General features: G+C 42.5%; 44 protein-coding genes. 14 read left to right on the top strand and 30 right to left on the bottom strand.

The genetic code is table 11. The features are described 5' to 3' along the window. Positions 1-62 precede the first annotated feature (62 nt). The 16 genes from BMW53_RS05155 to BMW53_RS05080 all read right to left on the bottom strand — a co-directional run bounded on the left by BMW53_RS05155 (position 63) and on the right by BMW53_RS05080 (position 19,864). A complete protein-coding gene (locus BMW53_RS05155; protein WP_038554707.1) occupies positions 63-266 on the bottom strand; it encodes a hypothetical protein in 204 nt (67 codons plus the stop codon). Positions 267-280: 14 nt separating this feature from the next. Continuing rightward, the gene (locus BMW53_RS05150) at positions 281-1,255 is read right to left on the bottom strand and encodes an NHL repeat-containing protein (protein ID WP_038554712.1); all 975 of its coding nucleotides are present in this window, start codon (positions 1,253-1,255) and stop codon (positions 281-283) included. A 26-nt stretch (positions 1,256-1,281) separates the two neighbouring features. Beyond that, the gene (locus tag BMW53_RS05145; protein WP_038554718.1) at positions 1,282-2,709 is read right to left on the bottom strand and encodes a BamB-related PQQ repeat family beta-propellar protein; all 1,428 of its coding nucleotides are present in this window, start codon (positions 2,707-2,709) and stop codon (positions 1,282-1,284) included. 59 nt (positions 2,710-2,768) lie between these two features. Further along, positions 2,769-4,001: a BamB-related PQQ repeat family beta-propellar protein gene (locus BMW53_RS05140; protein WP_038554722.1), complete on the bottom strand. Its 1,233-nt coding sequence runs from the start codon at positions 3,999-4,001 to the stop codon at positions 2,769-2,771. A gap of 19 nt (positions 4,002-4,020) precedes the next feature. After that, a complete protein-coding gene (locus BMW53_RS05135) occupies positions 4,021-4,746 on the bottom strand; it encodes a LytR/AlgR family response regulator transcription factor (RefSeq protein ID WP_038554726.1) in 726 nt (241 codons plus the stop codon). Further along, positions 4,739-5,794, bottom strand: coding sequence for a sensor histidine kinase (locus BMW53_RS05130; RefSeq protein ID WP_038554733.1), 1,056 nt, complete (start codon positions 5,792-5,794; stop codon positions 4,739-4,741). Before BMW53_RS05130 ends, BMW53_RS05135 begins: the two co-directional genes overlap by 8 nt. 109 nt (positions 5,795-5,903) lie before the next feature. Further along, complete coding sequence (locus BMW53_RS05125) at positions 5,904-7,115, bottom strand: BamB-related PQQ repeat family beta-propellar protein (protein WP_038554737.1); 1,212 nt, start codon at positions 7,113-7,115, stop codon at positions 5,904-5,906. Between the two features lie 584 nt (positions 7,116-7,699). Continuing rightward, entirely contained in the window at positions 7,700-9,511 is a 1,812-nt protein-coding gene (gene typA, locus BMW53_RS05120; RefSeq protein ID WP_038554742.1) for a translational GTPase TypA, read from the bottom strand. Positions 9,512-9,929: 418 nt separating this feature from the next. Further along, complete coding sequence (locus BMW53_RS05115) at positions 9,930-10,475, bottom strand: archaemetzincin family Zn-dependent metalloprotease (RefSeq protein ID WP_168136379.1); 546 nt, start codon at positions 10,473-10,475, stop codon at positions 9,930-9,932. A gap of 65 nt (positions 10,476-10,540) precedes the next feature. Beyond that, the gene (locus tag BMW53_RS05110) at positions 10,541-11,884 is read right to left on the bottom strand and encodes a sigma-54-dependent transcriptional regulator (protein WP_051567523.1); all 1,344 of its coding nucleotides are present in this window, start codon (positions 11,882-11,884) and stop codon (positions 10,541-10,543) included. 1 nt (position 11,885) lies between these two features. Further along, positions 11,886-13,556, bottom strand: coding sequence for a HAMP domain-containing sensor histidine kinase (locus BMW53_RS05105; RefSeq protein WP_038554752.1), 1,671 nt, complete (start codon positions 13,554-13,556; stop codon positions 11,886-11,888). 181 nt (positions 13,557-13,737) lie between these two features. Continuing rightward, on the bottom strand, positions 13,738-14,451 hold the full coding sequence (locus BMW53_RS05100; RefSeq protein WP_038554757.1) for a glycine cleavage system protein H: 714 nt from the start codon (positions 14,449-14,451) through the stop codon (positions 13,738-13,740). A gap of 19 nt (positions 14,452-14,470) precedes the next feature. Then, positions 14,471-15,694 carry an NrfD/PsrC family molybdoenzyme membrane anchor subunit gene (gene nrfD / locus BMW53_RS05095; RefSeq protein ID WP_051567524.1) on the bottom strand — a complete coding sequence of 408 codons (1,224 nt, stop codon included), beginning with the start codon at positions 15,692-15,694 and terminating at the stop codon, positions 14,471-14,473. After that, the gene (locus tag BMW53_RS05090; RefSeq protein ID WP_051567525.1) at positions 15,687-16,550 is read right to left on the bottom strand and encodes a 4Fe-4S dicluster domain-containing protein; all 864 of its coding nucleotides are present in this window, start codon (positions 16,548-16,550) and stop codon (positions 15,687-15,689) included. Before BMW53_RS05090 ends, nrfD begins: the two co-directional genes overlap by 8 nt. Before the next feature lie 30 nt (positions 16,551-16,580). After that, positions 16,581-18,266, bottom strand: coding sequence for a hypothetical protein (locus BMW53_RS05085; RefSeq protein WP_038554762.1), 1,686 nt, complete (start codon positions 18,264-18,266; stop codon positions 16,581-16,583). 323 nt (positions 18,267-18,589) lie between these two features. Beyond that, a complete protein-coding gene (locus BMW53_RS05080) occupies positions 18,590-19,864 on the bottom strand; it encodes a BamB-related PQQ repeat family beta-propellar protein (protein ID WP_074780281.1) in 1,275 nt (424 codons plus the stop codon). A 96-nt stretch (positions 19,865-19,960) separates the two neighbouring features. On the opposite strand from BMW53_RS05080, the gene BMW53_RS05075 reads away from it, so the two are divergent. From BMW53_RS05075 to BMW53_RS21475, 3 genes are all read left to right on the top strand, one after another. After that, a complete protein-coding gene (locus tag BMW53_RS05075) occupies positions 19,961-20,749 on the top strand; it encodes an endonuclease/exonuclease/phosphatase family protein (RefSeq protein ID WP_217642891.1) in 789 nt (262 codons plus the stop codon). Between the two features lie 255 nt (positions 20,750-21,004). Then, positions 21,005-21,208: a hypothetical protein gene (locus BMW53_RS05070; protein ID WP_038554767.1), complete on the top strand. Its 204-nt coding sequence runs from the start codon at positions 21,005-21,007 to the stop codon at positions 21,206-21,208. Beyond that, on the top strand, positions 21,196-21,480 hold the full coding sequence (locus BMW53_RS21475) for a type II toxin-antitoxin system YafQ family toxin (protein ID WP_218917949.1): 285 nt from the start codon (positions 21,196-21,198) through the stop codon (positions 21,478-21,480). The genes BMW53_RS05070 and BMW53_RS21475 overlap by 13 nt, the downstream gene beginning before the upstream one ends. A gap of 28 nt (positions 21,481-21,508) precedes the next feature. Here BMW53_RS21475 and BMW53_RS05060 read toward each other — a convergent pair whose 3' ends face one another. The 7 genes from BMW53_RS05060 to BMW53_RS05030 form a co-directional block, all read right to left on the bottom strand. Continuing rightward, a complete protein-coding gene (locus BMW53_RS05060) occupies positions 21,509-22,855 on the bottom strand; it encodes a saccharopine dehydrogenase C-terminal domain-containing protein (RefSeq protein ID WP_038554776.1) in 1,347 nt (448 codons plus the stop codon). Positions 22,856-22,998: 143 nt separating this feature from the next. Further along, on the bottom strand, positions 22,999-24,540 hold the full coding sequence (gene amaB / locus BMW53_RS05055; protein WP_038554779.1) for an L-piperidine-6-carboxylate dehydrogenase: 1,542 nt from the start codon (positions 24,538-24,540) through the stop codon (positions 22,999-23,001). Positions 24,541-24,724: 184 nt separating this feature from the next. After that, complete coding sequence (pcaF, locus tag BMW53_RS05050) at positions 24,725-25,927, bottom strand: 3-oxoadipyl-CoA thiolase (RefSeq protein ID WP_038554783.1); 1,203 nt, start codon at positions 25,925-25,927, stop codon at positions 24,725-24,727. Between the two features lie 103 nt (positions 25,928-26,030). Further along, on the bottom strand, positions 26,031-27,365 hold the full coding sequence (locus BMW53_RS05045) for an aspartate aminotransferase family protein (protein WP_038554785.1): 1,335 nt from the start codon (positions 27,363-27,365) through the stop codon (positions 26,031-26,033). An 18-nt stretch (positions 27,366-27,383) separates the two neighbouring features. Continuing rightward, entirely contained in the window at positions 27,384-28,040 is a 657-nt protein-coding gene (locus tag BMW53_RS05040) for a 3-oxoacid CoA-transferase subunit B (protein WP_038554788.1), read from the bottom strand. Next, positions 28,024-28,746 (bottom strand): 3-oxoacid CoA-transferase subunit A, encoded by a 723-nt coding sequence (locus BMW53_RS05035; protein ID WP_038554791.1) that lies wholly within the window; start codon positions 28,744-28,746, stop codon positions 28,024-28,026. The genes BMW53_RS05040 and BMW53_RS05035 overlap by 17 nt, the downstream gene beginning before the upstream one ends. After that, a complete protein-coding gene (locus tag BMW53_RS05030; RefSeq protein WP_217642890.1) occupies positions 28,739-30,307 on the bottom strand; it encodes a hypothetical protein in 1,569 nt (522 codons plus the stop codon). Before BMW53_RS05030 ends, BMW53_RS05035 begins: the two co-directional genes overlap by 8 nt. Positions 30,308-30,840: 533 nt before the next feature. Here BMW53_RS05030 and BMW53_RS05025 point away from each other — a divergent pair. The 3 genes from BMW53_RS05025 (at position 30,841) to BMW53_RS05015 (ending at position 34,967) form a co-directional block, all read left to right on the top strand. Next, positions 30,841-32,160 carry a saccharopine dehydrogenase C-terminal domain-containing protein gene (locus BMW53_RS05025; RefSeq protein WP_038554796.1) on the top strand — a complete coding sequence of 440 codons (1,320 nt, stop codon included), beginning with the start codon at positions 30,841-30,843 and terminating at the stop codon, positions 32,158-32,160. 157 nt (positions 32,161-32,317) lie between these two features. Beyond that, positions 32,318-33,349: an AI-2E family transporter gene (locus BMW53_RS05020; RefSeq protein WP_038554801.1), complete on the top strand. Its 1,032-nt coding sequence runs from the start codon at positions 32,318-32,320 to the stop codon at positions 33,347-33,349. Positions 33,350-33,512: 163 nt separating this feature from the next. After that, positions 33,513-34,967, top strand: coding sequence for an aminoacyl-histidine dipeptidase (locus BMW53_RS05015; protein ID WP_038554807.1), 1,455 nt, complete (start codon positions 33,513-33,515; stop codon positions 34,965-34,967). A 242-nt stretch (positions 34,968-35,209) separates the two neighbouring features. Here BMW53_RS05015 and BMW53_RS05010 read toward each other — a convergent pair whose 3' ends face one another. The 3 genes from BMW53_RS05010 to BMW53_RS05000 form a co-directional block, all read right to left on the bottom strand. Beyond that, complete coding sequence (locus BMW53_RS05010) at positions 35,210-35,707, bottom strand: hypothetical protein (protein WP_038554812.1); 498 nt, start codon at positions 35,705-35,707, stop codon at positions 35,210-35,212. Positions 35,708-35,742: 35 nt separating this feature from the next. Continuing rightward, positions 35,743-36,309, bottom strand: coding sequence for a nitroreductase family protein (locus BMW53_RS05005; RefSeq protein ID WP_038554826.1), 567 nt, complete (start codon positions 36,307-36,309; stop codon positions 35,743-35,745). A 253-nt stretch (positions 36,310-36,562) separates the two neighbouring features. Next, positions 36,563-37,978 (bottom strand): type III PLP-dependent enzyme domain-containing protein, encoded by a 1,416-nt coding sequence (locus BMW53_RS05000; protein WP_038554829.1) that lies wholly within the window; start codon positions 37,976-37,978, stop codon positions 36,563-36,565. A 450-nt stretch (positions 37,979-38,428) separates the two neighbouring features. Between BMW53_RS05000 and BMW53_RS04995 the strand changes: the two genes are divergently transcribed. From BMW53_RS04995 to BMW53_RS04970, 6 genes are all read left to right on the top strand, one after another. After that, positions 38,429-39,622, top strand: coding sequence for a saccharopine dehydrogenase family protein (locus tag BMW53_RS04995; RefSeq protein ID WP_038554831.1), 1,194 nt, complete (start codon positions 38,429-38,431; stop codon positions 39,620-39,622). 70 nt (positions 39,623-39,692) lie between these two features. Then, on the top strand, positions 39,693-40,829 hold the full coding sequence (gene nspC, locus BMW53_RS04990) for a carboxynorspermidine decarboxylase (protein WP_038554834.1): 1,137 nt from the start codon (positions 39,693-39,695) through the stop codon (positions 40,827-40,829). 297 nt (positions 40,830-41,126) lie between these two features. After that, positions 41,127-42,917, top strand: a complete 1,791-nt coding sequence (locus BMW53_RS04985) for an alpha-L-fucosidase (protein WP_038563580.1) — start codon at positions 41,127-41,129, stop codon at positions 42,915-42,917. Between the two features lie 955 nt (positions 42,918-43,872). Further along, entirely contained in the window at positions 43,873-44,694 is an 822-nt protein-coding gene (gene kdsA / locus BMW53_RS04980; RefSeq protein WP_038554837.1) for a 3-deoxy-8-phosphooctulonate synthase, read from the top strand. Further along, the gene (locus BMW53_RS04975; RefSeq protein WP_038554839.1) at positions 44,695-45,168 is read left to right on the top strand and encodes a hypothetical protein; all 474 of its coding nucleotides are present in this window, start codon (positions 44,695-44,697) and stop codon (positions 45,166-45,168) included. A gap of 4 nt (positions 45,169-45,172) precedes the next feature. After that, entirely contained in the window at positions 45,173-45,583 is a 411-nt protein-coding gene (locus BMW53_RS04970; RefSeq protein ID WP_038554842.1) for a Dabb family protein, read from the top strand. Between the two features lie 396 nt (positions 45,584-45,979). On the opposite strand, the gene BMW53_RS04965 is transcribed toward BMW53_RS04970, so the two are convergent. From BMW53_RS04965 to BMW53_RS04955, 3 genes are all read right to left on the bottom strand, one after another. After that, a complete protein-coding gene (locus BMW53_RS04965; RefSeq protein WP_038554845.1) occupies positions 45,980-47,212 on the bottom strand; it encodes a spore maturation protein in 1,233 nt (410 codons plus the stop codon). A 158-nt stretch (positions 47,213-47,370) separates the two neighbouring features. After that, positions 47,371-49,218, bottom strand: coding sequence for a RagB/SusD family nutrient uptake outer membrane protein (locus BMW53_RS04960; protein WP_038554848.1), 1,848 nt, complete (start codon positions 49,216-49,218; stop codon positions 47,371-47,373). A 37-nt stretch (positions 49,219-49,255) separates the two neighbouring features. Further along, positions 49,256-52,429: a SusC/RagA family TonB-linked outer membrane protein gene (locus tag BMW53_RS04955; protein ID WP_038554851.1), complete on the bottom strand. Its 3,174-nt coding sequence runs from the start codon at positions 52,427-52,429 to the stop codon at positions 49,256-49,258. Positions 52,430-52,925: 496 nt separating this feature from the next. Between BMW53_RS04955 and BMW53_RS04950 the strand changes: the two genes are divergently transcribed. Together BMW53_RS04950 and BMW53_RS04945 are read left to right on the top strand one after the other, a co-directional pair. After that, positions 52,926-53,804 carry a hypothetical protein gene (locus BMW53_RS04950; protein WP_038563583.1) on the top strand — a complete coding sequence of 293 codons (879 nt, stop codon included), beginning with the start codon at positions 52,926-52,928 and terminating at the stop codon, positions 53,802-53,804. Positions 53,805-53,871: 67 nt separating this feature from the next. Next, the gene (locus BMW53_RS04945; RefSeq protein WP_038554854.1) at positions 53,872-56,103 is read left to right on the top strand and encodes a GH92 family glycosyl hydrolase; all 2,232 of its coding nucleotides are present in this window, start codon (positions 53,872-53,874) and stop codon (positions 56,101-56,103) included. 110 nt (positions 56,104-56,213) lie between these two features. Here the strand turns inward: BMW53_RS04945 and BMW53_RS04940 are convergent, their stop codons facing one another. After that, positions 56,214-57,479 carry a DUF4861 domain-containing protein gene (locus BMW53_RS04940; protein WP_038554857.1) on the bottom strand — a complete coding sequence of 422 codons (1,266 nt, stop codon included), beginning with the start codon at positions 57,477-57,479 and terminating at the stop codon, positions 56,214-56,216. Between the last annotated feature and the right edge of the window lie 192 nt (positions 57,480-57,671).

The following is a 57,671-nucleotide window of genomic DNA, read 5'->3' as shown; positions in this document are numbered from 1 at the left end:
CCTTTATACTCGTTTCACTCGTTCCCCCCGGGTTAAAACCCGGAGCTATAAAATCCGGATTCTTATGGAGTTATCTCCACTTCTCCCCTCTCCTGTTTAACTTCCGGATTTACACATGCCGAAATCTTCCTACAGTTTTTACAAGTGGGTGAAACCGAACAAGCGGCCGACACTTTTTTGTTCACAACCAAATAACCTGCAGAAGCGGTAATTCCTCCGAGAAGTAAAAGCCGGCCTGTTGTTCTTATAAATTCTTTTCGTTTCATCTCAATAATATTATCTATTCTGAAATTTTTGGTTCGAAAACCCGCAAAACATTTCTGTCGAAATCAAGCGCATAAATATTTCCTTCCTCATCAACAGCAACATCAGGTGCCTGTCCTTCAATTTTTTCATCGAATTTGGTTGGCGGCGCAACAACTCCTGAAAATTCGCCGGAAGCTTTATAAACTTTCACGCGAACCAAACCTTTTTCGCTGGTGACAAAACTGCCATCGGGCAAGAAGCAAAAATGAGCAGGATTGCAGCAACCACTAAAATTCTTGGTTTGATTACCTGAAGCTTTCCAGAACTCACGTAAACGCCCTTCTTTGGTGTAATTTTCCATGGTGTGCATGCCCGGATTGGCCACCCACAAATCGCCATAAGCATTTATATCCAGATCGAAATACGGGCTGGGAATTATAAAACCATGTGCCAGATCGTCGTCGGTTTTCCCTTCAAACTCATTCACAATTTCGCCCCGATGGTTAAAACGCAGAATGCGGCGGTTACCGGCATCGGCAACCATAATATCCTCGCCATCCACCGCAACAGCAGTTAAATACGTGTCTTCACCATCAACTTCCCACTTATCAATGGTAGTTCCCGTTTCATCAACGATCCACACAAATTTCTCGAAAATCACATAAATGGTATCGCCAACCACATCGAGCCCGTGCGGTTCGTCAAGAAAACCAACCTCGCCCAGAAGCGTCCCTGAAAAATCAACGATCTTCAGTTCCTGGTCGCCAACAGCATATATTTTATTATTGGCAACTTCAAGCGCCTCTGCCAAAACAAAGCCCAGGTTAAAATTCCGGGTCTCTTTGTATTTCACCAGCTCTTCCGGAACGTTCCGAAACTCATCAACACTGAATTCAAATTTATTGGCCGCCATGTTATCCGGACGCTTCGAGTACCAGTCAACCACCATTATGCCAACGATTACCACCGCCAGTACAATCAGAAATAGTACGATTCCTTTATTCTTCATGACTATATATTTGCATTAATGCTTTTCTATCCGTTCACATTCAAATCGATACAGATCATTGTTTTTGCATCGCGCAGCAACAAATAACCGTCGGCCAGTGCAAAAGGAGCCCAGGCATCGTGCCCGTCTTCAATTACATTCACCTGTTCCAACTGAATGTATTTTTCGGTACTTGGACGCGCAATCGTAAGTGTTCCGTCGTCGCTCAGAATAAACAGTTTATTGTCGGCAATAAAATACGGTCCGAGGCCAAAACGGGTTTCCTTACCGCTCGTCCACACTACTTTTCGTGTATCATCAGGACTCACGCAGATCAGCTGATTTCGGTTGGCACCACCATCTTTCGGAACAATACCAAACAAATATCCATTCCAGAAAATCGGTGTTTGCTGCTCGCATGCCAGTCCTTCTTTTGGTGCATATTCGTAAAGAGGTTCCACGGTGAAAGTGCCGTTGCTTTCGGTTAATTTCAACATCATACTTCCGGCTCCGTAACCCGCGGTCATAAATAGCTTTCCGTCGGGCATACAAACCGGCGATGGCGCAACCACCGAGTGGTTCCACTGCGATGTTTCCCATAATATTTGTCCGGCATCAGGTCCGTCGGCAGCAACGCCAAGCAGGCCTCCGATGGCACTATAGACATACATTTTTCGTCCGCGAAAAGTAAAAGGGACAACCGATGAGTGCGACATTTTCCAACCATTAGGATTTGGTGTTTCCCATAATTTCTCACCGGTTTCGCAATCAACGGCCACCATCATTTTACTACCTCCGGTGGCAATAATTGCAACGCCATTGTCGATTATCGGACATTGCCCGGTGTACCAAAAAGGAATTTCATTCTGATACTCTTTTACCACATCGAGTCCCCAGCGGAAATCTCCGGTTTCACGATCAAGACACATCACGTGGCACTTTGGCCCGATGGTAACAATGTAGTCTTCAGTAACTGCCGGAATGGTTCGCGACATGCCGTGATTTCGTTTGATGGCCACATCGTAACCGCGTATCCATTGCTCTTCGCCGGTAACCACCGAAAAACAGCGCAAAATATCGGCGCGCTCCTCTTCGTCGTAGTCAAGCACATACGCTAAACCTTTGTAAATTGCAGCTCCTGAGTGTCCTTCACCTAATTTTTTCGACCACAGAATTTTCGGCCCTTCCGCCCCAAAACTTTCCACCAGTTTTACCGGCGACTTTGAAATGTTATCGTAATCGGCCCCACGAAAGTTGGTCCATGTTTCTTCCAGCACCTGGTAATCCGAAGACAATTCTTCAAAGTGTTCACCTATCGTTACGTCTTGCGGAGGCACGCCTTTTCCCCTGTTATCGGCACCTTCAAGATTAACTGTAAAATCTTTTGTAGGATCGGCATTTAACCACCAAAAAATGGAAATAAATCCAATGGTACCGATCGAGATCAGAATGATATTTATGGTTCTTTTAGTCATCAATTCAGGTTAAAAACAGAAAGATAATAGTTTTGCTGCAAACTTGAGTTAACGCGGGGTTAAGCTTTAATATTGTACACCATCAGCACGTCGCCATGACGAATGTACAGCTTCCCATTGGCAATAAACGGATGCGCCCAATGTGGTCCGGCACCTTCCCGGATTTTAAATTGGCTAATTACTTCAAAACCATCAGGATCGGGTTTTACCAGCCCAACATTTCCACGTTCGTTGTAGCAGTATAAAAGGCCGTCGGCCATAACGATTGAGCCTTTTGTGTCCCAATCGGCTACATACTTTATCTCGCCAGAATCCCAGTTCATGCAAATCCAGCGTCCGCGTTTGTTGTCGAACCAATTTGAGCCGTACAAATATCCATCGTGCAGAATTACGCCGTGATGATGATTATCAAAGGTATGATCAACAAATTTTTCGCTTACAGAAGTTCCTGTTGAATCCATTTCCAGCATCACGGCCGAATAATCGTAGCCCATGGTAATAAAAATACGGTTGTCGTTAAAAACAGGCGTATTGGTCCAAATCAATCCGTCCTGATCCCATTGAGCAGAATTCCAATACCTGTAACTCCAGGCTATCTCGCCGGTTTCGGGAACAATTGCCATAAGATCGGTGCCGATTACCGCCAGAATATAGCGGAAGCCATTCCATTCGTAAATAGTTGCCGACGCATAAGCTCTCGGGCCGCCAAGCGACTTGGTTTGCCAAACTTTCTCGCCAGTTATTTTATTTAGCGCCACAACGCTGGTTTCTTTTCCTCCGGGCGATACAATTACTTTATCGTCGCAAATCAGAACTGTTTCAGAATTTCCCCAAATGTGGTATTCTCCATGAAAATATTCGTCAACGTTAACTTTCCAAATGGTTTCCCCGTTTTCTTTGTTGATGCATGACACCTGTCCGGTTCCACTTTGAACATAAATCCGACTATCTTCAACAACAGGCGTACTACGTGTGTCGGGAAACGATTTATTCCATGACCGACCGTAAGCTACCTGCCATTTAAACGAACCATCAGGATTTATCGCAGTCAGATAATCCATGGTATCAATCATTCCGGTGGTGTAAATCATATCGCCTTCGGGAATTGCCGACGAATATCCTTTTCCGATTTTCTCCACCTGCATCAGCAATTCCGGGCCATCTGCAGGCCATTCTTTTAGCAAACCTGTTTCGGGGAAATGCCCGTCGCGGTTTGGCCCGCGCCACTGTGTAACCTGGGCGCTTATTGAAAAAGCAAATGCGGTAATTAAAAGTGTTAGTGCAATCTTCATGTTTTTTTATTTATGGTTTTTATTTGTTCAAGAATGAATTATAATCGAGTTTTTCAAAGGTCTTTTCACGGTACCTGGTTCCAATCGGGAATTCTTTATCGCCAATGGCCACCATTACCGGACTAAAACTGGTTATCCGGCTGACTGCAACCAAAAATGAGCGATGCACCCGGATAAAGCCCTTATCGGGCAAAGCTTTTTCGAGTGCCGACATGGTGCAGCGGCTGTTAATTTCGCGGTCGTGTGTGTGTAGTTTCAGGTAATCGCCAAAACTTTCAACATAAACAATCTCGGTAACCGGTATTTTATGAATCACATTTTTCTCGCGCAGGTAAATGTATTCTGAATCGCCGTTGTTTTTATGCAGCGAAACCTCTTCCATCAATAAATTTTGCTGATTATATTTTTCTACTGTCTGCAAAAAGCGCTCAAAAGAAATGGGTTTCAACAGGTAATCCAGCACATTCAGGTCGTAACTTTCAATGGCATATTCGCGATAAGCAGTAGTAAAAACAATGGCCGGCAGATTTTTCAGGGTTTTCACCAAATCAGTTCCTTTCATTTCGGGCATATTAATATCGAGAAAAACCAGGTCGATCTTGTGCGACTTTAAAAAGTCGAAAGCCTCAATGGCATCGGCACAAGTCCCAACAATCTCCAACGAATCCAGCTTTTGAATATGCGATTTCAGCACTTCAATGGCAAGCGGTTCGTCATCCACTATTATGCACCTTGTTTTACTCATTGCCCCAGCATACTTTTAGGTTAATCTCAAACTTCGTATCCTGCTTATCAATCGTTAGTTTATGCGATTTCGGATAAAGCAGTTCCAAACGCCGGCGTACATTTTTCAATCCAATTCCTTCGTTCAGCTTCTCTTCCTTTTCCTTCTCAGGATGGATTGAATTCTTCACCTGCAATGCCAGGCATTTTTCATCAATTTTTATATTTATTTCTACTTTCGGGTTTTTACGATCTTTGCTTGCGCCGTGTTTAAATGCATTCTCAATAAATGGCAGCAAAATCAGCGGTGCAATCCGGTGATGGTCAACATCTCCTTCAATGTTGTATTTCAAATCGAGGCGATTATTGTAGCGCATGCTTTCCAGTTCCACATAGCTGTCAATAATCTTAATTTCTTCTTTTAGCGGCACAAAATCGTCGTTACTTTTATAGATCATATAATCGAGCAAACCCGATAATTTCAATACAATATCGGGTGTTTTTTCCGATTTGATCAATGTTAAAGCATACAGGTTATTCAGCGTATTAAAAAGAAAATGCGGATGAACCTGCGACTTCAGAAAATTCAGTTCGGCAGCCAGTTTTTCTTCAGCCAGTTTTTTATTTTTTTGCTCGTCGATATACCACTTTTTAAATACAATTATAAAAGCTGCCAACACCGGAATTCCGTAGTTCGAAATAATCTTACTCAGAATTTTAGGAACATAAAACAGCGGCAACTGCGAGTAATCGAAAAACTCAGGAAATAAATTCGGAAAATAGTACGATATGTAAATGAGAAATCCAAACAGTAGCGCATGGATTAAGGTAAGCACGCCAAATGTTATGAATTTCTTTTTCTCCAGTGCAAAGGGCAAAATCAAATAAATCATCGTATAAGTACCGATGATTCGTGCGGGCAACAATGTCAGCCCGATGATGAATTCCGCGTAATAATGATCGAGATATCCGCCGTAGGTTAGCCAGTAGCCAATAAAAACAACCACCCAAAACAAAAGGTGCCACAGAAAACGGTAGCGGAAAAATATTGGTAGTTGGTTTTGGTTCATGATTTTTTCTCAAATATACTTTTTGAGCTTTTGGTCGTCAAAAACATGCGACAAATACAGGCTAAAAAAGGATGTTTACTTTGCAAACATCCTTTTTCAGTTCCTCCTTCTATTTTATTTTATAAGCAATTAACACATCGCCGTGACGAACAAACAAGCGGCCATTGTTGATTACCGGGTGCGCCCAGTGTTGCGCAGTTCCCAATTCAACTTTTGTTTGGCTTACAATGTTAAAGTTTTCGGGTGTAGCTTCAACCAATGCCAGTTCGCCACGTTCGCTGTAGCAATACAACATGCCGTCGGCATAAATGGTAACACCTTTTGCAATGTCTTTCGATGCATATTTTTCTTCGCCGGTTTCCCAATTCACACAACGCCATTCGCGTCCTTTGTCGCCCGATCCGTATAGATAACCCTCAACCACAACCATTCCTCCCATGCGGCTGTCGAGTTCCGGTTTTTCCCACTGTTTTGTTACACTGCTGCCATCGTTGCTAAGGTCGAGTTTTAAACCGCCTTTACCATAGCCGCTAAAGCAAAACAGATCGCCGTTGTAAAAAAGCGGCGTATTCGGATGAACGCTCCACTGGTTTTTGTGCGGATAATCCCACAGCAATTGTCCGTTTTTGGCATCAACACCAATAATATGATCGGCGGTGTGTGTAACGATAAGTTTTCGTGCCGGAAGGTTAACCAGCAGCGGCGTGCAATAGGCTGACAAATCGCCTTTTCCGGTTGATGTCCAGATCAGATCGCCATTAAAACGGTTTAAGGCCACCACATTATTTTTCTTTCCGCCCGGAGTTAAATACAACACGTCGCCATCAATTAGAACAGTTTCGGTAACACCCCAGCGAATATTTTCACCATCAAAATCAGTAAATGCGTTTTTTGTCCATTTTTTTGCCCCTGAATTGGCATCCATACAAACCAAATCGCCATACCCGGAATATATATACATCAGGTCGCCGGCAACAACTACAGATGAACGACTACCTGGGTAGCTGTCCTTGAAATCTTTTCCGTAATTCACTTTTTGCTCCACCTTGCCATCCTGGTTAAAAACAATTATATATCCGTCTTCTCCCTGCAAAGTTGAAAGGTAAATTTTACCGTTGGCAAATACCGGCGATGAATGTCCTTCGCCTAATCCTTCAGCGGTCCATAAAATCTCGGGACCATTGGCCGGCCACTCTTTTAACAAACCGGTTTCGGAGTATATCCCGTTATTTTCGCCCCGCCAAACCGTAGGTTCCTGGGCAAATAGAATAGTTACTGAAAAAAGCAGTGCCGAAGCAAGAAACAAGCATTTTCTAATCATGACTTTATCGTTAAGTTTTGCTCCTAAAAATAGAACCAAAACCCCACATTAGCAATGCTCAGCAGCAATTTATCAGCTATCTAAATAGTAAGATATGTTTAGAAGTTATTTAGAGATCGTTAACAAATCAGGGACCAGAGAAGTGGATTTAAAACATATGTGTGAATTGCTAAAACGGCAGGAATTGAATTGTCTGAATTAGCTGTTTTTGGGAATAAGTAACAATTGGATACAAATTTGGTTTCTGATAAATCCTATCCCCAAGCCCCTTATAATCCCACAAGGGGGGATAATTTCTCCCCTTGGGGGAGGCTAGGTGGGGTCAATAGGTTCTATTCATTCAATAGACTTCCACAAAAAACATTCATGATTTATGGAATCACCAACAGGGATGAAAGGACATCCATATTGTTTCACGCAAAGAAAAGAAGAAGCGCAAAATTCGCAAAGGGATAGAATCTGTTTTGCGTGCTTTGCGAAAACTTAGTGATCTACTCTGCGTGAACTTTTTTGTTTTACCAAAGTGATTTAAAGAAAAAGGCAGATTGATCATCAACCTGCCTTTCCTGTATTTCTTTAGCTTCTTATTCGCTTATTACCTTTGCACGACGTTTACGCTCATGCTCATCGAGATAAATTTTACGGATACGCATAAAGTTTGGCGTTACCTCAATATATTCATCGTTACGAATGTATTCCATTGCTTCTTCAAGCGAGAATTTAATGGCCGGTGCAATCGATGTTTTTTCGTCGGCACCAGAAGAACGCATGTTCGACATTTTTTTGGTGCGAATAATATTAATGGTCAAATCATCCTGACGCGTATATTCACCAATCACCTGTCCGGCATAAACCTCCTCGCCCGGTTCAACAAAGAAACGACCACGATCCTGCATTTTATCGATTGAATAGGCAATAGCAGTTCCTGTTTCAAGCGAAATAAGTGCTCCGCTTCGTTTTACACCCAGCTCGCCTTTCCATGGCTCATAACCTTTTAATCGGTGTGCCATAATGGCCTCACCCTCGGTGGCTGTAAGCATTTGGTTACGCAAACCAATTAAACCGCGCGATGGAATAAAGAATTCCAGATGTGCACGATCATCTTTTACTTCAATATTCGAAATTTCACCTTTTCGGGCTGTAACCAATTCAATTACTTTTCCTGAAAATTCATCAGGTACCTGAACAGTTAAAGCTTCAATCGGCTCACATTTTTTACCGTCGATTTCTTTCACGATTACCTGTGGCTGGCCCACCTGAATTTCGTAGCCCTCGCGACGCATGGTTTCAATCAGAATCGACAAGTGAAGAATTCCACGGCCATAAACCAGGAACGAATCGGCCGAATTGGTTTCTTCAACACGTAAGGCCAGGTTCTTTTCGGTTTCTTTAAACAGGCGGTCGCGCACTTGTCGGGAAGTTACAAACTTCCCATCCCTACCGAAAAACGGTGAGTTATTCGAAACAAATGTCATGCTCATGGTTGGTTCATCTACCTGAATAGGAGTCAATCCTTCCGGTTCTTCAGCGTCGGCAACAGTATCGCCAATATCAAAACCTTCCAGTCCAAGCACGGCACAAATCTCGCCACACGGAACCGGATCTTTTGTCTTTTCTTTTCCAAGCCCTTCAAACAAGTAGCACTCTTTGGCTACCGATTTTATAATGCTTCCATCGCGTTTTACCAACGATACACGCGATCCCGGAACCAATTCGCCACGCGTTACTTTCCCTACCGCAATACGGCCGGTGTACGACGAATAATCAAGCGAAGTAATGCGCATTTGCACGGTACCTTCCTTGTGTTTTGTTGGCGGAATATGTTCCAGAATCTGATCGAGCAAATAAACCACATCTTCAGTTGGAGTTTGCCAGTCGGGGCCCATCCAACCCGCTTTTGCCGATCCGTAAACGGTTGGAAAATCCAGCTGCTCTTCGGTAGCATCAAGGCTAAACATCAGGTCGAAAACTTTTTCCTGAGCAATTTCGGGAGTACAGTTTTCTTTGTCGACTTTGTTAACCACCACCATTGGTTTTAATCCCAGTTCAATGGCTTTTTGCAGCACAAAACGGGTTTGCGGCATGGGGCCTTCAAAAGCATCAACAATCAGTAAAACACCGTCGGCCATGTTTAATACGCGCTCCACCTCGCCACCAAAGTCGCTGTGCCCCGGAGTATCGATGATGTTAATTTTGGTGTCTTTATAGCGTACCGAAACGTTTTTCGAAAGAATCGTAATTCCACGCTCGCGTTCCAGGTCATTGTTATCCAGAAAAAGCTCCTGAACCTCCTGGTTTTCGCGGAACAATTTTACCTGGTGAAGTATTCGGTCAACCAGCGTAGTTTTACCGTGGTCAACGTGTGCAATAATTGCAATGTTTCTGATTTCTGTCATTTTACTTTTTTCTAATCCAACTAACCAACACCGAAAGACTTTATTTGTTTTCAATCAATTATTTATGACATGAAAAACCAGTCTCCCGAATCGGCGCGCAAATGTAAGAAAGTTTTGCAGTGGAATATGCGTATCGCGATGAATAAAGTACTTCTTACATTTAAATTTAATATCAGCCATCACAACACACTAAAAATGAGCCACCAATATTGAATAACACCAATTTTATTGCATTTTTTTACCTTAGCCGTGTTATGAAACCGGCATTTAAACGTAATCCACAAAAGCAAGAGCTCGTAAAGGATGACATGAGTTAGCAGAGTTACAGGAAAATACCAAACTGGCTTTGTATCATTTTTCGAAAGAAATGAATGCCTGCCTTGCCAATCTTGAAAACGCAAAACGAATCAAATACAAGTTAAATAGAAGCGAGAGAAGACTCCAGTTGCTCCCTGCATTTATTACAAAACTGTGACTTTTTCTGGTCGATGTCCTCCACATAAGTTCCGGGGCGCATAACACAAACCGGCACGTGACAATGAATGAGTCCGAAAGCGTGCCCCAACTCATGAATCACAACTTTTCGGAAACGGTCGTATAAAATACGTTCGTTTCCTTTTATGCCATACTGTTGATTTCGCAAACGATAAAGGGAGGCAATCCCGGTGCTTCCGTTGTGTTGCGCCTGCCCAAAAATGTAAGTTAAAATGGGTATAAACAGATCGACCTGAAAAAGCCCGATGGTCTTTACGGAGTTAGCTGAGTATTCACGATAAACCAGATCCAGTAAACGATTGGCATCGTACTGTTTCCGGGCTGCATCAAAATAAGGGAGAATGTCGTGCGTAAAAGGAACAAGCGAAACCGGCCACCCAAAGGCGATTTCTATGTCCCAAATTAATTGGTCGAGCACCCTTTTTTCGAACTTGCCCTGAACAACCAGCGTTATCCCTTTTTCTTTCAAAAGTTTAGTATTTAAATTGCGCAACCAGCCGGCGGTTACGCGCGTTTATTAAAGTTGAGCTGCCATTAATTCTTAGGTGAACTAAGCTGATACTTTCTAATTTTATTGTACAGCGTTACCCGGTCGATCTGAAGAACTTTGGCCGAACGACTGATATTCCAATCGTATTTTTCCAGTGTTTTCTGAATGTATTTTTTCTCCAGTTCATCCAAACTGTCGTTGGAATCGATAACACTATCGGGTTCCAGCGGAAGATCTTTCAGGCGAACCTCCTTCCCGTTTCCAACTACAATGGCTCGTTCAATCATATTTTCCAGCTCCCGAACATTACCGGGATAATTATATTCTTCGAGTCGTTGCAAAGCTGCCTGATCGATGGTGATCAAATCGCGGCTCATTGAAGTGCAGTATTTTTTAATAAAATAAGACACCAGCACAGGAATATCTTCTTTTCGATCCCGAAGTGGTGGAATAGCAATATTCACCACATTCAGCCGGTAGTAAAGATCTTCGCGGAAGGAACCGTCGGCAACCATTTTTTTCAGGTCTTTGTTGGTTGCGCAAATAATCCGGAAATCCGATTTTATCTCTTTGTTTCCGCCTACCCGGGTAAACGTTTTCGATTCGAGCACCCGCAAAAGTTCCACCTGCATTTTCATTGAAATGGTTGCAATTTCATCCAAAAAAATGGTACCACCGTCGGCCATTTCAAAACGTCCTTTGCGGTTAAACATTGCCCCGGTAAATGCACCTTTTTCGTGCCCAAACAATTCACTCTCGAGCAAATCTTCCGACAAAGCTCCGCAATGTACCGTCACCATCGGGAAAAATTTACGCGGCGAATTGGAATGAATAGCGTGTGCAATCAGCTCCTTCCCTGTTCCGCTTTCTCCCGTAATAATTACCGACGAACTTGAAGCGGCCACATTCTCCACCTCCTTTAACACCCTGATCATATTCTCGCTGTTGCCCACAATATCTTCGATATTCTCCAGCGTTACAATTTTGTTTTTTAGTGTTTCATTTTCACTTCGCAGCGAGATTTGCCGGGCCGCATTACGTATCAGGTGCGAAAGATCGTCCGGATCAAAAGGTTTGGTAATGTAATCGAAAGCGCCATCTTTCAATGCCTGCACGGCTGTTTCAACCGATGCAAAAGCTGTCATTACAATTACAATGGCAGTACTGTTAAATTCTTTAATGCGCCGGTGCATTTCCAATCCGTCCATACCGGGCATCTTAATATCGGCCAGTATAATGTCAAAATTTCCCGATTCGATTTTTGTAAGCGCTTCTTTGGCATTGGCGGCGCTATCAACCTCATATCCATCCTCAATAAACCAGTTATAGAGCGAATCCCTAACCGATTCTTCATCGTCAACTATTAATATGGAAATGCTTGTCTTCATATTATTGATCTTCTTTGGTTATCAAATTAAATACCACCGACATGGTGGTTCCTTTTCCGGGTTCCGAAACCACCTCGATTTTACCTTTGTGGCTTTGCACAATTCCATGAACGATGGCCAGTCCGAGCCCGATTCCGCTGGCGCGTTGTTTTGCCGAATAAAACGGCTGAAATATGCGCGAAATGTCTTCTTTGGCTATTCCAACACCGTTGTCGATGATGTCCATTTTTACGTGATCGGCATCCGGGTTCGATGTTTTTATCAGCACCTCGGCGTTCGTGGTTACCGCTTCCTGAGCATTTACCAATAAGGCCACACACACCTGTTTAATCTGGTTGTCGTTACAAAGAATCAAATCGGATGTTGCCGCAAAATCGGTGTAAAAATGAATGCCGGCAATGTGCATTTGGTGCGCCATTAGGGTGTACGATTCTTTAAGAATATGATTCAAGGAATGTTGCTCAAAATTCTCCTGGTCTTTCCTTGAAAAATCAAGCAGTCCCCGAACAATATTTCCACAACGTTTTGATTCGTTTTCAATCACTTTCAGGTGTTTCAGCATCGAGTCTTTTGAATCATTGGGCAAATCAAGCTTGGCCAGTTTTTTGGCTACCAACTTACTGTAAGTCAGGATTCCGGAAAGCGGATTATTAATTTCGTGAGCTACCGACGAAGACAATTTCCCCAGCGAAGTTATACGCTCGATATGAATCAGTTCATTTTGAATTTCGGCCAACTCTTCCGATTTGCGTTGCACCTTGTATTCCAACTGATGCGACCAGTTTTCGAGCTCGCGGTTGGCCGCATCCAGGTTATCGAGCATGTTGTTAAAAGCCAGCGATACTGAACGCATATCTTCCAACAGGTAGGGTTTAATTTCCAGGCGGCGGCTCCGGTTTCCTTTCGACACTTCTTCACTGGCTACAATTATTTCGTTCAGCGGTTTCTGAATCTTATTCTTTGTAAAAAAAATAAGCAGCGACATTAAAATAATGGTAACAAGAATGGCCAGTAAAAAGAATTCGCTCGACGATTTGGTTACAGCCGAATCCAACTCCGACAAAGGTACTTTAATAATCAGCGATCCCAATATTTCTTCATCCTGACTATGGGCGTGACAAGCACTTACATAACACGAGCGTTCGTTTAAAATTGGCGTTCGCACCAACAGTTGCCGGTGGCTTTTGTCTTTTTGATCGATGTTACAAGGGCTCTTAAAATCGATGATGCGATACGCTTTCTGCCTTGGAGGAAACAAGTCGGAAAGATTTTGGTGACAGCTCACGCAGTTAGGTCCGTTTTTAACGAGCGAGTCGGCAACAAGCGAAGTAGAATACACCAAACTATCGAGGTTATTGTACATGTTCACCTCGTCAATTCCCGGCAGAGAATTGATAATATCGAGCGTACTTTGCAGGGAACTTTTATCGTTTTCCAACATAGAATAATAAAGCGAGCCTTCAACAATCGACCCGATATTATCTCCCTGCTGACGAATAACGGTGCCGAGATATCCTTCGTAAACCGACCTGAAAATCAAGCTATAAGAAACAAACAAAAACAACGAAAGTATAGCAATTATGTAAATTACCCGGGCATATATCGACGAACGAAAACTCAGGTAACGTCGTATAAATTTTGGAAAGGAATCCCGCTGTTTCCGGCCAGACATAGTTGTCCTGTAATTATCGCTTTTATTCATCACGCGTCAGTCAATCGGTTTTTTATAATAAACCTCCAAGGTACGAAAAAGAACAAATGATGAAGAGACTGTCTTGAATTTTTCCTTTAATCCTATTATTCGTCTTTCTCATCAATAAAATCAAAACAGTCTCTGTTAAAACCTTTTCCCATCAACCCTGTTCCAAAAATTCATTTTGAAATTCATCCCAAATACCGGCATCCAGTTTTGCAAGCGGGTAAAGTTCCAGCTCACCACCTTCCTGAAATGCCATAATGGTTGAAACTCCAGCCTGCCGTGCCAGGTTGATATTCAGAAAATCCTTAAGTCGCGTTATCTCGTCGGCAAACCATTTAGCGGCTTCATCACCCAGCAAAAATCCCGAAGTTTCTTTTTGCCAACTGTCTGGCATTATGGAATACAACCAACCTGCCTCAAGCTCGTTCGTGCCATACGGGTCGCTATCTCCTGACAAAACGTTGGCAGCCACAATTTCTCCCGATATGGGCGATTGAACACGTAACCGCTTTCCTCCCTGCTGAATGAGCACCAGTGCTTCTCCTTTTTTTACCGTGTCACCGGCCGATTTCAATGGTTGTATGGAAATTTTTCCCAGCACATTTTGCAGAAAATCATCCAGTCCGATTTTTACCTGGCCCGATTTCTCCAACTCCAGCCAAGTGTGGTTTCGACTAAAAAACAAACCTTTCGGGATACGTAAAAATTTGGGAGCAAGAACCCGAATGCCTTGCTGAATATGCTGTACAACTTCGCTTTTTCGGTTTACCATCACCCAGAAAGGGATCAACAACAAAAGAAATACAATTACTACGATGTATTCAATTCCTTTTGTTTCAAACAAATCAGTATATGTAAATCCTTCCATTTTATTCGCTTTTAAATTGTTAATGTTTATTTTTTGCCCACGATGGCGATTCGCGTAACACAGGCATTCGGCTGATGAACCATCTGAAAATCCATATTTCTATAAATATAATGGCGAAGGATACAACAATTTCCATCCAGGAAGGTGTGTAGTGCATCGCAGAATCCCAACGAAATGCAATAATTGATACGTTCAACCGATTTAACACAATCCCCACTATGGTAATCACTGCGGCTACCCTTGCCCGGAAAATGCTTCCTTTTCTGAAACTTTGAATAAAAAGGAGCATGGGCAATAGTACAAAACCAAATATTTCGAGCATAAACCAGTATCCCATTTGCGAATTTATGTACGCCCATCGGTGCCCGTGAACAAAAACAAGTACCTGCAAAAACAGGTAAATAAACATGCTGAATGCACAAATACGCGAGAGGCTAAGCACGATTTCTTTCCTTGTCTTTTTATCATTTTCGGTAATCTGATCGCTAAAGACCCTTTCACTGATTGACCCCTCGAATATTACCATGGACAAACCTGCAAAGACACTGGAGACAAGAAATAACAGCGGAATAAACCCGGAATACCACAACGGATGGATTTTTTCTTTAGCCATTAAAAACAGCGCCCCAAGCCCCGACTGGTGCAAGGTTGATAAAGTAATACCAAAAATAACGGCTCCCAGCGTTAAGCCAGTAAGAATTTTATGAATACGGCGTGCTCCCAGCCACTCGGCAATGGCAGGCGAAAACTCAATTAACTGAGCAACAATATAGAGCAAAAAATGCCAGGCTACCAGGAATAATACAGAGTTGGCACCAAAATTATTCCCGATTATCGGATTAAAAATGTTCCATGGTTTTCCCAAATCGAGCACTAAAGCTCCGGCATAAAAAACATAAGCCAGAAAACCATTCAACACCGTTACACGCACGATGGAATGAAACTTTTGAACCCCCATAACATACACAACAAAAGTGAGCACATAGGCACCTCCGGCAAAGGCAACTCCTGTAATTACATTAAATCCTTTCCATAGCCCCCATGGAATTTCCTGACTTACGTTGGATACCGCTCCAATGCCATGAATAAAGCGGAAAACGATAATGGCCAGCCCAGCCACAATTACCGGAATTGAAATAATATTAAAAGGTGTTAACCATTTACCTCTTGGTTTCAATTCATTTACTAAAAAGCGCCAAACTGACTTCTTTTCTTTTTTTAGCGGAAATGCAGGGCTAGTCATGATTTTCGTTTTTATTTAAGTTTAAATTAGAGGCTTTATTGAGTCCCAAAAGTAACGACGGTACGAGAACAAAAACAGCAGGCACACTGTATAAAAACCCCTTGGTAAGTGCCGGATACGATGTGTTTTGCACATTGGTATTGAATCCGATTTCTTCGAAAGGCACGGGAGACAAATACAAAAAGGAAGTTCCTCCGGCTTCGGTTTCGCCATAAATATGATCGTAATAAACATCCGGATTTTCGCTGATCCTTCGTTGGGCTTCAGCAATTAATTCGCGACGGGTTCCAAAAAGAAGCGCTTCACCCGGACAGTTTTCCACACAGGCTGGTAATTTACCTTCTTCCTGCCGCTCGAAACACATGTTGCATTTTGTAATTTTTGGATTCGGACTGTTGTACTCGAACTTAGGCACATCAAACGGACAGGAAATCATACAATAACGGCAGCCCATACATTTGTCTTCGCGCCAAATTACCGGGCCTTCCTTGGTTTTATGCATAGCCTGTGTTAAACAGGCAGCGCCGCAAGCCGGCTGATTACAGTGCATACACTGGCGTTTTACATAGACTTCGCCAAGCGAAGTTTCGTAGGCATTTACAACGGTACGCCGGGTTTCATTGGTTTTCCGAACCACACCCATTTCCGGGAAATCTTCCGGCTCGGGCAAATTATGAGCTTCTGCACACGAAAATTCACAAGTTTGGCAACCAATACATTTTGTAGAATCATATAAAATAGCTTTGAATTCTATCACTTCTTCGTTGACGGGTTTTGCCGGTGCTTCTTTCCCCAGAACAAACGTAGCCCCCGTAATACCCAAAGCTTTGAAGAAACTTCTTCTGTTTATACTCATGGTTTGTTAATTTAGATGGTTAGCAGGTATTTAGTGTGTATCAGCAGTATTGATAAAATAATTCTGGAAGTCTTCCCATACCCTGGGATCCAAATCTTTTAATGGATGCAGCATCAATTCGCCTCCTTCCTGAAAGGCCGGTTTTCCCTCTTCCAGGTTCATAATATTCAGTGAACAGGCCAGAAAATCTTTCAGGCGGCTGAATTCCCCGATAATCCATTCGCGATAGCTACGGCCCATTTTTAAAAACTGGGTTTCCCTCAGCCAGTTCGAAGGCTCAATTTTATACACCCAACCTTCACCATAAGGTTCGTTATTAATCATAAACGGATCGGCAACTAAACTTTCATTAATCTCTTTTATCGTTCCCGAAACCGGCGAATTCAGAGTAATTTGTTTACCTTTTCTAATTAAGGTTACCACCGGCTCCATTCGTTTAACCTTTTCTCCCGGGCTTTTCATAATAAGGCGGGTATAGTTGCCGGTAACATTCGAAATGAAATCATCAACTCCCATTTTTACCCGGCCACCTTCTTCCATAAAAACCCAGGTATGCGTTTTATCGAAATACAGGCCATTGGGGAAATCGAGAGAGGCTTCGTTTAACAACTTTACGTACCTTGTTTTATTTAACAAAGGGGCTTTGGCCTTTTGTTTGCGGATGAAATAGCGAACAATAACAAACACCAACAGAAGCCCTAAAACAGCTACAAAAATACTGAAAAACGCAGCGGATCCGGTGCTTGCCGATTCGTATTCGGCCATTAAAACCGGAGGAGTAAGCTTTTCGAGATTCGATTGTTTCTCGGAATGAACCAATTCAGTATATCCATTCTGTGCAACCAATACTTGACCAGAGGAGGTAAGCCAGCTTAAAAAGTTGTTTATTTCAGCATTTTCCGGGAAAGCAGAAGAAACTGCATATATATTGTATATCATCGAATGCGGATATTTCCCGATCCAAACCGACCGCTCAAACTGTTCCGAACTGGCGTAAATATTTTCGTAATAATCCAGCCGTCCGTTTTTGTTACGGTCGATTGGAAGCAGCGCGATATTTTCGGCAAAATCTTTTTGCTCCAGATTGGTAATTACCGACAACCTGCAAAAACCAATGGCATTTATATCACTTTGTACAGCTTTCAGAAATTTATCCTGAGACAGGGCTTCCAATGTGCTGATTTCAGTTGGATCAACTTCGAGGAACTTCGCTACCGATAGTTTTACTTCCGGCTCGTCCAGCACGTAAAAGTTAAGGTTCTCACGATTTTTACTGTCCGCTAATGTGCCCCGGTTTTTATCGTTGTTTTGAAAAACTGTTGCCAGCTCATTAGCAGAAACTCCTGTTTCAGTTAGTTCTTTTGCCAACGGGTTTGCCTTATTAAAAACCGTTACCACCACTTCGCGTCCCAGCGGCAGCTGCCACATTTCACCAATAGTTGATGAAACATCAGCTTGTTGCATAACAATACCAATCGACTGATTACCTGCAACTTTATCTTTGACCTCAGCACGACTGACGGGAGTAAGTTCAAAATTAAAATCAGTGTTTGTTTGCAGGTATTTGGCTATCCACACCTCAGTAAGGTTGCGCATTTCGGGAGTTGTAAAAATCTTTACCTGATCGTTTATCGCCGCGTTTTCGGCGTTTTGGCTTCTCGCACCACTAACTATTAGCAGGAGCAGCACTACGGTTGTTAAAATCCTGGTTCTCATTGTTGAATTAATTTTATCGTTTTTTTTACTGGATTAGAATCCTTTTTACAGATTCTCTTCCAGTTAAAAACGCTTAATCCAATCTTAATGCCAACAACACAAACAACTGACTAACTGAATATTACACAATTCCACCTTGATTTTCAGGCAAAACAAAGTGTTGTATTTTTCAACAGTTATTTTCACCAAACAACCTTCCGTTCTGATTATGTGCAAGTTACATAGATGTTGTATTTTTCAACAGGTGTTGCGTTTTTCAACAGTTATAACTAGCTACGCTTGATTTCGGGCAAATACACATGCTTTTTTTATGAAAAAAGGTATTAATTAATTGAAAAAAGGTGATTTTGTGATCGTAAAAGCATTTTATCGCCAACAAATACCGGTACCGCTTTAACCGTTTCGCTGATATCATTCTCAGCAACTTTCTCGAACGTATCGCCGGGTTTAATGATCGTACAAAATCCTTTTACATTAATAAAGTAAATATTTCCACCGGCATAAATGGGCGACGAATTAAAGTTGCCTCTTAGTTTTTCTTTCCAGATTACTTTGCCGGTCATGGCATCCAGGCAAGTTGCCATTCCGCGGTCGTGTACCATGTACATTTTTCCATCAACAATAAGCGGAGTTGGAATTTGCGGCACCTCATCTTCATACATCCACACCTGATGTGTTTCTGTTACATCGCCCGCACCTGTTGGATCGATGGCAAACTGACGGGTAAAATTCGGTTTTCCATCCAGAAATATCCAACCGGAATTTACAAACACCAGGCCGTTATAATACAAGGACTGACTTACAGTTGAATCGTAACCATATTTAAACGACCAAACGACTTCGCCGGTAGTAACATCGTGTGCAAAACACATAAAAGCAGAGTTACTGATCAGCAAATCGCGGTCGCCAACAGTAATTACAATTGGCGTTTGGTACGACTTCCGGTAAACCGGTTCCAGGGTATCATAAATTTCTTTTGGGCGAACACTTTTCCAAATGGTCTCTCCTGTTTTTTTATCCAGCGCAATTACATAAGGATCTTCGGTTCCTTCCAAATGTACAATCAATTTGTCTTTGTAAATAATTGGCGACGAAGCCGGTCCCTGCATATGGTCACAAGGCATATCATCACGTTTCCAGATCACTTCGAAATTTTCAATATTGACACAGGCAGTTCCAAAACTTCCGTAATGCACGTAAACGCGTCCTTCTTCAACGCACGGAGTTGGCGTGGCATACGAGTTGGTTCCGTGGATACGTTGCGGATCTTCAGCAGTAAATAAGGTTTGTTCATTCAGCAGTTTGCCGGTTTCCAAATCGTAACAAAACAGGTAAAATTCGTGCCCGTCTTTTTCGGCCGAAGTTACCCAAACCCGGCCATCATACACTGCCGGCGACGACCAGCCCAATCCTTTTACGGGCACTTTCCACACTATATTTTCGGAAGCACTCCAGTGCAATGGCACTGTTTCCACATTGGCGTGTCCATCCATGGCTGAACCACGGAAATGAGTCCAGTTTTGCTGCTCATTCCGGCACGAAACCAATACAAAAAGCAAGAAAATAAACGCGGTAAAGTTGTTTTTTTTGGTCATCATTTTAGGTTTAGTTTGTTTGAAATCAAAGTTAATCGAAAAATGGAGTTTCAAAAATTAAATCTCTACCTTCACCCTTTTAATTTAAGATTGATGAAAATGACTAAACTGCTACTTTCAATACTTACGCTTGTTTTTACATTCAACGCCCTTTCTGCGCAGAATAACAGCGATGAAGAATTAACGATTCGGGTTATGACTTTTAATATTTTACACGGAGCCACCACCAATGGAGACTTTGATCTGGATAAAATTGCCGCAGTTATTCATGAAACGAATCCTGATTTGGTAGCTTTACAGGAAGTTGACTTTAAAACCAACCGCGCCCGCAACTACGATCTGGCTACCGAGCTGGGCTGGCGAACCAAAATGGCGCCCTTGTTTGGCATTGCCATGCCTTTTGATGGTGGCGGATACGGGGAAGGAATATTGACAAAAATGCCCATTCTTTCCAGTCGCAATGTTGCACTTCCGCATTCACCCAACAATGAACCACGCGCTGCACTCCAGGTGCTGGTACAATTGGAATCGGGCGATACAATCAGCTTTATCGGTACGCATTTGGAACACCAGGAAAGCAGCCCCGACCGAATCGACCAGGTAAACACCATCAATCAAACTTTTGCCTCGTGCCAATACCCCGCTATTTTAGCCGGCGATTTAAACGCTACACCCAACAGCGAACCAATCACAATTCTAAAAAAATACTGGACAGCCAGCGACGAGAATGAAACCTTAACTTTTCCATCCGACGATCCAGAAATAAAGATCGACTACATCTTTTTCAGGCCTGCCGAAAAGTGGCAAGTGATAGAAACTAAAGTTATTTGTGATGAAATTGCTTCCGACCACTGTGCCCTGCTTTCGGTTTTAAGGCTGGTGAAATAAGGTATGCTGGTGGAAAACCTTTTCTAAAGTTTGAAACTTTGGAAAAGCCACAAAAAAGCCGCTGGTTGTAATCCCAGCGGCTTTTTTCCGGGCATAATCTTTTTTAAACGTAAAGTTTTGGCTAACTCTCCAGATGACTGTTTCAGCAAATATCATCACCCGATGAATTGAAAGCAGACGAAAAGAACTATCTCAAATAAAAATCATCACTTTTTGTTCCTCAATTTTTTAGCTATTTTTGTAAAAAAGGTAATCATGGGAATTTACACCATTAAAATTAACGAGAAAACTAAAGCAGGTAAAAACCTCGTTGCTTTTTTAAAATCACTTAAAGATGTTGTTTCGATAAAAAAAGTAGAACGAAGTGCTGCCATCGATGAAGCCTTAGAAGACATAAATCAAGGAAGGACATTCTCTGCTAATGATTCCAAAGATTTATTAAATCAATGTCTTTCATAATGTATTCCATCCAATATACCAACCGCTTTAAGAAAGACGTTAAACTTTGTCAAAAAAGAGGTTACAACCTTACTTTGTTATCCGAAGCTATTGATATCCTGCAAGCAACAGGCAAGCTCCCTGCCAAATACAGATCTCACCTATTGAAAGGAAATTACGAAGGGTTATATGAATGTCATTTAAAACCAGACTGGCTACTAGTTTGGGAACAAAATGACCATCAATTAACCCTGCTTTTTATGACTACCGGAACACATTCCGATTTATTTTGATCACAAAAAAAAGTTTTATTTTACACGATTATTTCTCGATTAAACATGAAGTTTTTTCCATTTCATCAAATTTGATCCCAAAACGTTCCAGCTCATTTAAAATCGGCTCATAAATATAGGGCTGGGTAGGAATTAAAACGCCGCTTTGTTTTAGCCTGTCAGTCAGAAACAATTTGGCGGCCACTGCCAGCGGCAAACCTACTGTTTTCGCCATAGCTGTTCTTCTGCCCGATTCGCCAACAACCACCAGCGAACTGTTCTTTTCCACCTTTTCCTTCGTGTCGCGATTGAGGTATTCAAACTTATGCCACATCACAATCATATCTTTATCGTCGGGCATCAGCTGCCATTTTTCCGAGAGCAATTTTTCCATCACCTGAGCTGGAGTAGCGCGTTTTAACCCGATCTTCTTCTTTTCGAAAATCCCCAGCCACTCCAGTTTTGGAATGATTTCCGAATCCATCGGAATTTGCATGGAATGATACAGTTTCAGGTCGATGGTATCGGCCGGATGGTAATACAAAAAGGAGTTAATAAACTCGCGGTAGGTCATGTCTTCCACATTGTCGATATAGTGCTCGTCGCTGGTGGCCCCCAGTTGCACAAAAACATTCCAGGCTTTGCAAAATCCCGGGCGACGCAAGGTCCCGCGAAAAACCGTGGGTACTTCCTGCAATCCGTATTTATCGATATAACTCATCGAATCGCGATTGGCATAGCCTTCAAACCAACCGTATTCATTAATTTTTATGAGTTCTGTGCGACGGAACAAACGGTTATAGGGTATGTATTTCACTTTCCCTTTCTGAATAAATTTTGCCGGGCCGCCCTGCCCTGCCAGCACCACATTTCGCGGATTCCAGCTAAACTTATAGTGCCACGGATTGTCATCCGATTCGGGCGCCACCAAACCACCGGTAAACGATTCAAAGGCCTCCAGCCGATGGCCTTCCTGTTTTATCTGGTTAATCACACGCATTGCCGACATGTGATCGAGGCCGGGATCGAGGCCGCATTCGTTCAAGAACAGCAGCCCTTTACTTCTCACCTCTTCTTCAACCTGCTGGGCTTCCTTACTTTCGTACGAAGCGGTAAACAGACTTTTCGAGAATTTCAGGCACGATTGCATCACCAGCTTATGCAGCCGCGCCGGCAACATCGAAATTACCAGGTCGGCCTGACTCACTTCCTGTTCGCGGGCAAAGTCATCGCGCACATTTAAAATGGAAAAAGACAATCTCAAGGATTTTGCCAGGTCGCTTTCTTCGGCATCCACAACTTTTATGTGCCAGTGGTATTTTGATGCACGTTCGGCCAGGTAGGTGAGCAAAAATACGCTCGATCTGCCGGCTCCGAATATTAATATGTTTTTCATAATTTTTAGCAATTAGTTACAAGCTTGGTATTTATTCACCCGGTGACTTCGAGTCACCGGGTGAATACCGTCGAACCGTTTTAGTGATACCCTTGCTTTTGAGTGATACCCTCACTCAGAGTGAGCGTATCACTATGTGCTTCTTATACATTAAATTCAATTCCCTGAGCCAACGGAAGCTCTGTACTGTAATTTATGGTATTAGTCTGACGTCGCATGTAGGCTTTCCATGCATCGGAACCCGACTCGCGGCCACCACCGGTTTCTTTTTCGCCACCAAAAGCACCACCAATTTCAGCACCCGAAGTACCAATATTTACATTGGCAATGCCACAATCTGATCCTTCGTGCGACAGGAATTTCTCGGTTTCTAACATGTGCGTTGAAAAAATTGCTGACGATAATCCCTGCGGAACATCGTTATGAATACGAATGGCCTCTTCCAAAACGGAATAACGAATCATATAAAGCAGCGGCGCAAACGTTTCGTCCTGAACAATTTCGTAGTGATTTTCCACCTCGGCGATAGCAGGAGTTACAAAACATCCTGATTCGTAACCTTCTCCCGACAGCACTTCTCCGCCAATCAGCAGATTTCCGCCTTCTGCTTTTACTTTTTCAATGGCGGCCAGGTAAGTATCCACGGCCCAACGATCAACCAGCGGGCCAACCAGTGTTTTTTCATCCAGAGCATGGCCAATTGGCAACTGCTCATAAATGGCAATCAAACGTTTTTTAAAATCATCGTAAACCGAATCGTGAACAATAATACGACGTGTTGAAGTACAACGTTGGCCGCAAGTGCCCACCGCACCAAACACCACCGCACGAAGCGCCATTTCCAGATCGGCATCAGGAGTAATAATTATGGCATTGTTGCCACCCAATTCCAGAATGGTTTTCCCAAGTCGCTGCCCAACAAGGCCGCCAACTTTTTTACCTATTTTTGTAGAGCCGGTAAACGACACCAGCGGAATATTTTTATCGCTGAAAAACTCATCGCCCAATTCGCGTGATCCTGCTGCTACAAGATTCAAAACCCCCTCAGGAATATCGTTTTCTTTTAAAACTCTGGCAACGATATTGTGCACAGCAATGGCACATAAAAATACTTTCGATGAAGGTTTCCATATCACCACATCGCCGGCAACCATTGCAATCATTGCGTTCCAGGCCCAAACGGCCACCGGAAAGTTAAAGGCCGAAACCACGCCCACAATTCCCAGCGGATGATACTGGTCGTACATGCGGTGCTTTTCGCGTTCCGAATGCATGGTAAAACCATACAACTGGCGCGACTGGCCCACAGCAAAATCGCAGATATCAATCATTTCCTGCACCTCGCCCAAGCCTTCCTGATAAATTTTCCCCATTTCGTACGAAACCAGTTTTCCGAGCGGCTCCTTGTATTTGCGAAGTTCCAGACCAATCTGACGCACAATCTCGCCACGTTTTGGTGCCGGCACCATTCGCCACACTTTAAAAGCGTCTTTTGCTTTTTCCACCACCTCGTGGTAGTCGGCCGCAGTTGCCTGATTCACGGTTGCAATCAATTCCCCGTCCGATGGCGAAAACGATTCCACAACTGCACCGGAGGTTGTTTTCCATTCGGTTCCGGTGCAAACACCATTATTAACTTCACTAATTCCTAACTGTTTTAATTCTTTTGAGATGTCGATTTTCATTTTATTTATTTTTAGTTGTTTACAAATTCTTTTTTACCCCTTACCCTTCAGGAGTTCCCCTTTCAAGGGGAACAAGCGTTAAACAAACTTCCTGCGTTTCTTTGAAGCCTCCCTCTTTACATTTTACGTTTTTCCCTTATTAAGGGAAAATGTCGGCAGACAAAAGGGTATAGTTGTTTAATATCTATACCTTCTCCAAAACCATTGAAACTCCCTGCCCCACGCCAACACACATGGTGCAAAGCGCGTATTTTGAAGTTTTATTTTGCAGCTGATAAACTGCTGTTGTCACCAGGCGCGCTCCCGACATTCCCAGCGGATGACCGAGTGCAATGGCGCCGCCAAGCGGATTCAGACGCGGATCATCGTCATCCATTCCCAACGAACGAGTGCAGGCCAGCGATTGCGCGGCAAATGCTTCATTTAATTCAATAATGTCCATTTGGTCCAGACTCATTCCCAGCCGTTTCAACAACTTATTGGTGGCCGGTACCGGTCCGATTCCCATGGTACGAGGCGGCACACCGGCTGCCTGAGTTCCCAGAACCCGGACTTTCGGCGTTAAATTGAACCTTTTAACAGCCGCTTCCGATGCAACAATTACAGCAGCAGCTCCATCGTTAATGCCCGAAGCATTGCCGGCAGTTACTGTTGTTCCCGGGCCATAAACCGGATTTAAGGTTACCAGTTTTTCCAATGAAGTCAGCCTCGGGTGTTCGTCCTTTTCAAAAATTACCGGATCGCCTTTTCGCTGTGGAATGGAAACCGGAATAATTTCCCGCGCCAGTGCTCCGTTTTGTTGTGCTTCAGCCGTTTTCAACTGACTGTTGTGTGCAAACCGATCCTGATCTTCTCGACTTATACTGAATTCTGCGGCCAGATTTTCAGCCGTACAAATCAACGGATCGGTTCCGTATTTTTTCTGAAATTTTTCATTCACAAAACGCCAGCCAATGGTTGAGTCGTAAATTTCTGCCTGACGCGAAAACGCACTTGTATGTTTTGGCATTACAAAAGGCGATCGCGACATACTTTCGGCGCCGCCGGCAATTATCAGTTCTGCCTCACCAGCTTTTATGGCGCGTGCTGCCATTCCAATGGCTTCCATTCCCGAGGAGCATAAACGATTAATGGTTACGCCCGGCACCGACTCCGGCATTCCGGCCAACAACAAAGCCATTCGGGCAATATTACGATTGTCTTCGCCGGCCTGGTTGGCACATCCCATCAGCACATCATCGAAAGCTACTGCTTCAATCTGCTGGTTTCGTTCCAACAATGTTTTTATGGGAATAGCTGCCAGATCATCGGCCCTTACGGCAGACAGCCCTCCTCCATATTTTCCAACAGGTGTGCGTATTGCATCGCAAATAAAAACATCTGTCATAGTTTAGATTTTAGTATTGAGACTTTGAGTAGAGAAATGGAACAGGCAAAAAGCAAAATGACAGTTGGCAATTCTCAAATCATTATTCATTCGTCTCCATTCGTTAATCATTATTTAGTTTTTCAATCTTTGGTTTTAGCGCTTTAAAAGCCCTGAACAAACCTTCTGTTAACTGATCAATTTCCTTTTGTGTCATTACCGTTGAAAGCATACACGAAAAAGTGTTAATCATCAGTGTATTTTCTTTATAATACATGTAATCCAGCAACTCATTCACCAGCTTTTTCCCTTCTTTATCCTGATAAGCCTCGCGGTAAGTTGTGGGCGGATCGGGCCGAAGGTGTATACGAAACATCGAGCCGGCACCGGTAACCGAAAACGGAACACCGGCGAGTTTTATGGCTTCGCGAATTTGTTTAACGGCAATATCAGCCAACGAATTAAGCTGCTGAACCGCTTCCGAATCAAAATATTTCATGGCCTGGTAACCGGCAGTCATCGTGATCGGATTAGCCGAGAAGGTTCCTGAATACGGCAACAAAAGATTCTTTTCATGCGGATCAAAAACCTGCATCACATCAGCTCTTCCGGCCACAGCACCGACAGGGAAACCACCACCGATTATCTTTCCAAGCGATGTCAAATCCGGTTTCACTGAATAATTTTCCTGTGCGCCACCGTAATTCACCCGAAACGTTACCACCTCATCAAAAACCAGTAAAGCCTCGTTTTTCCTTGTCCAGGCATAAAGCGCTTCTATAAAATCATGATTCCCGGGTACTAATCCTACACGATGAGGAACAGGATCGACGATAACACAGGCGATATCTTCCGCATGTTTATCCAGAATATTCAGCGTTCGTTCAATGTTGTTGTACGGATATATAACCACGTCTTTGGCTACACATGGTGGTGTTCCGTGAGCCAGCGGAACACTGCTGGGCTGATCTTCCTTTCCCCAGTTTGACGGATCTGCCATTTGGCTGACTTCAGCAAAATCGTAAGTTCCATGATAAGCCCCTTCGGCCTTTGCAATTTTTGGCCGGCCGGTAAATGCCCTCGATGCTTTTATCATGGCCATTACCGCTTCAGTACCTGAATTCATAAAACGAATACGCTCGAAACTCGGCACGCGTTCGATCAGGTGAGTAGCAAAAGCCACTTCAATTTCGGAAGCCAGCGTGTATGCAGTTCCTTTTTTTAGCTGTTCGATAACCGCATCAACAATTGGCGGAAAGGAATGACCGTGAATAAGTGCCGCCATGTTATTGGCAAAATCGGTGCGCACTGTGCCATCGATATCGGTAATGTAACAGCCCGATGCACTGTTGGCATAATTCGGATAAGGCATCCGGAAAACGGTATTCCGGCTTACTCCACCACTTATTACCTGACGTGCCTTGTTGTAAATTTCCTCGCTATTTTCTTTTTTAGCCATCTTTTTGTTCTTACTGATTTAATCCTGTTGCAATGGCGCTTCGGTGTGTTGTTGCAGAAACTCGAAACTCACTCCGGGAGCCATTTCCCGCACATAAAGCTGTTTATTCCTGACATCAATTATTGCATAATTGGTATAAATGCGACTCACCACATTTTTTCCCGTTAGAGGATAAGTGCACTGTTTTACAATTTTGGAGCCGCCCGTTTTGGTGGTGTGTTTTGTAATTACATAAATAGTTTTTACGCCGGCCACCAAATCCATAGCTCCCCCCACGGCCGGAATATCCTTGGGATTTCCGGTTGACCAGTTGGCCAGATCACCTTCTTCCGAAACCTGGTAAGCTCCCAGCACACAAATGTCGATGTGGCCGCCACGTATCATCGCAAAACTATCGGCATGATGAAAATAAGCCGCACCGGGAATAGCCGTGACATATTTTTTTCCGGCATTTACCAACTCCGGATCTTCATGCTCCTCTTCTGCAACATTTCCCATCCCAAGCAATCCATTTTCGGTATGATAGATCACTTCACGTCCTTCAGGAATAAAACCGGCAACCATTTCGGGAATACCGATTCCCAGATTTACGTAGGCACCATCGTGAATATCCATAGCCACTTTTTGTGCCATTTCGGCGTTGCTCCAACCTGTTATTTTAGTAGTTAATTCCATGGTATTTTACATTTTCGGAAACCAGTTTCGACTCGTCGGCAGGATTGGAAATTTCCACTACACGATGAACAAAAATTCCCGGTGTTACCACATGTTCCGGATTAATATTCCCCAGTTCAACCACCTTTTTAGCTTGCACAATAGTTTGTTTGGCAGCCATACACATAACCGGCCCAAAGTTGCGGGCTGTTTTGTTGTAAATAAGGTTTCCGTATTTATCGGCAGCGGCACATTTCACCAAGGCAAAATCAGCCTGAATGGCTTTTTCCATAACGTATTCCCTGCCGTTAAACCCGCGTATTTCTTTGCCTTCTGCCAAAGGAGTATTTACTGTTGTTGGCGTGTAAAAAGCAGGGATTCCTGCTCCGGCGGCACGAATGCGCTCGGCCAGAGTTCCCTGGGGAACCAGTTCCAGCTCAATTTCGCCGGCCCGGTACAACTCTGGGAAAACAACAGAAATGGCAGTACGAGGAAAAGAACAGAGGATCTTTTTCACCTGACGGTTTTCGATAAGTGCGGCCAGCCCAACATGTCCGCTACCGGCATTGTTACTCACTACCGTCAGATCTTTTGCTCCCTGATCAACCAGCGCGTGAATCAATTCTACCGGGCTACCGGCTTCACCAAAACCACTGATCATTACGGTTGCTCCGTCGAAAATGCCGGCAACCGCTTCTTTTGCCGAATGCACGATCTTGTTAATCATGGCCTGCCATTTTTAACGATTCTTTTTTTAGCGCTTCTTCCAGTCTTCCCTCAATCTCTTCCAACTCATCTTCGTAGAAATACTTATCGGCCTTGTAAGGCTTTAATTTTTCAATTGTATTTTCCTGCTCGTTGTACTCGGCAAAATATACGCGGTCCATCCACTCCATGTTCCGGGCTTCGTTGAATTTTAGCACGAACACTTTTTCGCCATCAATTTCTGTTGTGCCCATCAGCGAGGTTTTTCCGGCAGAGGAAGTCATCGTAATGTAGCGCGACGGACGATTTATCGATGCCAGACTGCGATACACCTTGTTGAATACTTTGGTGATATCGGCCAGCGGTGCTGTGAAATGATGATGCTCGCCGGTTGGCCGTGCGCAGTACATCGAATGGAAACCAATACCAACCATGGCCAGTATATTGCCTAAATCAATCCAGTTTTGTGCCGACCGATCGACATCCACTTTGCCGTTTTCATCTTTATACAAACTAATGGTGTTCATAATCGGACTTTGGCTCTTCACTTTTATGTCGTATTTTTTCAGGCGCTGAATAGCTGCAAGTGCTCCCGGATTCAACAGCTCACGCGGTGTTGAGGTATGCGACATCCAAACCACCTGGATACCATTTTCAACGGTAGTTTTCAGCAGCTCCAGAATTTCTTTAAACCGATCGGTGAGCAGAAATTCAGGATGAAAAGTGATAGCCCGCGAGCCAATTCGTAATGTGCGGATATGCAACAACTCATCGTCTTCCAGAATTGGAGTGAGGTATTCTTTCAATCGCTTGTATGAAATGTAGCCCGCGTCTCCTCCGGTAATTAATATGTCGGTAACTTCTTTGTGCTTTTTCAGGTAATTATGCACCTGCCCGATGTCGTGCTGAACAAACATATCTTCGTCGCCACGCACCTGTGCATGACGGAAACAATAGGTGCAAAAAGCAAAACAGTTTTGTGTTCCGGCATCCAGAATCAGTTTTATCGGCGGATACTTGTGCTGGCTTCCTTCCAGAATTTCAATCTGCCCCTCGTCGTTATAAAAAAACGGTTTGTTCAGTTTTTGTTTCCCATCGTGCGGATTGGTTTTTAACTGGTAAGCTTCAACAACTTTCCGTCGATCTTCTTCGCTTTGGGCATCCAGGTATTTTTGTACATCAGTTTTGTTAATCATATCCGGCTGCGGAAACACCAGGTAGTAATTCGGATCATTTTTATAGTTGCTCCAATCAATGGTATTCAGAATATGTTTGGTCGCCATAAAACGGTACACTTCAAGAAAAAACTCACGTTCTTTTACACGTTCGAGCTCTACTCCATTAGCTTTCAATACATTTAAAATTTCACGAAAACCGGCTAACCCGGTGTAATGGGTTTTTCCTGTAAAAAGTGGAGTACCCGTTTTTGAAAAGCCGGAATACTGAGGATAACATTTTTGCAGGCGGTGAATTAATCCTGCTGATAAAAGCTCCTCGTTTTTAATGGTTTGTATTGTTTCGGGCGTAAAATTGTAAGCACGCATCATTTCATCAACATTTAATGATTCTTTCGTACTGTTCATTTCAATTGAATTTAAAAGTTACTATTGAAAATTTAGAAAACACTCAAGACCCAATGCATAGCCTTATACGAGCCATACAGGAAGGCTGTTGCGCTTCATTCCGAATCCGTCTTACCGACACTGATTTGAAAGCATTTTAACAGTAAAAAGTATTGACAGGCGCCAATAAGAGTTGTGGAATAAAACCAACTGCGGTTGCAGCTAATGTGAAACCTTATCATCATCGAGGCACTCTGGCATGCCTTGATAGAAAAAAACAGGACATGAATACGATTGTACCATGTGCCCAATTTATGAAAATTTAAATCAGAAGTCCATGATTTTTGTGATAATTTATAAAAATGGAAGATATCATCTTTTGTTAAATAAATTTTTAGCAACTTAAGGGGCTATTAAAAAGTATTTTTTTGCCGAAAAAGTAAGACGTTTAATTCGTTAACACGACCAAAAATTCAGCAAAAACCAGAGTAATATTTATCGAACGAATTCTTATTAATTTCGTTTGAATAATTGGAAACAGAAAACAGAAAAAAATGAAAGTACTATTACTTGGCGCCGGAATGGTAGCCAAACCACTTGCCGATTATATTCTTAACAACCAAATAGAATTAACCATTGCCAGCCGCACACTTGCAAAAGCCGAAAAGTTAATCGGAAACCATGCAAACGGTAAAGCGCTGCAATGGACCATCGACGATCTTAACCAACTGGATGAACTGATTGCTTCGCACGATTTAACTGTAAGCCTGTTGCCGTATGCACACCATGTAACGGTTGCCCAACTGTGTATTAAGCACAAAAAAAACATGGTAACCACATCGTATGTATCAGAAGAAATGAAGGCACTGGATGCTGAAGCAAAAAATGCCGGAATTATTATTCTGAACGAAATTGGTGTTGATCCGGGCTTTGACCATATGACTGCCATGCGAATCATCGATAAGGTAAAAGAAAAAGGTGGCAAGATCAAGGAATTTTACTCGTTGTGCGGAGCACTGGCCGCCCCCGAAGAAATTGACAATCCGTTTAAGTATAAATTTTCGTGGTCGCCAAAAGGTGTAATTATGGCCGGAAATAACGGAGCGAAATATTTAAAAGACGGCGAAATTGTTGAACTCCCCACTGAAAAGCTTTTCAAAGATCCGTTGAAAATTGATTTTCCCGAAGTTGGAGAGATGGAAGTTTACCCCAATCGCAACTCGTTGGCTTACATCGATATTTACGGATTAAAAGATGTTACCACCATGTACCGCGGCACGTTCCGTTACCCCGACTGGTGCGAAATTATGGATGCCATGAAAACGCTTGGCTTGTTTACCTACGAGAAGCAAAATTTTGCCGGCAAAACTTACAAAAAAGTTATGGCACGCCAGCTGGAAGTTTATCCGGCCAACATTAAAGAAAAAGTAGCTGAACGGCTGCGGTTGCCGATCGACAGTCCTGCTATTCGGGCTATGGAATGGCTGGGTCTTTTCAGCGATTATATGGTTGCAATGGACGAAGGATCGAATTTTGATTTGGTTACCTACCTGATGCTCAAAAAAATGATGCTCCCCGAAGGTGCCCGCGACATGGTTATCATGCTTCACTCGTTTTTAATTGAAAATGCCAACGGAAGCAAAGAAGTTATAAAATCGCGGTTATTGGATTTTGCCACCAAAGAAGATACATCGATTGCAAGAACAGTTGCGCTACCTGCAGCCATTGCGGTTAAAATGATTTTGGATGGAAGAATTACGGACAAAGGCGTTCATATTCCGGTATCAAAAAGTATTTACGAGCCTATTTTAACGGAACTGGAAAAACTTGGCATTGCCATGAAAGAAGAATGGGGACTGCCCATTAACAACTAGTTGCGGGTTTCGCCGGTTTTAATCGAATATACTTTCATTTTTGAGTGTGCATTACCAACCGACGGTTTAGTTTAAAAACCACAACGAACGTTCAAAAATTAAGCAAAACAATCAGAGAGCGTAGTTTTTTGTATTTTTCCCCAATAATTTCAGCCGCATGGAAACAAGTAAAAAAATTTACATTTTTCTAATCGTAATTACAATTGTGGTGGTTTGTATTTATGCACAATCCATCATCATTCCGTTTATTCTGGCCATTCTGTTTTGGTTTCTTATCCGGGTAATTAAAAAGTTACTGCTAAAAGTAAAATTTGTTGGCCGCATGCCTAAATGGATCATCACTCTGTTTTCAACCTTAGTGTTGATCGGCTTTTTGGTGCTCGCTGTTTCCATGATATCAAAAAACATTAAGGTTCTATCGACAACCCTGCCGGTTTACGAAGCCAATGTAAATAAAATTGCACAGCAAATTAATCAGCAATTTGATGTTGACATTATGAATATGGCGGGAAATTTTGCCCAAGATCTGAATTTCGGCAGTATTCTTTCATCGCTGTTAAGTACACTAACCGGGCTATTTGGCAACGCCTTCACGGTGTTACTTTATCTGCTGTTTTTACTGTTGGAAGAACCGATCTTTCCCAAGAAATTAAAAGCCATGTATCCGGACAAGAAACGTTATGAACATGTAAAAGAACTGGTAGATAAAATCGATCATTCCATAGGAAACTATGTGGCACTAAAAACACTTACCAGTTTGTTAACTGGTTTTCTGAGTTATTTTGCGCTGCTGTTTATTGGCATTGATGCGCCATTGTTTTGGGCTTTTCTCATCTTTGTTCTCAACTTTATTCCAACAATCGGGTCGCTAATTGCCACAGCGTTCCCGGCAATATTTGCCATTTTACAGTTTGGCGAAATCACTCCGGGAATTCTGGTACTGTCGATTGTTGGAGCCATTCAGTTGGTTGTTGGCAACTTTATCGAGCCGCGCCTAATGGGCAATTCACTAAACATCAGCCCTCTGGTGGTATTTTTAACCCTTGCCATCTGGGGTGTCATCTGGGGCATTTCAGGCATGCTGCTCAGTGTTCCTATTACGGTAATTCTGATAATAATTATGTCTGAATTCCCGGGTACAAGGCCCTTTGCCATTTTACTGAGTCAAAAAGGTTCGCTCAACAAATAGCAAACTGCAACTATTCAATGTCTGCCCATAACCAATAAGGCTCGCTGTAATAAAAAACATTGAGCATGTAAACAAAAACCGATTTCAACATAACAGGAACTGCCATCTGTCAATGAATTTTTACTTCATTTTTTGCACCTTTGGGAATTTAAAATAGTAAGCAATGAAAACATTAGCAACACTGCAACCGCAACCACTTTTTAACTATTTCGAAGCCATTTGCCAGGTACCCCGGCCATCGAAAAAAGAGGAAAAAATAAGAGCGTACCTATTGCAATTCGCAGAAGAAAATAAACTGGAAGCCCACACCGACAAAATTGGAAATGTAGTGATAAAAAAGCCTGCCAGTAAAGGAATGGAGCAGGCGCCAACCGTTATTCTGCAAACGCACATGGACATGGTTTGCGAAAAGAATTCGGACAAAGAATTTGATTTCGATAACGATGCCATTGAGCCAATGATTGTTGACGGCTGGGTGAAAGCCAACGGAACAACATTGGGTGCCGATTGCGGAATTGGCATTGCAGCCCAATTGGCTGTACTGGCTTCAAAAGAATTAAAACACGGCCCAATCGAATGTTTGATTACTGTTGATGAAGAAACCGGATTAACAGGTGCTTTTAACCTGCAGCCGAACTTTTTATCCGGGTCGGTTTTGTTGAACCTCGACTCGGAAGATGAAGGTGAACTGTTTATTGGTTGTGCCGGCGGAATTGATACGCTTGCCACTTTTAATTACCAACAGGAAAAAACGCCTGAAAATTCAATCGCAGTAAAAGTTTCGGTTAGCGGACTTTTAGGTGGGCATTCGGGCGACGATATCCACAAAAACCGTGGTAATGCCAACAAAATCCTTAACCGCTTTTTGTGGAACTGGAACGAGGGTTTTGAAATCAGGCTTGCCGATTTTAACGGCGGAAATTTACGTAATGCCATTGCACGCGAGGCTTTTGGTATTTTTACAATTCCTGCAAAAAAACGAGATGAAGTGTTCGCTTCATTCAATAAAATGGCCGCTTCGATAAAAGATGAATTTCAGTTTGCCGAGCCAAAATTGGAAATCAGTTGCACGGAAACCGAACTACCTGCTTTTGTTGTTGATACTGATACGCAAAACAAACTTTTAAATGCCATCTATGCCTGTCCACACGGTGTTTTGGAAATGAGCTCGCGCATGGAAAATATGGTGGAAACCTCAACAAACCTGGCTTCAGTAAAATTTACCAACGACAATAAAATCGTGGTAACTACCAGCCAGCGCAGCGAAATTGAAGGACGGAAATATTATGCCGCCGAAACCGTAAAAGCGGTATTTAATCTTGCCGGAGCAGCAGTAATACACAGCGACGGCTATCCTGGCTGGACGCCAAATCCTAATTCTGATATTTTGAAAACTACCGTTGATTCTTATAAAAAATTGTTTGGCATGGAACCGGTTGTTCGCTCGATTCACGCAGGACTGGAGTGTGGACTTTTCCTTGAAAAATACCCGCACCTCGATATGGTTTCATTTGGACCAACCATTAAAGGAGCCCATTCGCCCGATGAAAGACTGGACATTTCAACCACCGAAAAATTCTGGAAACACCTGGTTGATGTGCTTGAAAATATAAAGTAATAGAATAGGAAAAAGCTGCTTCAAAAAGGTGCTATTTGAAACGTCACCCTGAACTTGTTTCAGGGTCTGTACTCGCTGGAGGTGAGATTCTGAAACAAGTTCAGAATGACGTATATGGTTATTTTGAAACAGCTTTTTTATTCTTTGTTAAAATAATACCGATTTAACAACAAAATGTCGCATTCTTTCATTTCATTCCGAATGCTCCAGTATTGTAGCATCGGCATTAACCATTGTAATCTTTAAAATTCCATGCAGCTTTTTAAAGAACAATTGGTATAAAATGATCGTAACGCAATGTTGGTTCCTAAACTTTCAGGATTATTCCTTTCCATAATCCGGATTTGCAGCGTGTGTTTTCTGTTCTTCAAATCCTTATCCAGCGTATAGCCTTTAAGCGTTGTCTCTGCATCTTTCGAAAAAGTATCCAATTCAAACCAGGGTTGTCCATCCAGGCTGTATTCAATAATTCCTGAGTGGTTATCGGAGTACACCAAAATACCAACAGCTGTTCCTTTAAAGCGGAATTTGATTATCTCTCCGGGATATTCTCCTTTCAGCACCTTTTCGTCCGAAACGCTTGTCAATTCCCAGCCTTTTATGGGCTTTGGCGGATCGGGCGAAACAAAAACAGGATTCGGAAAAGTTACCCCGTCAACCAAAGTTGATAAGTCCTGATCGGTTTGTGCCTGTGTAGTTAGGCACATAACCAGCAATAAAAAGATTCCCACTATTCGCATGATTCAGATTTTTTAAAAAGCTGAAGGTAAGAATTTCAATCTTTCCATTCAATTTTTTCCTTCCAGTCGCGGCGCCCGGGCGAAGGAAAATCCATCATTACCTGCCCAACATAAAAGAAACCTAAACTTTTTTGGTTGTTTTCCAACTCCAGTAATTCATCAAACAGCTCGATAAAACCCGGTGTTGCCCAAAACGCAGCCAATTCCATTTCGGTAGCGGTTAGCCACATATTTTGCACGGCCATCGATACTGCTGCAATTTCTTCCCACTCGGGTAACCGACCGGCTGAATCGGGCTGCAAAATTACTGCAATGGCTACGGGCACACGCTCAATGGTTGATGCAAACTTTTCGATTTTCTCTGATGCAACCGGGTAACCTTCCTTTTGCTTTTCCAAGAGTAAAGCTTTGGCTTCGGCAGCCAGTTTGGCTTTGGCTTCGCCACGATAAACCTTAAACCGCCAGGGTTCGGTCTTTTTATGGTTGGGAGCCCAGTTGGCACTTCGTAACAACTCTTCTACCGAGCCGTTTGGCAGGTCCTTTTTGGCAAATAATCGTGGCGGTGTTGCTCTTCGGTTCTTTATAATTTCAGTAACTGACATATAGTTTTTTTAAGAAAAACACAGTTCCCCTAAAAAAGTTGAATGATTTTTCAAAGCCTTTATGCCACCGGAAGGGATTGATCAGAGATTGAAAAAGATTGATGGAGAATGGTCAAAGATTGATCTTTGAAATTAAATACCCATTCCTCCTGATCATGTAAAACTATTAATCAATCAGTAACTTCACCCGGGAAAAGACTTCTCTCTTTGCCCGAAATCACAAAAAATCAAAACTGAATACTGCGACTGAAAACTATTCCTCGTCTTTTGTATAACCCAGAATTTTAAACATTTCCTCTGCCGACTGCTCGTTTCTATACACATAATCGAAGAAATTTCCTTTCTCGTCGCGATCGATAATCACGTGTTTTGGTGCCGGAATCAAACAGTGCTTAATTCCACCATAACCACTAATGGCATCCTGGTAGGCACCGGTGTGGAAAAATCCAAGATAAAGCGGCTCTTTATCATCGTCGGAATAAGCAGGCAGCAAAACCTCCTGGTTAAAGTCTTCCGAGTTATAATAATCCGAATGGTCGCAACTGATACCTCCAATATTGGCACGTTTGTATTCGTTGTTCCATTTGTTAATCGGCAGCAAAATAAATTTTTCGAAAATCGACCACGAATCGGGGATGGTGTTCATTAAACTGTTGTTTATAATGTACCAGCTTTCGGTGTCGTTTTGCTGTTTTTGCTCGAGCACCTCGAAAATGATCGCACCGCTTTCGCCCACCGTATATTTTCCAAATTCGGTGTAAATATCCGGGTCAGGCAGGTTTTCAGCCGAGCAGGCTGTTTTTATGTTCGAAACAATTTCTTTTATCATGTACTCGTAATCGTACTCAAAACCCAGGTGGTTACGAATTGGAAAACCTCCACCAAGGTTAAACGAATCGAGTGTGTCGCATTGCTTTTTCAGCTCCACATAAAGTTTCATTGCTTTTTGAAACTCGCCCCAGAAATACAGACTGTCTTTAATTCCCGAATCAACAAAAAAGTGAAGCATCTTTAATTCGATGTTTTTCTTTCCTTTAATCTGATTCTGGAAAAACTCCGGGATATTGGTGTGCCTGATTCCCAAACGCGAGGTGTAATAGGCCGACTGCGATTCTTCGTTAATCGCCATACGAATACCCACTTTTACCTTTTCGCCATTGGCCAGTTTTTCAATCCGTTGCAGCTCGTTAATACTATCTAAAACAATAATATTATTCTTAAACCCAAGCCGTTGCAGCTCAATAATTTTCGACAGGTATTCCTGCGTTTTATAGCCGTTGTGAATAATCTTCCGATTCTTATCAATTTTCTTATCCTTAAACAGATGCAGAATCAGATCAATGTCGTACGACGACGAAGTTTCGAGGTTTACATTATGTTTTAACGCCTCGTTAACCACATGCGAAAAGTGGTTACACTTGGTACAATAACAATAATAATACTTGCCGTTATAATTGTTCTTTTTAATGGCCTTATTAAACAGGTTACGCGATTTTTTTATTTGTTCCCCAATTTTTGGCAGATATATAAACCGAAACGGGGTGCCATATTTTTTAATCAGATATTTTAAAGAGATTCCGTGAAAGGTTAATGAATCGCCTCTTAAATCAAAGCCTTCCTGCGGAAAGTAGTAGCTTTGCTCAATCAAATCAAAATAAGTATTCTTCATCTACGTAGCCATAAAAAATTATCAGTGTTTTTGCTCAAGTTTCAAACCGCAAATAAAATTAATTTTTTCCGATAATTCCTGTACTGAAAGTAAAAACGGAGCAAAAGCTTAATTTTTTTCCATTTCAGCAAAAAACTGCTCAAAATGCGGTCTTTATTTTCCTCTAATCACCCAAAGTTAATTAATAACCATTGTAGGGCAAAATCATCCTGCCAGAGAACTTCGTATATTCACAATGTAAGCTGCAATGTTCGCATTACATTCCGGATTTCCTGTTTCGCATTCGTTAAAAACGAATATTCTTTCAGATAAAAAATCTTTAATTTTGAAATTTTCACTCATCAAAAAAAATGCTTAATTTGTCTCTTAATTGAATACACTTCATACGAAATTACAATATTCGTGTGAATCTTTTCTATGTTATTGAATTTAAAATGATTAAACAAGAAAATGAGTAAAGTTTTAATAATTGGTGCAGGTGGTGTTGGTCGTGTGGTTGCCAGCAAGTGTGCAGATAATCCGGAAGTTTTTTCAGAAATTCTGTTAGCCAGTCGTACCGTTTCCAAGTGCGATGTAATTGCAAAAGAAGTTGGTAAAGGCCGAATTAAAACGGCTTCGTTGAATGCCGATAATGTTGCCGACACTGTTGCGCTGATCAAAGAATTTCAACCCGAGTTGGTTATTAATGTGGCACTTCCCTACCAGGATCTTCCGATTATGGATGCCTGCCTCGAAACCGGCGTAAACTATTTGGACACTGCCAATTACGAGCCAAAAGACGAAGCTAAATTCGAATACAGCTGGCAGTGGGCTTACCACGACCGGTTTAAAGAAAAAGGTATTATGGCGGTGCTGGGTTGCGGATTCGACCCCGGGGTAACCAGTATTTACACGGCGTACGCAGCCAAACATCATTTTGATGAAATGCACTACCTTGATATTGTAGATTGCAACGGCGGCGAGCACGGGAAAGCATTTGCCACCAATTTCAATCCGGAAATTAACATTCGTGAAATCACTCAAAACGGACGTTATTGGGAAAATGGCCAGTGGGTGGAAACCAAACCTTTTGAAATTAAACAGGCATTGAATTACCCAAATATCGGAGCCAGAGACTCATACGTTCTTTATCATGAAGAGCTGGAGTCGCTGACCAAAAACTTCCCCAGTTTAAAGCGGGCTCGTTTCTGGATGACTTTCGGCCAGGAATACCTGACTCACCTTCGTGTGATCCAGAACATTGGAATGAGCCGCATCGATCCGGTTAAATATAAAGGAATTGACATTATTCCATTGGAGTTCCTGAAAGAGGTGCTTCCAAACCCGGGAGACCTGGGCGACAACTACACTGGCGAAACATCAATCGGATGCCGCATAAAAGGTGTAAAAGACGGCGAAGAAAAAACCTACTACGTTTGGAACAACTGCAGCCACCAAAAAGCATTTGAAGAAACCGGAACACAAGGTGTTTCTTACACCACCGGCGTTCCTGCAATGCTGGGCGCCATGATGGTGCTTACCGGAAAATGGCAGGGCAAAGGCGTATTTAACGTTGAGGAATTCGATCCGGATCCGTTTATGGAAAAAATCGGCGAGCACGGTTTGCCGTGGAACGAAGAGATTAATGGCGATCTGGAAGTGTAACAAGCCAGGCGCAGAGGGCAAATAGCACAGTGCTTTTGCCCTCTGTTCTTTGCGCTAAGCCCTTTTCAAAATGAATTATAAAGAAATACCATCTCCGGCTTTTGTGCTCGATGAAAAACTGCTTCGTAAAAATCTGGAGCTAATCAACAACGTTCAGCAAGAAGCCGGCATTGAAATCATCCTGGCCTTTAAAGGATTTGCCATGTGGAGCGCCTTCCCCATTGTTCGCGAGTATTTAAAAGGCGCAACAGCCAGCTCTTTGTATGAGGCGCGTTTGTGTTTCGAGGAAATGAAAACCCGCGCACATTTGTATTCGCCGGTTTACCTCGATCATGAATTTGATGAACTGATGAGCTACAGCAGCCACATTGTTTTTAATTCGGTTAAACAGTTTGAAAAATATTCCCAACGCACGAAAACTGCCGGTCATAAAATTTCATGCGGAATACGGGTAAACCCTGAATATTCTGACGTGGGCACCGATCTTTACAATCCAAGTGCACCGGGCTCGCGTTTGGGCGTTGGCAGCGATGAAATGCCCGATGAATTGCCTGAAGGTATTGAAGGCATCCATTTTCATGTGTTATGCGAATCGGATTCATTCAGTCTGGAAAAAGTCCTCAAGATCCTCGAAAACAAATACAGTAAATACCTGCATCGGGCAAAATGGGTGAATATGGGCGGTGGCCACCTGATGACAAGGGAAGGCTATAACCATCAACACCTCATCAAACTACTAAAGGATTTCCGGAAAAAATACGACGTAAAAGTAATTTTGGAACCCGGCAGTGCCATTGCCTGGGAAACCGGCGTTTTGGTTTCAACTGTTCAGGATATTGTGGAGCACAAAGGCGTAAAAACAGCCATTTTGGATGTTTCGTTTACCGCCCACATGCCCGACACACTTGAAATGCCGTATCGCCCAAAAATTATTGGAGCACAAGATCCATCAGAAGAAAGCCGATACCTGTATCGTTTGGGAGGCGGTAGTTGTCTGGCCGGCGATTTTATGGAAGCCTACGATTTTGGACGTGAATTGCAAATTGGCGAACAAATCATTTTCCTCGATATGATCCACTACACCATGGTAAAAACCACCATGTTTAACGGTGTAAATCATCCGGCAATTGCCATCTGGACAAAAGATGAACAACTAAACATCGTCCGGAAATTCAGGTACGAAGATTTTAAAAACCGTTTGTCGTAAACGAACTTCTTTGGGTTAAAAATCCATTCGTTTAACAAGGAGAATAAAAACACAAAGTCGCGAAGCCACAGAGTTTTGTCTCATATTGAAACTCATCACACTTTGCGACTTTGTTTTCATCGATGTATTTTTTTTGATACATAATAAAACAACTTGCTACATTAAATAAACCAACGTATGAAACGAACATGAATTTTCTTCATTCTAAATTCAAAAACAAGAATGATTAAAATTTATGTGAGTTCCTGAATGTCTTCAAATTTTTTGAACATTCAGAAATCAAAAAATTTTAAACAGATGAAAAACCTGATTGTCTTTGCCTGCCTGCTTTGCAGTATAACTTCATTTGCCCAGAAAAATACCAACGAACGCGCCCAATGGTTCACCGATTCACGCTTCGGAATGTTTATTCACTGGGGCGTTTACAGCGCTGCCGAAGGCTACTGGAAAGGCGAAAAGCTGCGTCACGACAACGACTATGCTGAATGGATTTTATACCGAAACCGTATTGATCGCGACGAATATGTTACGCTGCTTGACCTTTTTCAGTGGGACGAGATTGATCCGGAAGAGTGGGTAATTCTGGCGAAAAAGTCAGGAATGAAATATATAACCATAACCGCCAAACACCATGATGGATTTGGTTTGTGGGACAGCAAAGTGAGTGATTACGATCTGGGCGATTATACCAACCCAAAACGCGATATTATTGCCGAAATGGCCGAGGCCTGTAAAAAACACGGCATCAAACTCTGCCTTTACTATTCGCACTGGGTGGATTGGGAACACCCGCTGGGCTGGGATCATAGCCGCGAAATTTACAAATTATCAGCCAGCGATTACGACCGCTACTGGCAGCAGAAAGTGATACCACAAATCACCGAACTGTTAACCAATTACGGAGAGATTTCGATGCTTTGGTTCGATATGTGGATTCATCACTCGGAAAGTATCGTTAGCAAAGAACAATTACTTCAGCTAAAATCACTGATACGCGACTTGCAGCCCAACTGCCTGGTAAATTCGCGTTTGGGCTTGTCGATTGACGAAGACCCCGACATTGATTACAAAACATTGGGCGACAACCAGCTTGGCGACAAAAAAGAAGATTTCCCATGGCAATCGCCGGCAACGGTTGCTCATTCGTGGGGCTTTCATTCGTCCGATTCGCAATGGAAATCAACAACAACTTTATTGAAATCCTTAATCGGAAACGTTAGTCTGAACGGTAATTTTATGCTGAACATCGGGCCGCGTGCCAATGGTGATGTTCCTTATGAAATTTCGCAGCGCATGCTTGAAATGGGCAAATGGCTACAGGTGAATGGAGAATCGATTTATGGCGCAGAGGCTTTCGACCTGAACAAAGACCTGCACGACTGGGGAAAAATTACCTGCAAGCAAGACGAAAGCAGCTTTAAATTGTTCCTGCATATTTATAACTGGCCACTGAACAAACAGCTGAATCTTACAGGAATTTCAGCTACTCCCCAAAAAGTATACCTGTTGGCGGATAAGCAAAAATCACCTCTCTCGTTTTCGCACTCCGGCGCATTTACTGAAGTTGCTTTACCTGCTGACCAACCCGATCCGTATGTTTCAGTAGTTATTGTGGAATACCCATCGAAACCGGAGATTACAGATGGGCTTGTAGCCAAAACAAGCGATGATGGCTATTCGCTGCTTCCCGGAAATCAAAATCCACAGCCTCAACCAATTAAAATAACACCGCCGGCAAAATACGGAACGATTCCGGCTTTTGTAGCTGCAGATGGCGTTACCGATTTTAGCTGGAAAATATACGTTGACCAACCGGGCACAAAAAGAGTGGATGTGTCGTATAGTTTTCAGGGCAACAGAAACAACAGCCAGATTGTTTTAAAAGCTTCCGGGCAATCCTTGTATCATTCGGTGCACCCCACCGGACAAACCGTTGGCGAACCTAACCAGGACTGGCATATCGATAATTTTGAATCGAACGAAATAGGTACAATCGATTTTCCCCAACCCGGTTTTTACACCATTGAGCTCAGCATTCAGCCAACTGAGGCAGACCCGATCAAGTTTCAGTGGTTGTGGATTAACTAAACCACTTTGCACTGGTTTAAGATTGAATGAAATTCAAAGAAGAATAATTGACAAAGCAGACATGAGTATTGAGTATTGAGTAATGAGTAGAGAGAAAAAGCAAAATCAGTCTCAATACTCAAATCTACTTCCTTTTATAATGGGAATTTATAGAAACTAAAGTAGCTGCAATAAAATTGCAGAGCCTGCCCCGAAACTATTTCGGGGGTTTTAACCATTAACTAGAAAACAAAACCGATTCGCGCATAAAAGACTAAACGACCTTATTAACAATTGTTAATAACTGCGGTTAATTCACGGTGGATATAAACGACTGAAAACCACTTGCATTTTTCATTTTTCGCTGTATATTTGATCTATCAGGTGAGCGATAAAAGGCTGCTTGAAAATTGTGGAAACGGGAAAAGTTTCTTAGTCGGAACCGGAACCATTTCATCCCACCTCTCGGGGCGGCACAATGAAAAAGCTGAAGTTTGAACGCGATATTCTGGAGTATCAAAGTTCAGGCAATCATCTGAAAGAAGTTCCAGAAGTTCTTTCAAGATTGGGTCATCAGGCAGGAAGTAAAAAGATCAAGGTCTTAACTGCGAAACTGCACAACGAAAACGAGGCAACTCAAACCCGTTGATTGGAAAGGAAACATCCTTAGGGAGAAACCGAATACACTGAAAGACACTTCGTTCAGGAAGGTAAGCGCGATTACCGAAAGAACAACCGGAAGGCTGAGCCGTAGAAAGCAAAGCCGGAACGTTAAGGCAAAAGCCGATTCGAAAGAAAAAGCCAACGCCGGTCGCAATAACCGTAACCTGGCACCAATAGTAACTTCGGTTACTTGAGAGTGAATGGGAGCTATTTGTAACAAAATAGTTCCCATTTGTGTTTTATAGCAATGGGATAAACCGATCACATTGAAACACATGAAATTCTTATTACTTTTAGCGCAAAAAGTAATACCATGATTCCACAACTAGATAAACTTAAAAATACCGATAGCGGAAACTTCTTCTTAATGGCCGGCCCATGTGCCATTGAAGGCGAAAAAATGGCGATGGAAATTGCCGAAAAAGTAGTTGCCATAACCGAGAAATTAAAGATCCCATACATTTTTAAAGGTTCGTACCGAAAAGCCAACCGTTCGCGTCTGGATTCGTTTGCAGGAATTGGCGACGAAAAAGCGCTGAAGATTCTGCAGAAAGTACGCGAAACTTTCAACATTCCGGTGGTTACCGATATCCACACGGCCGATGAAGCCGCAATGGCTGCCCAGTATGTTGATGTGCTGCAGATACCGGCATTTTTGTGCCGCCAAACCGATATTTTGGTGGCTGCAGCACAAACCGGCAAGTTGGTAAATATTAAAAAGGGACAGTTTCTTTCGGCAGATGCCATGCAGTTTGCGGTGAACAAAGTGCGCGAAAGTGGCAACAACAATATCGCGCTAACCGAACGCGGAACAACATTTGGCTACCAGGATTTGGTGGTGGATTACCGTGGTATTCCTGTTATGAAAGCAATGAATGTACCGGTTGTTCTCGACATTACCCACTCGCTGCAACAACCCAACCAGGCCAGCGGAGTAACCGGTGGAAAACCCGAATTGATTGAAACTGTTGCCCGTGCCGGAATTGCCGTTGGTGCCGATGGAATTTTTATTGAAACACACCCAAACCCTGCCGAAGCAAAATCGGACGGTGCAAATATGTTGCGACTCGATTTGCTCGAAACCTTGCTAACCAAACTGGTTTTACTCAAACAAACCGTTAATCAACTGGGATAAATGGCATTTGAAACAATTGCAAAGGAATTGAACGAGCTGGTAACAAGCTGGGCAAATAAGCTGGAAAGTTTGCCTCCGGAAACCATTGCCAACCAAAGAAACAGCCAGGATCGTTCGATCCGGCAAATTGTTGGCCACATGGTTGATTCGGCCTCGAATAATACCCACCGCGTTGTTCATCTGCAGTACCGCGAATCGCCGGTTGAATTTCCGAATTATGCCACCTATGGCAACAACGACAATTGGATAGCCATTCAGAATTACCAGGAAGAAGACTGGAAATTGCTGGTAAATTATTGGAAATTTGCCCATCTGCATTTTAGTCACGTTATCCGAAATGTAAATGCGGAGAAACTCGATCAGCAGTGGAGCGCAGATACCAACCAGTTTGTTTCGTTAAAAGATATGGTTGAGGATTTCCCACGCCATTTTAAACTGCACATCAACGAAATTGAAGAACTATTAAACCAATAATAAGATGCAAAAAAGACGATCGTTTTTAAAGAAAGCCATTGCGGGAGTTACTTTATCGGCCCTGCTTCCTTTTACAAAAAGCGCCACTGCCGGCGAGGTAAAACTTAAAGATGCACTGGTACACCATGTGTTTTTCTGGTTAAAAGAACCGGCAAACGAAGCACACAAAAAACAACTGGTTGAGGCTTTGAACAAACTCACCAAAGTAAAAACCATAAAACTTAGCCACATTGGTTTTCCGGCATCAACTGAAGACCGCGATGTTGTTGACCATTCGTATTCGGTGTCGTATATGGCCCTATTCGATAGCCAGGCCGACCAGGATTCGTACCAGGTTGATCCAATTCATCTGAAGTTTGTGGAGGAAAACCAGCACCTTTGGAATAAGGTTGTGGTTTACGATTCGATCGATTAGTGATAACATCCGAAAATACCTAACCCCCAATAACGGAAAGCTTGCTGTAAGCTACAAAGTAAGTTTCCCGGAATGCGGAAAGTCTGTATGAAGATCAAAACAAGCTTTCCACGCCTACGGAAAGTCAGCCAGAAATTCATTTTACAGTTTCCGCAAGTGCGGATAGCTAGCCTAAAAGTTATTTCCGGATTTCCCGGCGTGCGGAAAGCCTGTCAAAAGTTTGAAACAAGGTTTCCGCAAGTGCGGATCTTCTCCCGCCATAAAGAAATTGCTTATCGGGATTACCCGAAATCCCAAACGAGCCTGAAAACCACTCGTCGGATCTTCCCAAGATCCTGAAATAAAATGAAAACAAGCTTTCGGAAACTTCCGACGCGATTAAAAAAACCTAAACTACTAATAGAAGAAGAGATACGCCAATAAAATGGATGCGACAATTCCAACAAAATCGGCTATTAAACCACACACCACGGCATAACGGGTGTTCTTAATCCCAACGGCTCCAAAATATACGGCTAAAATATAGAATGTTGTATCAGTTGCTCCCTGCACCGTACTGGCCACGCGGCCAACAAACGAGTCGGCACCATAATTTGTCATGGCATCCACCATCATTCCGCGGGCACCACTTCCACTCAACGGCTTCATCAAAGCAGTTGGTAAAGCCGGTGTAAAATCGGCATTTACTCCCATTTGTTCAAATGCCCAGGTTACACCGGCAACCAGCCAATCCATAGCACCCGATGCACGAAATACACCAATGGCAACCAAAATAGCAACCAGGTACGGAATAATCTTCACAGCGGTTTTAAAGCCGTCTTTTGCCCCTTCAATAAAAGCCTCGTAAACATTCACCTTACGAAACAATGCCATAAGAATAAAGGCCACAATTACTGTAAACAGGATAAAATTACTGGCCACATTCGACACCTGAGTAATGGCATCTTTATCGAGCGTTGAGAAATACCAGATAACACCAACGATAATGGCCGTTAATCCGCCCAGGTAGGCTAAAATGGTTTTATCAAGCAGGTTTATTTTCTGGTAAATAGCTACAGAAATTAGTCCGGCAATGGTAGAAAAGTAGGTAGCCAGCAAAATCGGGATAAAAATATCGGAAGGATTTACGGCGCCCAGTTGAGCACGATAAACCATAATGCTTATGGGCAGCAGGGTAAGCCCTGAGGTATTCAGCACCAGGAACATAATTTGTGCGTTCGATGCTGTTTTTTTATTGGGATTGGTTGCCTGCATTTCTTTCATGGCCTGCAATCCCATTGGCGTTGCAGCATTATCGAGGTTTAGCATGTTGGCAGCAATATTCATTAAAATAGAACCGTGCGCCGGATGCTCCTTTCCCAACTCGGGAAACAGTTTATTAAAAAACGGGCCAATCACTTTCGAAAACACATGAACGATTCCGCCTTTCTCCCCTATTTTCATAATCCCCATCCACAAAGTAAGCACACCGGTTAACCCCAACGATATTTCGAAACCTGTTTTAGCCATATCGAAAGTGGCCTGCACCATGTCGGTAAAAACCTGTGTATCGCCCAAAAATACGAGCTTTACCAGGGCAATCAGAAAAGCGATTATAAAAAAGAAAATAAAAAGGTAATTCAGTGCCATTCTGCCAATTGAATTTTGATTTTGAATAAAGAATTTCCGCTAAAAATTGTGCTTCATAAGTTTGGCATCTAAAGATAGATGAAGTTTTCATTTCTACAAACATAAAAAAAGAGGGACTTTAAAAGTCCCTCTTTAATTTCAAACCAAATCTCCATTTATTATTTGTATTCCGGACGTTGTTCCAGAACACCAACTTGTTGATCTAACTGAGCCTGTGGAATAGGCATATATTTGTCGGCTTCAGAAAATGTATACCCCACCATACTCGCTTCTGATGTACGTATTCTCTCATCAGCACGAGCGAATCCATTTAGCACTTCTGCCATGCTTTTTCCACCAATCTGGTTAGGAAGATTGTCCCAGCGACGAAGGTCGAAGAAACGGAAACCTTCGGTAGCCAACTCTAAACGTTGCTCCCACTGAACAGCTTCCATCGCTTCATTTGCATCAGCAAACGAAGTGTACAAACCAATCTGGTAATTGGCTGCTGGTTTAGTCCAGTCAACATCTCCTCCAGTTTTATAATCAGCATCAGTTGTATTGAAGCCCCATGGATATACGCCATCAGAACCACCAGGTAACTTATTAATTAAAACCTTACCCATAACCTGCTCGCTATCCATTGCACGCTGACGAATCATATTTACATAAGTACGCGCTTCATCGATATCACCAGATGCTGCTGCACATTCCGCTTTCCAAAGTATAACATGAGTATAACGTAAATAACGATAGTTATTGGCATTAATACCGGTTTGCCATCCTGTAGTAGTCGATAAGCTGAAACGCTCCGATTTTTTAAAGAATGGTTTAGCAACAGGCAAATATGGTCCACCATCAGCCTGATACCTGATCCAGTTATTTCCCCTGTTAATACCCCAGTCTTTGTAAGGAATACCGCGACGGCTAATGGTATGGTCAACGCGTGGGTCTAGTGCATGATCAGTAGGATTAAATTCAGCTTCTGATGCAATACCCTGGTCATTAGCCAAGTCGGTATCATTAAATGTATCGAACATTGGTAAACCGTTCTCATCAACTTTATAGGCATTGAACAGGTTTTGCGATGGTTGGTGGAAGCCACAGCACATACCAATGTCACCACCGTGAGGCCAGTTCAAACCAATACCCATCTCTGCATTCAGCGATTCGTTAATATCGTTTACGTTTGCCTGAATTTCAAAGATTGATTCTTCGTTATTGTTGGTTGCAATATTAAAGTTATCCATAAAATCTGCAGCCAATGTAAACTCACCGCTCGCAATAATTTCGTCAAGCAGTGGTTCTGCATCAGAGTATCTCAAATCCTGTAGATAAGCTCTTGCTGCCAGCGCTTTAGCTGCCCACTTGGTAGCACGGCCAACCTGAGACTGTGATGCAGGAAGATTGGAACCGGCAAAAGTTAAATCCGCGATAATAAAGTCAAGAACAGCACCCTCGGCATTAACATTGGTAACCTGAGTAGGATCTTCAACGTTTTCATCTAAAATTGGCAAGTAATCACCAAATACCAAACGGGCTTCAAAATAGAATAAGGCACGCAGAAAACGGGTTTCTGCCCGGTATGCATTAGCGTCGTCGGAAGTAATACCACCTTCTGATTCAACCAAATCGATAATTCTTAAAGTTTTGTTAGCACGGTCTACGCCCATACCCAAAGCCCATTGCCATTTGTCGGCAGGGTAATTGTTGGTAGATTGTACCACCCAGTGCTCGATATCATTTGCCGGCGACTGGTCGGTAAGTTCTGATCCTTTATACGCATCGTCAGATGCTATTGAACCATAAGTCCAGTTTTGAATAGAAGCTCCCCACGAGATTTCCCATAAAGAACTACCTCCTACCATTGCATAGGTACCAATCATCAGTGCTTCAATACCATCAGCACTGTAGAGCTGATTTTCTGATAATGAGCCCGGAGGTTCCTTGGTCAGGAATTCTTCAGAACATGAATATGACATGGTTAGTAAGAACACTACAACCATTAATATTGATAGTTTTTTCATAATACTTATCTGTTTTATATTCAAATTAAATTAACTGTTATAAACCGAGTTGAACACCGAACATAACCTGACGTGGTGTAGGCCATGCTCCCATATCCATCCCCATATAAGTACCAGAAGCATTTACTTCAGGATCCAGACCACTGTAACCGGTTAACGTAAATACGTTAGAAACCTGTCCGTAAAGTCTTAAGCTTTTAATACCTGCTCTGTCAAGCAACGATTTTGGAACAGTATAACCCAGGCGTAAGTTTTTCAGTCGCAAGTACGATGCATCTTCGATAAATGCAGTCGATGGCTCCTGAGAGATATCGCTAAGGTCGAGCATTGGCAATTCAGCTTTTGAGTTATCATCCAGGTAAGGACTTCCCCATGAATTGTACAATGCATCTTTACTTAATCCACCTGTAAACTGACCATAGTCAATCCAGCGAGTTACGTAATTAACCATATCGTTTCCAATGCTACCATAGAAGAACATGGTTAAATCGAAGTTTTTATAACCAAGATTGATATTCATACCACCTGTTAAATCAGGATGCGGACTTCCGATAAATGTTCTGTCGGCAGCAGTGATTGTTCCATCACCATTCACATCTCTGTATTTGAAGTGCCCCGGTTGATTGTATTCAGTATCGCTATAAGGTGCATGAGCATCAGCTTCTGCCTGAGTTTGAAAGATACCATCAACAATATAACCATAGAATTCAGGGAAAGCAGTACCAGCCGCAAAACGGGTATATACTTTCTGACGTTCTGTTGCTGCATCTACGTAACGGTCAGGATCTCCTGAAAGTTTCAGTATCTCGTTTTTGTAGTGCGACAGGTTCATACTGATATTGTAGGTAAGATCTCCACCCACTGCAGTATTATTATACGATACTTCAAAGTCGATACCTTTGTTTTCCATTTCACCAACGTTAACATAAGGAGCTGTTGCAATACCCATTACCTGAGGTATAGGCTCGCGGAACAACATATCTTCAGTATTACGTTTCCATAAATCGATAGCAACTGCCAGATGGTTATCCAACATATTTGCGTCAATACCTATGTTTAATGTTTTAGTAGTTTCCCAGGTAACATCCTCACTACCTAATGCATCAGGCTTAAATCCGGAAACAGCACCGGTATTTGATCCGTCGATAGCATACGATGAACGATAAGCATCAGTTGCATAAGTGGAGTACGAGTTGTAGTTACCAATGCGGTCGTTACCCGACATACCCCATCCTAAACGTAGTTTTAACATATCTAACCAGCTACGAGATCCTTGCATGAAGCTTTCTTCTGAAATTGCCCACGCAGCAGATGCGGCAGGGAACACAGCATATTTGTTTTCATCACTGAATCGAGAAGAACCATCGCGACGTACTGTTCCTTCCAGGTAATATTTACCCATGTAGTTGTAGTTTGCACGACCAAAAACAGAGAACAATGACCATTCTGAAGCATTACCGCTGTTTTCTTTGTTACTTTCACCTGAATCTAACTGCATATAGTTAGGATCTTCAGAGAAATAAACACGACGACTGGCATTCAACGACTGATAAGTATTTTCAACAGCCTCGGTACCCACCAATACATTCAATCTATGAACGTCGTTGAAAGTTTTGTTGTAGTTCAATGTATTCGACCAGTTCCACTGCAAACTGTAGTTTGAGTCAGCATTTACACCGTTAACGGTATTGGGCTCTGAACGTTCGTAAGTTGGAAGGACATAACCTTTGTAGTTCCACTGCCCCCAGTTAGCACCAAATAATGTTTTAGCTGTCAGACCTTCGGCCAAAGTAAGCTCAGCATATGCATTACCTAAGATACGCATATATTTACCGTTGTTATTGCGTGCATCCCAAAGGATTTGTACAGGGTTGGAAGCATTACCCATACCATTGGCTTTACTACCTGCAAACTCTTTACCGCTGATGTCATAAACAGGAATAATTGGTTGCGAACGGTAGGCAAACGAAACTGCAGTTCCTTCACCGTTGTCACCAAATTCACCATTTTCGTCGATGTAAACAACTTGTAACGATTCGCCCACTTTTAGCCAATTGTTAAACTTGGCATCCGAGTTCATACGCATGGTATAGCGCTTAAATTCGGTCCATTTCAAAATACCTTCCTCATCCAGGTAATTGGCCGAAAACGCGTAGGTAGAGTTTTTACCACCACCACTTACCGAAAGGTCATACTCTTGAATGATACCGGTTTGGTAAATTTCGTCGTACCAGTCTGTTCCTTCTTTATTTGCCTTAAATATTACACCATTCGGATAACTGTAGGTTGATTCATCAACTTGGCCAGACATACCGGCAGCAGGCAAAATATAATCAGGAATAACCGGAGAAGAACCTGAACCATACTGAGGATGATTAGGAGCAACTCCCTGGTTAGCATATTGCAACCAAACTGCATCGGCATACTCTTTCGTATTCAACAAATCGTATTGATTTGTTGCTTTGGTAACACCTGTACGTACCGAGAATTTAACACTTGGCTGCTGGTTTGCACGTCCGCGTTTGGTAGTAATAATTACAACACCGTTTGCACCACGTGTACCGTAAATAGCTGCCGAAGAAGCATCTTTCAATACTGAAATACTTTCAATATCGCCTGGAGGAATGTTGTTACCCGGTCCTGCAGGTACACCGTCGATGATGTACAACGGATTCGGGTCGTTAATCGTTCCAACTCCGCGGATACGGATTGTTGCGTCAGCACCCGGACGGTTTGCAGTGGTTACAGTAACCCCGGCCACCTGTCCTTGCAAACGGTTGGCAACACTGGTTTCTGATGTAGCCTCCAGTTTCTCAGCCGAAACAGAAGAAACAGCACCTGTTAATTCTTCTTTCATTTGAGTACCGTAACCCACAACAACTACCTCGTCAACACCGATCACGTCGGCTTTCATCACTACGTTAATTGTTGATTGACCAGCAATCTCAATTTCCTGCGTTAACATACCGATGTAAGAGAAAGCTAATTTCTCTGCACCTTCAGGTAACGTTAAGGTGTAATTACCATCAATGTCGGTAATTGTTCCCTGAGTGGTTCCCTGAACCACAATCGACACACCAGGTATTCCCGTGCCATCTTCACCGGTAACAGTACCGGTAACAGCTGTTTGCGCATAAGAACCTAGAGAAAATGCCATGAATACAGACATCATAAGCAAGGTTAAAAAACCTCTTAAAGGATTTTTTTCCATAGATTTTAAGTTTTGGTATTAATAAATAGAAATTTGAATAAAAAATTATTCTGAATTGAATTGTAGTGAACCTACAATTCTACATAAGGATCAGTGTGGTTTATCCATAAGTTTAATTAATTAGTTAGTTAGTAAAATAGCCTCTTCGTTAGTTTTAGTTCTGCACCAAAAATACAGGTTAATTATTTTTTTTTCGATTGCTAAAATATGTTTTTCATTTCAACATTGAACATGTATGACATGTGTTAAATAACATACTATTGTCAATTGAACAATAACACCGGCTGTTCAGGAAACTGTTAGTTTAGTAGAAATTAATCACATACATTATTATATGTATTACTAAACCTTAAAAATCAGGTTTAATTACTACTTAAAATTAGATATTCATGCAAAAAAAAAAGATAATTGCTATGAACAATTTTTATGCTAACAGGTCTATTTTAGATTGCAAAAACCAGATTTAATACCAATATAAATGAATAAATTTAAACCTATGAAAAAAACATTTTATTGGCTTCTTGCAATTGTAATCACGATTGTGGCAGTTATCTACCAACGAAAAACCGGCCCTACCTACGATAAAAAATTATCGGTAAACGTTAATGATACCCGTTACGAGGTAAAATTGGTTCGTAGTATTGAAATAGGCAGTAACACCGAAGTAAAGCTGGCCATTGATGATAAAACTATCGCAGCCCGTTTATTTTACAAACAGTTCATGTCTGATGATCCGTACCAATCGGTTGACTTTGAGTACAAAGAAAAACCGGTTGATTCGTATCTGATGAATAAAGTGTTTAAAATAACCGAAGACAAAGGGTGGTTTGCTCCGGTACCCGAACAACCTGCTGCCGGGAAAATTCAGTACTATTTTGAAGTTACCGACTCAAAAGGAACCAAAATGTATATGAATAAAACGCCGGTTGTAATACGTTTTAAAGGAGCCGTTCCGTCAGTGGTTTTAGCGCCGCATATCTTTTTTATGTTCTTTGCCATGTTATTGGGTAACCTGGCCGGAATTATGGCCATTTTCAAACATCAACGGTATAAATTTTACACCACCATTACACTTATTACCTTACTTATTGGTGGTATGATTCTGGGGCCAATTGTTCAGTTGTATGCTTTTGGCGAAGCCTGGGCCGGTGTTCCCTTTGCGTGGGACTTAACCGATAATAAAACACTAGTGGCCTTTATTTTCTGGATACTGGCAGTTGCGATGAACCGAAAAAAAGAACGTCCTGTGTTCACCATTGTGGCATCAATAGTTATGTTGATTATTTATTCTATTCCGCACAGTATGTATGGCTCGCAACTTGATCCGGAAACCGGCGAGATCATTCAGGGATGGATTCAACTGTTAATCATTTAAAGCAAAAATTATTATCCGTTTTTCCCGAAAATTTTAAATTTGGCATTCCTAACAAAATCAAACTAATATGAAGAACTGGTATCTGCTTGTACTTGTACTCCTGTTTTCCTGCACCAACAACACGGAAAAAAATTACCTCAGTTATGTCGATCCGCTTATTGGAACGGGGCCGGCATCAACAATAGCTGCGAAAGAGCATCCCGGCGACCATGTAAGTAACGGACAAACGATTCCGGCTGTTACAGCTCCCTTTGGGATGACACAATGGACACCGCAAATTTACGATAACGAGCAAAAATGTATCGCTCCTTTTTATACCGGCCAAACCATGATTCAAGGCTTTAGGGCAAGCCACTGGCTTAGCGGTTCGTGTACCCAGGATTATGGTTCTTTTACCATCTTCCCCACGGTGTTAGGTAGCAGCTTTAGTTTTCAACCGGTGCAGCGCCAAACCTTGTGTTTAATGAAAACCGAAGATCTGTCGCCGGCTTACGCTTCCTTTTTGTTTCCGGCAAAAAACATATTGTCGGAAATTACCGGCACCAAACGATGTGGCTTTTTTCGTTTCTCGTGGCTGGAAGAGAAAAATCCAACCATTATGTTCGACATTAACAGCGACGAAGGCAAAGGATATATAAAAATCGATTTGGAGAAACAGGAAGTATATGGTTATAATCCGGCCTACCGCATATACAGCGGGCAGGATGAACCTGCTGGGATTTCAGGTTATTTTGTGGCTAAATTCGATCAGGAGATTGTGAAGTATGGCACCTGGGGCAATTTTGAATACGAACACGGGAGTGCTGAACGCAAGGATCAGCAAAAAATTGGCGCCTATGTAACATTTAACCTTGAAGGAAATACACCGGTAAAACTAAAAGTGGGCACCTCGTTTACCAGTATTGAAAATGCGCGCAAAAACCTGGAAACCGAAATTGCCGACTGGAATTTTGACGCCACCAAACAAAAACTGGAGAACACCTGGAATGATTATCTCGGTCGCATTGATGTTGAATCGGAAGACCAGGAGGAGCTTACCAAATTTTACACCGCTATATACCACTCACTGTTTCACCCGCGTTTAATGAGCGATGTAAATGGCGACTACCCGGTTTTTTCAAAACAATACGAGACCAGCAACAACAGCGATTTTGACTATTATGGCGATTTCTCGAACTGGGATATTTTTAGGGCACAAATGCCGCTGTTGAGCCTTATTGCCCCAAAAGAATATAACGATATGGTAAAATCGCTTGTGGCAAAAGCCGAAGACGGTGACTGGCTGCCCATTTTCCCGCTATGGAACAATTACACCTCGGCAATGATTGGCGACCACAGCACTGCCATTCTTTGCGATGCCGCCATGAAAGGTTTTGATTTTGATTTGGAGAAAGCCTACCAGTTTATGCGAAAAAATGCCTACGAAACACCTGAGGAAGAAGATTATAAAGACGGGAAAGGCCGCCGTGCACTAACTTCCTATATACAATTTGGATATGTTCCGCTTGACGATGTTGTAGCCGATGCTTTTCACTCCAACGAGCAGGTTTCGCGCACCCTGGAATACGCCTACAACGATTGGTGCGTTGCACAACTGGCTCAGAAACTGGGCAAAACCGACGATTATAATGACCTGCTTACCCGCTCGTACAACTATTCAAACGTTTTTGATGAAAGCCAGGGCTGGGTGAACGGTAAATATGCCGATGGCCGGTTTTATGAAGACTTCAATGCTAACACTGAGCAATTTTTTATAACCGAAGGTACGCCCAAACACTACACCTGGTTTGTTCCGCACGATGTTGAAGGACTGATTGGGTTGATAGGCGAAGAAGATGCTTTTAGTGAAAAACTGAATCAATTAATTGACGATAAACGTTACTGGCATGGTAACGAGCCAAGCCATCATATTCCCTTCCTGTTTAATTATACCAATGAGTGGGACCAAACACAAAAAACAGTAAAATACATTCTTCGTACCGAATACGGTTTAGGCCGCGGCGGACTTTCAGGAAACGACGATGCCGGGCAACTTTCGGCATGGTATGTTTTTGGTGCAATGGGTTTTTACCCGATGTGCCCGGGAAGCAACGAATATCAACTCTCATCGCCAATATTCAAAAAGGTAACACTCAAGCTGGATAAAAACTATTACCCGGGAGGCAAGTTTGTATTAAACGCTGAAGAAGCAAGGTCTTCAACCATTTTCTCATCCGTTAAATTAAACGGCAAAGAAAGTGCAACGTACATCAATCACGAAGATCTGCAAAAAGGGGGAAGTTTGAAGTTTTTAAAGTAAAATTATTCTGTAAGAATCAGATTGTCATTTCGACGAAGAATGAGGAGAAATCTCTCCCATTAGAACAGATTTCTCAGTCGTTCCTCCTTCGAAATGACAAATAATCGCCACTACAGTTTTTGTATTGGTGATGATAGTTTTTCAGCTTCTTCGGCAATGTATTCCCGGAATCCCTTTTCCGTTTTCCATTGCTCTTTATCCAGTCCCCAAACCGAAAAGAAATAATGCTTTGCTGGTTGGGCATTTTTACATTGCTGACCAATGTAATACGTCTCTGAAATGATGTTGCTAAAACCTTTCTCCGGCACTGTTTTAAACCCTTTTTCGAACCAGTTAACATCGCTGGTTCGTCCGATTTTACCGGTTTCGTTTTTCGGTACAATTACTGCCATTCCCAATTCATCGTTGTTTAGCGACTGTACATCGTGTGTGCCGATACAGGAAAAATCAGCTGCCTCAAAGCGGAACGGCTCCTTTTTAAGTTGAGAGGTAACAATACCTGTTACAATCTGATCGTTTTCAGCACATCCGTAAACCGTTACATCCGACTCGAACCAGTATTTACCGGGGTAAATGGTAATGCGTTCCACGGCTTCCAGTTCTTCGCCATCAACATCCCAACCCGAATATTTCAGGTCGAAAACCGACCGAATGGGGCCTTCAACAATTTTTTGGTATTCATACACATCGGTCGATCCCAACCGAATCAGCGAATCATTTCTCATTAACGCAATTCCACCCGATCCCAGCGAACTGCCACAATGCAAAACGTCCATTCCCCAATCGTTCAGAACATGATAATCAGGAATGGCAGGTGTGTGAACATCGTCGGCCACCATTACCGGTTTCCGTTTGCCAAACAAATCTTTTACATTCCGGCAATCGAAATAAACCCGAAAAGCAATCTTGTCATTTTCCCATGTAACGCCTTCGCCCTGGGCAATAATTTTAAAAGGTTCGCTTACCGGCACAGCTTTGTAGTTGTCCACCTCCTTGTACGTTCCGTCTTCCTGATGAATTCCCAGGCGCAGATTCGTACGTTTTTCAACTTTTGGATAATCCGATTCAGCAAGCAGTTCGATTGTTGCCTCAATGGTTTCGCTGGCTTTTATATCTACCAACAGAACTACTTCATCCCAGTTTCCATCACCATCCAAGTCGTCAACCTGGCTGGGAATTGTTTTTTCGCCGTTTTTAAAAACCGGAAGTTTGCCTTCTTGCAAAGCTATTTTTGCGGCAATTTCTTTGCGTGAAAGTACGATCACTTCATCAGTTCGTTCTTCCGCCAAAGGATTTTTTAGCGTAATTACAGGTTGCTGCGTACACGAGGCAAACAGCATCAGAAATAAAACACCAAATGGAAAACTATTCTTCATGTTAGGTTTAGATTTACTGATTAAAAAAGTTATTAGTGTCCGGTAAAAGTTTAAGATTGCTTCGCTACGCTGCCAATGACAGAATTAATTTACATTCTGACAATTTACTACTTCCATGTTTAGTTCTTTTGCCAATTTGTTTACTGTTCTCATTTTATTTATCATTATTTGTTCTTCATATAGTTGTACTCC

Origin of the sequence: Draconibacterium orientale, from assembly GCF_900111425.1 — a bacterium.
Lineage (GTDB): Bacteria > Bacteroidota > Bacteroidia > Bacteroidales > Prolixibacteraceae > Draconibacterium > Draconibacterium orientale.
Note: the sequence above shows the minus strand (reverse complement) of the source record. Positions and strands in the feature narration are given on the sequence as shown.

What these genes read in the sequence shown, in the direction of transcription:
- BMW53_RS05155 (WP_038554707.1), bottom strand. Translation starts at nt 266, where the DNA reads ATGAAACGAAAAGAATTTATAAGAACAACAGGCCGGCTTTTACTTCTC.
- BMW53_RS05150 (WP_038554712.1), bottom strand. Translation starts at nt 1,255, where the DNA reads ATGAAGAATAAAGGAATCGTACTATTTCTGATTGTACTGGCGGTGGTA.
- BMW53_RS05145 (WP_038554718.1), bottom strand. Translation starts at nt 2,709, where the DNA reads ATGACTAAAAGAACCATAAATATCATTCTGATCTCGATCGGTACCATT.
- BMW53_RS05140 (WP_038554722.1), bottom strand. Translation starts at nt 4,001, where the DNA reads ATGAAGATTGCACTAACACTTTTAATTACCGCATTTGCTTTTTCAATA.
- BMW53_RS05135 (WP_038554726.1), bottom strand. Translation starts at nt 4,746, where the DNA reads ATGAGTAAAACAAGGTGCATAATAGTGGATGACGAACCGCTTGCCATT.
- BMW53_RS05130 (WP_038554733.1), bottom strand. Translation starts at nt 5,794, where the DNA reads ATGAACCAAAACCAACTACCAATATTTTTCCGCTACCGTTTTCTGTGG.
- BMW53_RS05125 (WP_038554737.1), bottom strand. Translation starts at nt 7,115, where the DNA reads ATGATTAGAAAATGCTTGTTTCTTGCTTCGGCACTGCTTTTTTCAGTA.
- typA (WP_038554742.1), bottom strand. Translation starts at nt 9,511, where the DNA reads ATGACAGAAATCAGAAACATTGCAATTATTGCACACGTTGACCACGGT.
- BMW53_RS05110 (WP_051567523.1), bottom strand. Translation starts at nt 11,884, where the DNA reads ATGAAGACAAGCATTTCCATATTAATAGTTGACGATGAAGAATCGGTT.
- BMW53_RS05105 (WP_038554752.1), bottom strand. Translation starts at nt 13,556, where the DNA reads ATGTCTGGCCGGAAACAGCGGGATTCCTTTCCAAAATTTATACGACGT.
- BMW53_RS05100 (WP_038554757.1), bottom strand. Translation starts at nt 14,451, where the DNA reads ATGGAAGGATTTACATATACTGATTTGTTTGAAACAAAAGGAATTGAA.
- nrfD (WP_051567524.1), bottom strand. Translation starts at nt 15,694, where the DNA reads ATGACTAGCCCTGCATTTCCGCTAAAAAAAGAAAAGAAGTCAGTTTGG.
- BMW53_RS05090 (WP_051567525.1), bottom strand. Translation starts at nt 16,550, where the DNA reads ATGAGTATAAACAGAAGAAGTTTCTTCAAAGCTTTGGGTATTACGGGG.
- BMW53_RS05085 (WP_038554762.1), bottom strand. Translation starts at nt 18,266, where the DNA reads ATGAGAACCAGGATTTTAACAACCGTAGTGCTGCTCCTGCTAATAGTT.
- BMW53_RS05080 (WP_074780281.1), bottom strand. Translation starts at nt 19,864, where the DNA reads ATGATGACCAAAAAAAACAACTTTACCGCGTTTATTTTCTTGCTTTTT.
- BMW53_RS05075 (WP_217642891.1), top strand. Translation starts at nt 19,961, where the DNA reads ATGACTAAACTGCTACTTTCAATACTTACGCTTGTTTTTACATTCAAC.
- BMW53_RS05070 (WP_038554767.1), top strand. Translation starts at nt 21,005, where the DNA reads ATGGGAATTTACACCATTAAAATTAACGAGAAAACTAAAGCAGGTAAA.
- BMW53_RS21475 (WP_218917949.1), top strand. Translation starts at nt 21,196, where the DNA reads ATGTCTTTCATAATGTATTCCATCCAATATACCAACCGCTTTAAGAAA.
- BMW53_RS05060 (WP_038554776.1), bottom strand. Translation starts at nt 22,855, where the DNA reads ATGAAAAACATATTAATATTCGGAGCCGGCAGATCGAGCGTATTTTTG.
- amaB (WP_038554779.1), bottom strand. Translation starts at nt 24,540, where the DNA reads ATGAAAATCGACATCTCAAAAGAATTAAAACAGTTAGGAATTAGTGAA.
- pcaF (WP_038554783.1), bottom strand. Translation starts at nt 25,927, where the DNA reads ATGACAGATGTTTTTATTTGCGATGCAATACGCACACCTGTTGGAAAA.
- BMW53_RS05045 (WP_038554785.1), bottom strand. Translation starts at nt 27,365, where the DNA reads ATGGCTAAAAAAGAAAATAGCGAGGAAATTTACAACAAGGCACGTCAG.
- BMW53_RS05040 (WP_038554788.1), bottom strand. Translation starts at nt 28,040, where the DNA reads ATGGAATTAACTACTAAAATAACAGGTTGGAGCAACGCCGAAATGGCA.
- BMW53_RS05035 (WP_038554791.1), bottom strand. Translation starts at nt 28,746, where the DNA reads ATGATTAACAAGATCGTGCATTCGGCAAAAGAAGCGGTTGCCGGCATT.
- BMW53_RS05030 (WP_217642890.1), bottom strand. Translation starts at nt 30,307, where the DNA reads ATGAACAGTACGAAAGAATCATTAAATGTTGATGAAATGATGCGTGCT.
- BMW53_RS05025 (WP_038554796.1), top strand. Translation starts at nt 30,841, where the DNA reads ATGAAAGTACTATTACTTGGCGCCGGAATGGTAGCCAAACCACTTGCC.
- BMW53_RS05020 (WP_038554801.1), top strand. Translation starts at nt 32,318, where the DNA reads ATGGAAACAAGTAAAAAAATTTACATTTTTCTAATCGTAATTACAATT.
- BMW53_RS05015 (WP_038554807.1), top strand. Translation starts at nt 33,513, where the DNA reads ATGAAAACATTAGCAACACTGCAACCGCAACCACTTTTTAACTATTTC.
- BMW53_RS05010 (WP_038554812.1), bottom strand. Translation starts at nt 35,707, where the DNA reads ATGCGAATAGTGGGAATCTTTTTATTGCTGGTTATGTGCCTAACTACA.
- BMW53_RS05005 (WP_038554826.1), bottom strand. Translation starts at nt 36,309, where the DNA reads ATGTCAGTTACTGAAATTATAAAGAACCGAAGAGCAACACCGCCACGA.
- BMW53_RS05000 (WP_038554829.1), bottom strand. Translation starts at nt 37,978, where the DNA reads ATGAAGAATACTTATTTTGATTTGATTGAGCAAAGCTACTACTTTCCG.
- BMW53_RS04995 (WP_038554831.1), top strand. Translation starts at nt 38,429, where the DNA reads ATGAGTAAAGTTTTAATAATTGGTGCAGGTGGTGTTGGTCGTGTGGTT.
- nspC (WP_038554834.1), top strand. Translation starts at nt 39,693, where the DNA reads ATGAATTATAAAGAAATACCATCTCCGGCTTTTGTGCTCGATGAAAAA.
- BMW53_RS04985 (WP_038563580.1), top strand. Translation starts at nt 41,127, where the DNA reads ATGAAAAACCTGATTGTCTTTGCCTGCCTGCTTTGCAGTATAACTTCA.
- kdsA (WP_038554837.1), top strand. Translation starts at nt 43,873, where the DNA reads ATGATTCCACAACTAGATAAACTTAAAAATACCGATAGCGGAAACTTC.
- BMW53_RS04975 (WP_038554839.1), top strand. Translation starts at nt 44,695, where the DNA reads ATGGCATTTGAAACAATTGCAAAGGAATTGAACGAGCTGGTAACAAGC.
- BMW53_RS04970 (WP_038554842.1), top strand. Translation starts at nt 45,173, where the DNA reads ATGCAAAAAAGACGATCGTTTTTAAAGAAAGCCATTGCGGGAGTTACT.
- BMW53_RS04965 (WP_038554845.1), bottom strand. Translation starts at nt 47,212, where the DNA reads ATGGCACTGAATTACCTTTTTATTTTCTTTTTTATAATCGCTTTTCTG.
- BMW53_RS04960 (WP_038554848.1), bottom strand. Translation starts at nt 49,218, where the DNA reads ATGAAAAAACTATCAATATTAATGGTTGTAGTGTTCTTACTAACCATG.
- BMW53_RS04955 (WP_038554851.1), bottom strand. Translation starts at nt 52,429, where the DNA reads ATGGAAAAAAATCCTTTAAGAGGTTTTTTAACCTTGCTTATGATGTCT.
- BMW53_RS04950 (WP_038563583.1), top strand. Translation starts at nt 52,926, where the DNA reads ATGAAAAAAACATTTTATTGGCTTCTTGCAATTGTAATCACGATTGTG.
- BMW53_RS04945 (WP_038554854.1), top strand. Translation starts at nt 53,872, where the DNA reads ATGAAGAACTGGTATCTGCTTGTACTTGTACTCCTGTTTTCCTGCACC.
- BMW53_RS04940 (WP_038554857.1), bottom strand. Translation starts at nt 57,479, where the DNA reads ATGAAGAATAGTTTTCCATTTGGTGTTTTATTTCTGATGCTGTTTGCC.